Origin of the sequence: Hymenobacter sp. BRD67 (assembly GCF_013256425.1) — a bacterium.
Taxonomy (GTDB): Bacteria; Bacteroidota; Bacteroidia; order Cytophagales; family Hymenobacteraceae; genus Hymenobacter.
Genome location: NZ_CP053904.1, coordinates 3920771 through 3976177, shown reverse-complemented (window position 1 = coordinate 3976177; position 55407 = coordinate 3920771). Strand labels below are relative to the sequence as shown.

The window sequence follows — 55407 nt, the reverse complement described above, 5'->3', positions numbered from 1 at the left end:
GGGGCCGAGGCCCGGCTGGGGCCGGCGCGCGTGGGCGTGCGCTACGATTTGAGCTTTGCCAACCTCTACAAGAGCGGCTCGGCCGTAACGTACAACGGCCACCCCATCAGCACCCTGATTACTGACAACAATATCCGCAATTCGGTGCTGCAAGTGTACCTGGGCATCGGCATCGCCCACTAGCCCGGCAGCGCCTTTCTTTGTGGCTATGCTGCTTTCTGTTTTGCCGGCCGCGCCGGCTTGGCTGGCTTCCTACCAACACCACGAGCTGCTGCTGGGCCGCGGCCTGGGCGTGCTGGGCGCCTGGGCGCTGCTCAACCTGGGCCTGAGTGGCTACCAGCTGCCGCGCGCCGACCGGCGCACGTGGCTGCATCACTTTCACCTGATGAACTGCGCCTGGGCGTTTGTCAACTCCGTGCTCGCGGCGGTGGGCATTCTGCGCACGCATCCCGGCCGGCCCCTTTCGGCTTCACGCCCGCAGCCGCGCTGACCGACGAGCAGCTTACCGGGCACGTTTTTCTTTTTAATGCCGCCCTCGACGTGGGCTACCTGCTTATTGCCCTGTGGCTGCTCACCCGCGCGCAGGCGCCTGCGGCCACCCGCCCCGAACGCCTGCTGGGCTACGGCCGCTCGGTGCAGCTGCAGGGCGCATTTCTGCTGGTGTTCGACCTGGCGATGTGGGCGCTACTGCGTTAGAAATATAGATTATTAAATATACAGAAAGGCGCTACCCAGCAAAGAGCAGCGCCTTTTTTAGTGGCTGACCAGCAGAGCTTACGACGCGCTGCCCGCCAACAGCTTTTCCTCAATCTTTTTGTTAAAGGCAGCCAAGTCTTCGGGCTTGCGGCTGGTGATGAGGTTGCCATCGACCACAACTTCCGAATCCTGCCACTGCGCGCCGGCGTTGCGCAGGTCGGTTTTGAGGCTGGGCCAGCTGGTCATGTTCTTGCCGCGCACCTGGTCGGCCTCGATAAGCGTCCAGGGGCCGTGGCAGATGGCCGCCACCATCTTGCCCGACTGCATAAATTCGCGCACAAAGTTCACCACCTTCGGCTCCAGCCGCAGTTTGTCGGGGTTAATCTGGCCGCCGGGCAGTACCAAGGCATCGTACTGGCCAACGTGCACGTCGTCGATTACTTTATCCACGTCCACCTTGTCGCCCCAATCGGTTTTATCCCAGCCTTTTATAGCGCCGGCTTTGAGAGAGATAATATCCACCTCGGCCCCTTCGCCCTTCAGGTATTTCTGGGGTTCGGTAAGCTCCACCTGCTCAAAGCCATCGGTGGCCACAATGGCAATGCGCTTGCCCTTCAATTTATTGCTGCTGAAAATAGACATCGTACTGGTGTGGGGACTACTGAAAGCAGCAGCACTTGCTGCCGCAATGCCCGGCTCTACGCGGGGCTTTCGCCCTGGGTTGCTATGGCCGGGCTTACCTAGTCGGCCTGGCCGGCGGCGCGGCGGGCCTTTTTCAGCTCCTGGCGCACGGCCTTTACCCGGTCGTCGAAGCCATCGGGGTCGTAGTCGATGCCCGGCACATCAAGCTCATCGAGCAACTCCATGAGGGCATCGGCGTGGTCGGTGCGGGTGCCGGCGGGCAGCTTCACAAACGTCATCTCCGACCACAGCAAAGCCAGCAGGCGGTGGCCGTCGTCGGTACGCATCTGCATCTCTACCAGCAGATTAGAGTTGTCGAAATGAATAAGCTGAGTACGAATACGCACCAGTGTTCCCTGCCGCGCCGGCTTCAGGTAGCTGATGTGGTGCCGGGTAATAACCCAGGCGGCCTGCTGCTCGCGGGCCAGCTCGCCCATGTTCAGGGTGTAGTGCTCGGCCACCTGGTCTTCGCGGGCATTAAGAAAATAGTCGAGGTAGCGGGCGTTGTTGAGGTGCCCCAGCATATCACAGTCCTGAAAATGAATGCGGTGCTGAGTTTCGGGAGTGCGGAGCAAGGTAGCCATGCCGCAAAGGTCGGGCAACTATTGGCATAGCCCTCCAAATTACTCGGCACGCATACTACTTTGGGTAAAAGCTGCTTATCTTTTCGGCCTCATTCTCAGTAGTCAGCCCCGCTTATCCTACCTGCCATGTTTACGCTCACGCCTGCCCGCGCCGCCACGCTGCGCGCTGTGGCCGACTCTTTTATTCCGGCCGGACCAGGTACCGACGGCCCGCCGCCGGGCTCGGAGCTGGTAGACCTCGCCAAGCTGACGGCTGCCATCGGGGCGCAGCCCCTGGGCGCGCAGGCTGAGTTTGGGCAACTGCTTGATTTACTGAACCAACCCATAGCAGGCCTTTCGTGGTGGGGACCGTTGCGGCCCTTCCGGGCGCTGAGCCTGACGCAGCGCGAGCAGCTGCTGCAAAGCTGGGCCGCCTCGCGCCTGCCGCTGCTGCGCAAAGGCTTCCATGCGTTGCGCAAGCTCTGCACGTTTTTATACTACGGCGGTAGTCCGGCCGATGGCTCGCTCAACCCGGCCTGGGCGGCGCTGGGTTACCCCGGCCCGGCGCTGCCGCCCGATAGCGGCCCGCCCGTGCTGTCTGAGCGCCCGCTTAAGCCCCTGGCCCCTACTGTTGATACAACTTACGACTGCGATGTGCTGGTGATTGGGTCCGGAGCCGGGGGCGGCGTGGTGGCCGGCGAGCTGGCCCAGGCCGGCCACGAGGTGCTGGTGCTGGAAGCCGGCCCCTACTACCACGGCCGCGACTTTACGCAGCGCGAAGTAGATATGCTGGGCAGCCTCTACGACAGCCGGGGCGCCCTCACCACCCGCGATGGCAGCGTGGGCATTCTGGCCGGGGCCTGCCTGGGTGGCGGCACCACCGTTAACTGGGCCGGCGCGTTTCGCACCCCCGACTACGTGCTCGAAGAATGGGCCACCGAGCACGCGGCCCCGCAGTTCATCAGCCCCGAGTTTGGCCAAAGTCTTGATGCCGTGGCCCAGGCACTGAGCGTGAATACCGACTACCCGCGCCACAACGGCCAGAACCAGGCGCTGCTCGATGGCTCGGCCCGACTGGGGCAGGCTACCAAGCTTATTCCACGCAATGAAAAGGGCCTTGATGACTCGGAGGCGCACTTCAAAGCCCTCGGCTACTCTACGCTGGGCGATGCCTACGGCCTCAAGCAGGGCACCCTGACTACCTACCTGCGCACGGCCGCCGAGCACGGCGCCCGCCTGCTGCCCGATACGCGGGTAGAGCGGGTAACCATTGTGGCGGGCCAGGCTACCGGGGCCGAGGCCGTGCATACAGCGGCCGGCGGCCGGCTGGTGCGCATTACGGTGCGGGCCCGGCGGGTAGTGGTGGCGGGCGGGGCCATTCAGACGCCCGCGCTGCTGCTGCGCTCGGGGCTGCGGCACCCGCACCTGGGGCAGCACCTGCACCTGCATCCTACGGTGGCGGTGGCCGCGCACTACCCGCAAGCCATGCACTCGTGGCACGGCCCGAGCATGAGCGTGGTCAACGACACCTTTACGCGCTTGCACGGCACCAGCTTCGGCGTTAAGCTCGAAACACCGCCCACGCATCCGGGCCTGCTGGCGATGGTGCTGCCCTGGCAGAGCGGCGCGCAGCACCGCCAGATGATGAGCGCTGCCGACCATCTGGGCTCCTTCATCGTGCTCACCCGCGACCGCGACGGCGGACGGGTGCGCATCGATAAGCAGGGCAAGCCACTCATTGATTATCAGCTGTCAGACTTCGACCGCAGCAATATGCTGACCGGGGTGCAAGCCGCCGCCGAAATCCACGTGGCGGCCGGGGCACACACTATTTACCTGCCCCACGGCACCCTGCCTACGCTGCACGCCACCGAGGGCCTGCTCCACAACCCGGAGCTCCTAGCCCGACTGCCCAGGCTGAGCTGGCAGCCCAACAGGTTCGGGCTATATAGCGCCCACCAAATGAGTACCTGCCGCCTCGGCGGGCAGACAGCTACGCACCCGCTGCGACCCACCGGCGAAACGGTTGAGGTGCGAGGCCTGTACGTAGCCGATGGCTCGGCCTTTCCGGCGTGCAGCGGTGTTAACCCAATGCTTACCATTATGGCGCTGGCGCACTATACCGCGCAGGGTCTGAAATAAGGCGCTATTTTGGGTTGAAACCGCTTTCCGAGCGAAGTACGAAACGTGTCGTATATATTACGAAACGCTTCGTACATGCTCTCCCTTTCTTTTGCCGCTATTAGAGCTGTTTAAGAAGGGAATTCGTGAGCCGGCAGCCCGCCCACCGCAGCGCTCTTTCATACACTTCATTAATATCTTTATTATCAGCTCATTACCCAATAATTAGACTGCCTTCACCCAGCACTTTCTTATGAAAGCCTACGCCTACTTTACCCGGAGCCGCCTGCTTTTGCTGGGGCTCGTAGCGGTGCTGGTTTTTGGTAGTTGTGGCGGTGGGGTGCACGGTTTTTTGCAAGGCTTGGGCGAACGTCGCCGGACCCGGCTGCACAGCATATTGATGCAGGAGCACATGCGCCGGGAGGCAGCCCGAAAGCTCACCGGCCGGCCACGGCGCGAGGCGCTCCGGCAAGCCGAGCAGACGAGTGAGGCGCGGCTCGATAGCCTGTTGCCTTCCAGCTATGAACAGCGCAAGCTGCAGCACCGCTTCGGCAAAATAAAGCGCCAGCTGCGGCATCAGTGGTCGCAGCCAGCCGCCGCCCGACCTTAAGCGCTCATTTTGCGTACTGAAGGCCATGCTCCATCTGCCGGCAGGCTCTCGCACTATGTATTTTTTTTCCGCGCTACGGCCATTGCTGGCTATCACCCTGCTTGCCACCGCCAGCTGCGCTATCTTTCACCGCCACCACGATACCCCGGCTGCCGTAACCGAGCCCGTACGCACGACCGACTCGCCCACGCCGCCCACAGCCGCCCGCGACCTCGCCGATGCCATGACAACCGTGCTGCACCTGCGCCCCGACCAGACTACCAAAGTGCGCCAGGTATTGGCTGCCACGGTGGAGCAGGTGAATGCCGCCCGCAAGCAGTACCCGGCCCAGTCGCCCCAGCTCAACGCCGCCCTGGCCCACATCAATGCGTCGTCCGACAAGCAGCTGCGCCAGATTCTCGGCCCGGCGGCTTATCAGCAGCTAAAGGCCAAGCAGACCCAGATTCAGGCCGAAATGCTGCATCATTAAGTTGTTGGGGCACTAGCTTAGAAAGTGCTATACTCTTCGCAGCAAGCTAGAGCCATCATTTTCGGTTACCATATTTATTGCTATCCCGCACCTATTGAGGGCGAGAAAGTGCCCAGCTTGCTTCTTTTCGTCCCTTCGTGTTACGCAACTTCCCGCCTTACCGCACCCGCGCTTTCGGGAGCATCTTTTCAAATACCTTTGGCAGCCAGCGCTTTATTACCACTCCGTAGGTTTCGCGGCCGCCGATATTGATTTCGCTTACACCTTGCCTGATGGCTCGCACGGCACGACGGGCAAACTCAGCCGGGGCCATGCCGCCGGCCGTAGCCGCGTCCATAGTGCCCAGGGGCTCACCGTTACCGGCCAGCGCATTTACCGACACGTTGGTATGAATAAAGCCCGGGCAGATAAGGGTAATCGTGATGCCCGTGCCGGCCAACTCGGCGCGCAGCGAGTCGAAAAAGCCATGCAGCGCGTGCTTGGAAGCCGCGTAGGCACTCCGGTAAGGCGTACCAAATTTGCCCACCAGGCTACTGATAACTACTACTTGCCCAGTGTTTTGTGCCAGTAGTCGGGGCAACACGGCTTTAGTCAACCCTACCGTGCCAAAATAGTTTACCTCCATCAGGCGGCGGTCTACGGCCAGGGTAGTTTCCAGCGCCAGCGCCCGCTGGCTAATGCCCCCGCGTGCACCAGCACATCGAGCCGGCAGTAATGGGCCCACACCGTTGCTACCGCGGCTTCAAAGACCGCGGGCTCACTAAGGTCGAGAGGTAGCACCAGCACTTCGGCCGGGGCACAGGCGGCCTGCACGCGGCGTAGCTCCACCTCCTTGCGGGCCGAAAGCACCAGCCGGGCACCCTGCCCCGCCAGCTCCATGGCTATTGCCTCGCCGATACCCGATGAAGCGCCCGTTATCCAAACTACCTGCTTAGCAAAACTCATAGGGGCAAGATACCGGCGGCCCGCGAAAGTGACGCCGACAGGCCGCAGCCGCTTCGGCGTAGTGGCTTTATAAATACCTGAGCAGCAGGCCCAATAATTGCCGTACCCGCGAAGTATAGGGCGGATAAAACTGCTTGATGCCTGTAAAGCCCACGCGCTGCCGCAATACGGCTTTTTCGTTGCTGAACGCCAGAAACCCCGCGTGCCCGTGCGCTTTACCCAGGCCGCTGTTGCCGACGCCGCCAAACGGCAAATCGGGGTGGGCGAGCTGGATAATCGTCTCATTTACTGCCGCCCCCCCGGCCGCGATACTATCGAGCAGGTAGCGCCGATTGGGGCCGCTGGTCGTGAATACGTACTGCGCCAGCGGCGGCAGCCGGGCGTTGACATACGCGGCCGCCTCGGCCAGGCTACGAAAGGTGAGCATGGGCAGCAGCGGGCCGAATATCTCCTCTTCCAGAATGGCCGCGCCGGCTGGCACTTCGGTAAGAATAGTAGGCTCAATATAGCACTCGCGCTCGTCTACGCTGCCGCCCTGGGCCACGGTGGCCCCGCGGGTTTCGGCATCTTCGAGCAACGCGGCTAGGCGGGCAAAATGATGGGCATTAACGATGCGGGCAAACGACTTCGAGGCTTTCACAGCCTCGTTGTCAGGGCCATAGTAGCGCCTGATAACCTGCTGCATCTCCAGCAGCAACTTAGCCTGCACATTTTCCTGCACCAGCAGGTAGTCGGGGGCCACGCAGGTCTGGCCGGCATTGAGAAACTTCCCCCAAACTATTTTTTCGGCCGCATCGCGCAGGTTGGCGGTTTCATCCACAATGGCCGGGCTTTTGCCGCCCAGCTCCAGTGTTACGCCGCTCAAATGCTCGGCAGCGGCGCGCATCACAATCTTCCCAATCTGCGGCGAGCCGGTAAAGAAAATATGATTCCAGGGCAGGCGCAGCAGTTCGGCAGCTACTTCCTTGCCGCCTTCCAGCACCAGCACCTCGTTGGGCAGAAACAACTCTTCGCACAGCCGGCGCAGCAGCGCCGAGGTAGCGGGCGTTTGCTCGGCAGGCTTGATTACTACCGCGTTGCCGGCCGCGATGGCCGACACCAGCGGGTCGATGGCCAAGTAAAACGGATAGTTCCAGGGCGCAATAATGAGCACTACGCCCTTCGGCTCTACCTGCACCCAGCCCCGCGTACCCAATAAGGCCATGGGCGTGCCCACAGCCTGCGGAGCCAGCCATTTTTTCAGCTGCTGGCTGGTGTGCCGAACCTCCGTCAGCGAAGGCCAGATTTCGGTAAGGTCGGCTTCCTCGGGCGGCTTTTTAAAGTCGGAGTATAAGGCATTTTGAATATCCTTGCGATGCGCCAACAGCCAGTCGGCCAGCCGGCCCAGGCGCTGGCGGCGAGCGCTCACATCGGCGGCCCGCAAAGCAGGGGCCTGCGCCCGCAGGGCGGCAAACGCTGCGGCAAACCGGTTGGGCGCCGACTCAGCCGACTCAGAAGCTAGCGCGTTGGTAGTCAGGGTGCCAGCGGGCATCATACCAAAGCCGGCTGCGGGCACAGGCCCGGCAGTGGGCCGGGCCGGCCGGAAAGCTGAAAGGTACGTACCCAAGCTGTCCGCCGCAAGCCACGCGCATATAAAAGCCCGCCTCTGTCAGGAAGCGGGCTTTTGTATAGCAAAGCGTCTGGCTTACAGAATACTTTTCTTCACCGTGCGGTGGCCATTCTTGTCGATGATAATCTTGGTGCCATTAGCTTCCTTGATTTTCACCGAGCCGTCGTCGTGGCGCTTGATTTTGGCGCCGTTCTCGTACTTCACCTTGTGGCTATCGTCTTTGTTCTCCACCTTTTTTACACCCGAGCCCTGGCCCACGCTGGTATGCGCTACGGGGCGGGCAGTAGTGGTTGTGGTGGTAGTAGTGGTGGCAGTAGTAGTATAAGGACCAGCGTAATAGTTGCCCTGGTTGTCGGTGTACGTGCGGTAGGCGGTGGGGTCGGTTACCACGGTTTTTACCTCGGTAGTGGTGCGGTCGTTGGCAGCTTTCACGGCCGCATAGCGGCCCGTAGTGTCGGCAATGTAGCGGCTGTCAATGTCGCGCAGGGCACGGCCCCGGTTGTAATAAATCTGCTGCAAGCGGGCTTTGGCGGCCGCATCGCTCGTGCGCAGGTCGGCCGCTACGCGGTCGGCCAGCTGGTCGGCGCTGGCGCGGTAGGCAGTGGTGTCAACGGTAGTCGTCGTGGTGGTAGTGGTTTGGGTGGCGCTACCGGGCACGGCCGTGGTGTCGGTGGTTTCGGTTTTCTTTTCCTGCGTGCAGGAAGCAAAGGCGAAAGAAGCGGCCGCGGCCAGTAAAAGAAGGTTGGAGTTCATTGGTTTAGCACGAAATACAGTGCGGTTTTTTCAGCACCTGGCACCTCATACGCGCTCCTGGGAAACGATGTTGCCAGCCCTTATACAAAGCGCTGGCAATCAATCATCGGGTAGTGCCGGGCTGCTTACCCGTTTACCACTGAGCCGCCGTTGGGGTGCAGTGTCTGGCCCGAAAAGTAAGAGGCATCTTCCGAAGCCAGAAATACATAGGCGGGGGCCACCTCGGAAGGCTGGCCGGCGCGGCCCATCGGCACGTCGTGGCCAAACACCGGCAGCTTGAGCAGCCCCGTACCCGTTACGAACGGCGTCCAGATAGGCCCCGGCGCGACCGAGTTTACCCGTATTCCCTTCTTGATGAGCTGTAGCGACAAGGCCCGCGTGAAGCCTTCGATAGCACCCTTGGTGGAGGTATAGTCAACGAGCTGTTCGTTGCCTTTGTAGGCATTCACCGAAGTAGTATTGATGATGGCCGCGCCCTCCTTCAGATGCTTGAGCGCGGCCCGCGTAATGCGGAACATGGCAATGATGTTGAGGTTGAAAATGCTGTCCAGCTCGTCATCCGTAATTTCTTCGAGCGAGTCGTACCAGTTTTGCTCGGCGGCATTATTGACCAATATATCCAACTTTCCATATTCGGTTACGGTCCGCGTCACTACTTCGTCGCAAAAAGCGGGCTGCTTGAGGTTGCCGGGCAGCAGCAGGCAGCGGCGGCCTTCGGCCTGCACCAGCTGCTGGGTTTTTTCAGCATCCTGCTGCTCACCGGGCGTGTACACGATAGCCACGTCGGCTCCTTCGCGGGCAAAATGCACCGCCACGGCCCGCCCGATACCCGAGTCGCCACCCGTGATAAGCGCCGCTTTGCCCTGCAGCTTGTCGGCTCCCTTATAACCGGCCCGAATATGCTCGGGCTCGGGCGTCATCTTGTATTCGAGGCCGGGATGACCAGCCCCGGCATCCTGGTGCTGGGGCGGAAATAGTGAGGGCTTGTCAGACATGCTATACCTAAGTGCTTTAGTGAAAAGTAACTTAACGGCCGGGTGCTACGCGGGTTACCGGCCAGCGGGACTGTTGACTAAAAAGCCGGTTCTTTGCGACGGCCTTTTCCTGCTTACCCGTGTCCGAACTACTGCTGCCCAGCGCTGCCGAGCTGCCTCACCGCCACTTTTTACTGCACAAGCCCTACGGCTACCTTAGCCAGTTTACCAGCGAGTTTGCCAAGGAAGTGAAAAAGAAGCACTTTTTGGGCGAGCTGGGCAACTTTCCGCCCGGCACCATGGCCATCGGCCGGCTCGATGAAGACAGTGAAGGCCTGCTGCTGCTCACCACCGATGGCCGCGTGAGCGAGCAGGTGCGCAGCCGTCACATCGAGAAAGAATACTACGCCCAGGTCGATGGCCAGCTCACGCCCGAAGCCATAGAGCGGCTGCGCAACGGCGTCGATATCAGCCTTCACGGCCAGCCTTACCGCACGCTGCCGGGGCAGGCGCGCCTGTTGCCAACCGCCCCCGACCTGCCGCCGCGCGCCCGGCGCATCCGCGATGACCGCCACGGCCCCACCAGCTGGGTGAGTATTGTTCTCACCGAAGGCAAGTACCGGCAGGTACGCAAAATGACCGCCGCCGTGGGCTTCCCAACGCTGCGGCTGGTGCGCGTGCGGGTAGGCGAAACCCTGCTCGGCGACCTTGCGCCGGGCGCCAGCCGGGAGGTTGCGGGTTTTTTCAAAAATTAACGAGTAATTTCGGGACTTATTCCGGTGCGAGGTGGTTCTAACATAGTCTGTTGCTCCCTATATTGGCAGTAGTTTCATGCCGCCCAGCAACCGAAATCCTCATTACCCCCTATGGCCAGAGCGCAAGAAAGTTTCAGTAAGAAAGAAAACGAGAAGAAGCGGCAGAAAAAGCAGCAGGAAAAGGCTGAGCGCCGCGAAGAGCGCCAGGCCAACAAGAAGGACTCGAGCCTCGAAGAGATGTTTGCCTACGTGGACGAAAACGGCAACATTACCTCGACCCCGCCTGACCCGACCCGTAAAAAGAAGGAAATCAATGTGGAGGACATTCTGGTGAATGTGCCCAAGCAGGAAGACCGCGAGCCGGAAGACGTTGTCCGCACCGGCACCGTCACGTTCTTCAACAACTCGAAGGGCTACGGCTTTATCAAGGACGCAGCGAGCCAGGAAAGCATTTTTGTGCATGCCAACGCCCTCAACGGCTTGCAGCTGCTGGAAGGCAATAAAGTAACGTTTGAGGTGGAGCCCGGCCAGAAAGGACCGACCGCCGTGCGCGTGAAAATGAGCGCCTAAACGCAGCTTGCGCTTAGACCACCTACTAAAAAGCGGCCCCGATTCAAGAATCGGGGCCGCTTTTTAGTAGGTAGCAACTCGTTAACGGAGTTGCTAGCCCGGCGAGGCAAATACGAGTCAATACATATGATATTCCATATGTTATAAGCGTGCCTGGCCGGTACCAGCAACGCTTTAGCCTGCGTCCGCCTCTTCGCCTAGCGAAGCCAGGTGGTGCTCGGCTACTTCCACATCATCGGCCGTAACAGCGGCTTTGCCTTTACTCAACTGCTTCATCAGGTAGCTGATGCCCAGTGCCCCGAGGGCGACTCCGGTCACAATTTTTTGGGTAGTGCTCAGCCTGCCAACGCCGGTGGCGGTGCCTTTACTTAGTTTCTTGAGCGACTTGGCGGCCCCTCCGAGCAGTGACTGCTTTTTCTTGGCGGCTTTCCTTTTCTTATCCTTTTTCATAGCAAATTGCGCGTAAATGGCTTGTTACGTATTGAGTACAACTCTAGCAGCAGTATCGGCAAAGCCGGCGGGTGGCACTAGCTAACCCTACTCGCCGCCGACCTTTTTACGGCGGTGTGGGTGCTTCGGGGTTGGCTTTATTGGGCTCTCCTCCTCGGGCTCAGTCAGGGTGGCGGGCGGCGACTGGGCAGTCTTAGTCTCGTCGCCTTCCTGTTGCGACAGGTAGGTGAGGCCCGCGGCCACTAAGGCCAGTCCGCCCACTATCTTCTGGCCCGTACTCAGCTTGCCGATTTGCCTGGTAACCTTGCGGAATTTCTTAATCGACTGCGCCGCAGCATCCATCATATCCTGCGACAGCTCGTCTTTTTTCGAGTGCTTCTTTTTGTCTTTAGGCATCAGGGTATAGCTCAAAACTTGGTGGACGATAAACTCCAGTGGAAATGCCATAGCGAAGTCTGGCCGCGCCGCGCTGCCAATGGACCAGGGTATTCGCAAGGCAAGCCCGGAAGGTTTCCGTCGGCGCAAATCATATTATTGGCCCACAAACAAAATAGCCGTTGCAAGAATACTAAAAGCATTCTTGCTACTGGATGCAATACCTAAAAGCAGGAGTGACCCAGTGACTGCGTCGCCGTTATCGACTGTAGTCACTCCTGATTTTACTTACTACTGCCGAGGCGCAGGGCTACTTCCACGGCTCCTGTCCAGCCTACGCTGAAAGAGTTGTCTTGGTACTCGACCAACTGCTGTCTCAACTCGCACTGCTTTAAAATGTACATGCTCCTACCAGTAATACATTTGACTTCTTAGTAGCCAATAAATCCTAGTTGTTAATTCATGGATAGCGCATTAATTTTAACGCCTGCTTTTTTCGGAATTATTTTCCTGATTCAAGCGCTCACACTTCTTTTTAGCAAAAGAATAATAGACGCTGGCTTTGCAACGCTATTAGCGACGCTCTCTTTTTACGTCGATGTTAAATTTTATTACACCTACTACAACCTGTTTCTACACTTATTATTAATAGGTGGCTGCCTTTTTTATTGGATAAAGAATTATAAGTCATATAAAATTCATAAAAATTTTTCCATTCTAACCATATCGGTAATTAATATTTTTCTATTTTTCACGCCCGACGAAAGTATTTATCAATATTGGCGCAGCTCAGAAATTGAGTGGAGAAAATTAAACTGGTCTGATTTTAGGGAATACCTGCAAAAGACAACGATTCACTTTATGCTGCTTTAACTTCTTCAGGATTAAAGTGGAGAGTTAATAAAGCCTTCAACTATCCGCCCGCTATTGTTGTATCTTACATGGATACAAAAAATTCCTGGAAAAAACCGTGTGTAAACCAAGGTAAAACTAGTGACTCCTTACTTCTTCAACATGAGCAAATTCATTTTGACCTTTACGAGTTAAGTAGAAGGGGGCTTACAAATAAATTACGCTACAGCTGGGGTAATTCCACAGATTCATTAATACATCTTATTAGAGCAGCGGCTAGATTTGCTACTTATGCTGGAAAACAATACGATATTCAGACCGAACATGGGCAAAACCAAGTAACGCAAAGGTTATGGGTTAGCAAGATGAATAAAGCGCTTAGCAACTAAAAGAGTTGAAATACATAGCACTCCGGCACTCCCTTTGTTTTGGCCCCGGGGCAGCTAGAGGCGAATAATGCCATTGTGTGTGGCAACCGGCTCCCACTCGCCGATGACGATACCGATGCGCTTGATTTCCTGCACGAAAGGGTTCCAATCGGTGAACTGCGCGGGCGAGAAGGTAGGCGGCTCGATATCGACGTGCTTGACCAGCGTGCGGGAATAGTCTGGATAGCGCCCCTCCAGCTGGAATTGGTTGAGGTCGAGCGCGACTTTTTCCTGGGCGCCCGTTGGTTGTAAGGTAGTATTCTGCCAGAGTCGCACGATGTTATAGATGCACGGTGGATAGTCGTCCACATTATCCTGCACCCAATGCGCTTTGCTGAGCTTTTCAACTACCAGATGCGCCCAGAACAGGCACTGGACATAGCGACCGGTATTGAACAAGTCCTGTATCGTCAACCAGTCTTCTTTCGCCGTTTCCTTCCAGTACTGAATATGGTCGTGCTTGGTTATAAAGTAAAGTAACGCAAAGCGGCCGAAGCTACGAGAGCTTCGGCCGCTTCAATATATTCAGCAACAGCTTACATATGAATCGCCCGATTTTCCGTGGCGGCCAAACAAGCTTCTTTCATGGCCTCGGCGTAGGTGGGGTGCGAGTGGCTCATGCGGGCCACGTCCTCGGCGGAGGCGCGGAACTCCATGGCGGTCACGGCTTCGGCGATGAGGTCGGCGATGCGCGGGCCAATCATGTGGACGCCCAGGATTTCATCGGTGGTCTTGTCGGCCAGCACCTTCACGAAGCCGTCGGTGTCGCCGCTGGCGCGGGCCCGGCCGCTGGCTTTGAAGGGGAAAGAGCCCACTTTATAGGCCTTGCCCTGCTCCTTGAGCTGCTCTTCGGTGTAGCCTACGCCGGCCACTTCGGGCCAGGTGTACACCACGCCGGGAATTAGCAGGTAGTTGATGTGCGGCTTCTGGCCCACGATGGTTTCGGCCACGAACACGCCTTCTTCCTCGGCCTTGTGGGCCAGCATGGCTCCCCGGATTACATCGCCAATAGCATATATTCCGGGCACGTTGGTCTGCAAATGCTCATCGACCTTGATGCGGCCGCGCTCTTCCATAGCCACGCCGGCGGCTTCGAGGTTGAGGCCAGCGGTGTAGGGCACGCGGCCCACGGCTACCAGGCAGTAGTCTCCCTCAAACCTTACCTCCTCCCCTTTCGGATTGAGGGCGGTTACGGTTACGCTGTCGCCTTCGCGGGTGGCGCCGGTTACCTTGTGGCTCAGGAAAAACTCGATGCCGATTTTGCCCAGCACGCGCTTCAACTCCTTGCCCAGGCCGCGGTCCATAGTCGGAATAAGTGAATCCATGAACTCCACCACCGACACTTTGGCGCCGAGGCGGGCGTAGACGGAGGCCATTTCGAGGCCGATTACGCCGCCGCCAATTACAATCAGGTGCTTGGGCACTTCGCGAATGTTTAGGGCCTCGGTGCTGGTGATAATGCGCTGCTTGTCCTGCTGGATGAACGGCAGCACCGTGGGCTTGGAGCCGGTGGCAATGATGACGTTTTTGGTTTCAATCTGCTGAGCCTCACCGCCCTGGGTGGGCGCGATGCTGATGTGGCTTTTATCGACGAACGAGCCGACGCCTTGCAGCACGTCGATTTTGTTCTTTTTCATCAGGTAAGCGATGCCATCGACGTTGGCCTTCACTACACCAGCCTTGCGGTCAATCATGCGGTTCATGTCCACCGTCAGGTTTTCCAGCCCGATGCCATGCTCGGCAAACACCGAATGAGCGTTGTGGTAGTGCTCGCTGGAGTCGAGCAGGGCCTTACTAGGAATGCAGCCCACGTTGAGGCAGGTGCCGCCCAGGGTCGGATACTTTTCAATAAGCGCCGTTTTCAGGCCTAGCTGAGCGCAGCGAATGGCGGCTACATAGCCACCGGGGCCCGAGCCAATGACGGTCACATCGTACTGATTCATACTCACAAAAAACAGGTGAATGCCGGCCCGCAGCCAACCCCACAAAGATACGTGGACCCAGGGGCCGCCAGCTTCCGGGGCCCGCGCTTTTTGACACTGGCAGCCTAGTCCTGGGGGCGCGGCGTGAGGGCTACGCCGCCGGCTAGCACCAGGGCGTCTTCGCCCGCGCCCACCGTGGAGGTGTTGAGGCCGGTTTTTTCGCTGATATTCTTACGCAGGTAATAGGTGAGGAAGGTAGCGGCCACGGCTCCCAGGCCACCCACCAGCGCGCCTTTCAGGGCGCTGCCGCCCTGGCTCTTGTACCAGGTAGCGCCCACCAGCGCGCCCGAAGCAGCCCGTGTCGAAAGCTGCTGGGGCACAATGCGGTCTTCGGTAGTGGGCAGCTTGTCGCCGACGAGCTCCCCGGCCGTCAGTAGCTTTAACACGCTGGCTACGCCGGGCCGGGCCAGAAAGCGCAGGGGCGAGCTGGCCATGCCAGGGGCCAGGACGCGGTGCGAGAGGTAGTCGGCCAGAAACATGGGGCCGGTGGTGGCTCGGGCGCCGGTGAGGGCGGCCAGGCCCAGCGCGGGCCAGAACTTAGCTGGGCGCGAGGCGGCCCGCGAGGAAGGCTTCTTGGATTGCATGGAAAAGAGAATCGGTGAGAATTTTCGATTCTAACGAAAAGCTAGTCAAAACGGCCACCTGCCGCGCACGCAAAAGCCCGGCCGCTGAGCGGCCGGGCTTTACGCAAGTAAGCAAAGCTGTCGAGGGAGTTAGTTGATGCTAGCCGCGTGCGAGCGGAGTACCTCCCGGGCGATGGCCAGGTTGGTATCGCGCGAGTTCACCACGAGGTAGATAAACTTGGTCCCACCCGGATTGAGCTTGAGCAGGTGCAGCTGGTTGGTGAGCGTGATGAGGATGTCCTCAATCGTTTCGCCTTGCAGCTTGAGCGCGGCCATGGCCTTCTGCTTTTGCTTTACCACCTCCGTATTGTAGGCCGCCGCCGTTTCGGGGTTGATGCTGGGCGTATTGGAGTGCGAGGCCAAGGCCATGCCCGACTGTACATCCACCACGGCCACGGCCATCAGGCTGGGTAGGTCAGTAATAATTGCGTCAATTGCTTGCCCGGCGGGGCTATTCTTAGAGTATGCCATGTTGGCGGAGGGAGGGGGGTAATAGAGAAAGTATTGGATTGGCGTAAAGATTCTTGCTCTTTCAGAGCATCTTCCTGGAGTTTGCGGGCAACTAGCTTACGATAGGTTTTCGCTTTCACTTCGGCGAAAGGGCGCTAGGCGGCACCCACTAAATGTGGCACTTAGAAAAACAGCCAGTGGCGGCGCTTGGGCGCCTTGGGCTGAAGCGTAACGGTGGCGCCGGCTCCGGCCGTGGTGGCGGCTACCTCCTGCTCGGTGTAGCCCCCGTAGCCATACTGGAGGGTGGCGGCGGCATCGGCCGGCAGGCGTAGCGAGTAGTTGCCTTGGGCGTCGGTGCTGGTGCCGTGGGCCGTGCCCTTGCGCAGCACGGTGGCTCCGGCCAGCGGCTGCCCTTTCTCGTTAAGAATACGGCCGTGCACGAGCACCGTGCGGGCGGCCGTGGCGGCGGCCGGCGCTAGCTCGAGGTTAGCCACGGCGGGCAGGGTGCCGGCTACGGGCAGCTTGGTCAGGGGCAGCACGTTGTTGGGGCGGTTGGTGGCAGCCATGCTCACGCCGGCCAGCAGAGCGCCAACCGTTACGAGGCTCAGCGCGCGCCGGCGAAACCGCTGGGGCTGTTCGCGGATGAAGGTGAGCTGCTGCTGCACCCAGCTGGGAGCCGCCGGGGCATCATCGGCCTGCAGCTGGTGCCAGCGCGTGACGGTGGTGTAGGCCTGGTCGGCATCGCGGTGCAGGTAGGCCTCTACAGCCTTGGCCGAGGTGCGGGCGAGGTCGCCGCGCAGGTAGGCATCTCGGTACACAGGCAGGAGCTCGCCAGTTTGCGGGTCGAAGGGAGTAGCCGTGAGCTTCATACGAAAAAAGGTGGGGAAATAAGGTGAAACACTAAACGACCCGCCGACCAGCGAAGCGCCATCAAAAAGCAAAAAACTACCTACAGCAGGCTAGCAGCGTGTTCAGCAAGTTGGCGTGCCAGCGCCAGGTTGGTATCGTGGCTGCCAATGGCCAGAAACAGCGCCTGCTGGCCATCTTCCCGCAGCCGTACCAGGTGCAGCTGGCTGGCTAGGGTTAGCAGCACTTCCTGCAAAGCCTCGCTGGGCTGGGCCTGCCGCAGCAGCTGGGCCTGCCGCAGCAGCTGGGCCTGCCGCACGACGGCCGCTATCGGAGCAGCCAGCACGCTGGGCTGATAGGCCCGCTCGGCCGCGTAGGTAGCCAGCAGCTGGCCGGTGGAGAGGTCAAGTACTGCGGCCAGCAGCAGTTCGGGCAGCTCGGCCAGCAGGTAGCGCAGGGCCGCCGTGGCTGGCGCAGCCGGGGCGCCCCCCGCCGCCACTATCTGCCGGATGGGGGGCTACCCAGGCCAGGCAGGTAGCGCAAAAAAGGAATATTCATAACATGCGGGCAGTAAGCGTCCCGCCGGAGTCGGCCTGACCAACCGGGTCAGGCACGCCCTAAATTAGCTCTACTGCCAAAATTTTAAATAGGATAAAATCTATTTCAACTAAAACACAACTCAGGTGCCACCAAAATTCACTTGTTAGCTTTTAACTATCTAAATGAGCTGACTTGTTGTTACAAAGCTATCATCTGGCCGAGGCCTCAAAAATGACAACCGTCATTTTTTGGCGTGATTTACGTCAAGCCCCGTGGCTAGCAGCCGGCTAAGTAATAGGATAATTTTTATAAATTTTTAAGCCTTGAGCTTTTATATCTTCTTTTGCTAGTCTCTCCGCTAGCCTGCGTGCTTGCGCTGGCTACCGCGCACTAAAAAGCCCACGCCGGGCAGAAAGCCGGGCGTGGGCAGGAATAGCGTGGCAGTGCCCGCCGCTCAGTCGTAGCGGGTAGAGATAGCGAGCAGGCGTGCCGAATCCAAAATCATTATCTGGCTGCCACGCGTGGCGATGATGCCCGCGTCCTTGTAGTCGGTAAGCAGCCGGCTCACGGTTTCCTTGGCCGTACCGACCAGCGCGGCCAGGTCTTCGCGCGAGAAAGCCAGCGTAAACGGCTCGGTGGGCGCGGCTACCGAATCGAAGGTGCGCTGTACTAGCAGCAGGGCTTCGGCCAGGCGCTCGCGCACAGGCTTGTAGGCTAGCCGCAGCATACGCTCTTGGGCTTCGCCGAGGCGGGCGGCCAGCAGCTGGAGCAGGGTATTGGAAAACTGCCGGTTGGATTGAATAAGCCGTAGCACGTCGGGCCGGGGTACGAAGCAGACAATGGACTCTTCGAGCGCCACAGCCGACGTAGCGTAGGCACCGCCCGCCAGCAGCGCCTGAAAGCCCATCACGTCGCCGTGTTGCACCAACTGGGTAATGTGCTCCTTGCCATCGCCGCCCACTTTGCTCACCTTTGCCTTGCCCTGGTGTATGCAGTACATGCCCAGCGCCGGGCTCCCCTGCTGGTAAATGGTCTGGCCCTTCTGGTAGAGCTGCGACGATTTAGTGGTGGTGATAAAATCCAGCTCCTCCGACAGGCAGCAGCCAAGCAACGGGCTTTGGCGGCTAGGGCACGAATGGCAAGTAGGGGAGATAAAACGAGTCATGCTGCGCGGCTATTCAAACACCGTTTCTCTCAAAATTACTACTTGGGCGCGAATTCCCACTACGTATAAATGCGTAGTGGTTAGTAATTTTTTAGTTTTTAGCCCTGTTAATCAGATGATTACAAATAAGCTTATTTATGAAAAAAGGTCGCCCATTTGGGACGACCTTTATAAAATCATATTTTTTATGGATTAAACACCGAGTAGCAGGCGGGTAGGGTCTTCAAGCAGTTCCTTGACGCGCACTAGGAACGAAACCGACTCACGACCGTCAATCACGCGGTGGTCGTAGCTCAGGGCCAGGTACATCATGGGGCGGATTACTACTTGGCCATTTTCGGCCACCGGGCGCTGAATGATGTTGTGCATGCCCAGAATGGCCGACTGCGGCGCGTTGATAATCGGGGTGCTCAGCATCGAGCCGAAGATGCCGCCGTTGGTGATGGTGAACGTACCACCCGTCATCTGCTCAATGGTGAGCTTGTTGTCGCGGGCCAGGCCGGCCAGCCGCACCACTTCCTTCTCAATCCCGTCGAAGCTCAGCTTCTCGGCGTTGCGAATCACTGGCACCACGAGGCCCTTGGGGGCCGAGACGGCAATGCTGATGTCGCAGAAGTCGGAGTACACGATGTCGCCGCCGTCGATGTAGGCGTTCACGGCCGGCCACTCCTGCAAGGCCACGCACACCGCCTTGGTGAAGAACGACATAAAGCCCAGGCCCACGCCGTTTTTCTCCTTGAACTTATCCTTGAATTTGGTACGCAGGTCCATGATAGGCTGCATGTTCACTTCATTGAAGGTGGTGAGCATGGCCGTCTCGTTCTTTACCGACACGAGGCGACGGGCTACGGTTTTGCGCAGATTGCTCATGCGTTCACGGCGCTGGCCGCGCTCACCGGCCGGGGCAACCGGCACCGACTGGCTGGCAGCCGGGGCGGGCGTAGCCGCCGGAGCCGGTGCGGCAGCCGGCTTAGCCTGGGCGTTCTGGGCGTCTTCCTTCGTGATACGGCCGTCGCGGCCCGAGCCGGCTACGTCGGCCGGGCTGATACCTTTCTCGCCCAGGATTTTGCCGGCAGCCGGCGAGGGCACGCCCGTGGCGTAGGTGCTGGCTCCGCCGCCAGTAGCCAGCGCGGCAGCCGGGGCTGGAGCGGCTGGGGCACTGGCCGCCGGAGCCGGCGCAGCGCTGGCCGCGCCGCTACCGCCTTCAATGCGGGCAATGATGGTGCCGATGCCGATAGTTTCGCCTTCCTTCACGGCGTGGCGCAGCGTACCGGTGCCCTCAGCGGGCAGCTCGAAGGTGGCTTTGTCCGATTCCAGCTCGGCAATTACCTCGTCGCGGCTTACCTGGGCGCCGTCGGGCTTCAGCCACTTGGCTACCGTTACTTCGGTGATGGATTCGCCTACGGCGGGGATTTTCATCTCTACCGTGCCACCGCTGCCAGTGGGGGCGCCGGGCGTGGCCGGGCTGCTATCGGCGCGGTCGGCGGGTGTACCGCCGTAGCCGGCCTGGTCGCTGGCCTGGGCATTTTCCTCGCCTTTGTTCAGTGGGTCGGCCGCCGTAGCGGCGGACGAGGCGGGCGCCGGGGCCGCCTGGCCGTTGGCGGCCGCCGCGCCGTCTAGCTCGGCGATGACCGTACCGATACCAATTGTCTCGCCCTCGGCCACGCGAATCTTAAGCGTGCCATCGGCCTCGGCGGGCAGCTCAAACGTGGCCTTGTCCGACTCCAGTTCGGCGATAACTTCGTCGCGCTTCACGGCCTCGCCGTCTTTCTTGAGCCACTTGGCAATGGTGACTTCGGTGATGGATTCGCCGACGGCGGGGATTTTGATTTCGGTGGGCATGAGCAACGGGTGGAAGATTGAGCGTCTAGGTAAATTAAGTTAAAAATGCTTGCGCCAGCGGGCGCAGCTTAGCACGAAAGCGGTCAGCCATCGCCAGCAGGTCGGCCGAGGAATGGCTAGGCGCGTCGTCGGTCTCGTAGCGCAGCTCCACGGCAAATTCATTGAGCGTCACAGCATCAGCGAGGTCTTGGGGCGTAAAGCGCCCTATACCTACCTGCTCCAGCGACACAAGCAAGCGGGTAAGGTCGTGGGTAAAGGGAGCCGGCAAGCCTGAAGCTACCAGCGCCGCTTTGAGATACTTTTCAACTGCCTGTTGGCAATGAAAGCCGATACCTTCGTAATACTGTGGGCCGTTTTGCAGGAGGGTGTCTGCCATGCCCATGTCGCGGTCTGCGGTGAGCAGCGACATGGCTACGCGTTTTTGTTCGGGCGTACTAGGCTGCATATAGTAACCGGCCTTGTTGCTCGGCAATGGTTTCTACCGATTGAAATATGCCAGCCGCCCGCTCCATCTCGGCGGGTGTACGAATCAGAATGTCCATCGGCGGCACATCGGCATACCATAGTAGCTGCCGAACCGCAATAGCTCGCTCCGCTCGCTTCGCCTCCGCTTTCTCCTTGATAATGAGCAAATCCAGGTCGCTATGCTCCGTCGGCTCGCCGTAGGCATACGAGCCGAACAGGATAATCCTGTCTGGCGCGTAGCCTTCGACGATGCGGCGCACCACGACTTGGATTTGCTCTTCGGTTATCATGGACCGCAGATTTAACTGATTTAACTGATTTCGGGGACACGCCCGCTGCGCGGGCTGGCTAGTCGGTTATGGCTTTTTCGGCGGCTTTGGTTTCGGATTTGATTTGCTGCTCGGCTACGGCTTCCCTGGGCTTGTCGAAGGCGCGGGCTACGATTTCTTTTTGCTCCTTTACGTGTACTTTGTTGTAGCCGGTAGCGGGCGAGGCCGAGGGCTTGCGGGCCACCACGTCCTCCAGCTCGCGGCGCATAAAGCGCAGCAGGTAGTTCCAGTAGCCCATGTTCTCGGGCTCTTCCTGCACCCAATATATCTTGGCTTTTGGATATTTGGCCAGCTCCGCGTCGAGCTGCTTTTTGGGGAAGGGGTGCAGCTGCTCGAGGCGCACGATGGCCACATCCTTGCGGTCGGCCTGCCGCTGCTCTTCTAGCAGGTCGTAGTACACCTTACCCGAGCACAGCAGCACTTTCTTCACCTTCTTGGCCTCAGCAAAACCATCGCCGAGCACCTCCTGGAAACGACCGCTCGTGAAATCTTCAATGGGCGATACGCACAGCGGGTTGCGCAGCATCGACTTGGGCGACATCACCACCAGCGGCTTGCGGAAGCTCCACGTCAGCTGCCGGCGCAGAGCGTGGAAAAAGTTGGCCGGCGTCGTGATGTTGGCCACTACGATGTTGTTCTCGGCCGCCAATTGCAGGAAGCGCTCGGGGCGGGCGTTGGAGTGCTCGGGCCCTGGCCTTCGTAGCCGTGGGGCAGCAGCATCACCAGGCCATTCATGCGCTGCCACTTGCTCTCGCTGCTCACCACAAACTGGTCAATCATGGTTTGCGCGCCGTTGGCGAAGTCGCCAAACTGCGCTTCCCACACCACCAGCGCGGTGGGGTTGGCCATGCCGTAGCCAAACTCGAAGCCCAGCACGGCGTACTCGCTCAGCAGCGAGTTGAAGATGCACAGCTGCTCGTGCTCGCCGCTCATGGCATTCAGCGAGTTGTAGGGCGCGGAAGTCTCCGCGTCGTGCAGCACCGCGTGGCGGTGCGAGAACGTGCCGCGCTGCACATCCTGGCCGCTCACGCGCACAATGTGCTTTTCGGTTAGCAGCGAGCCGTAAGCCAGCAGCTCACCGGCCGCCCAGTTGAGCACCCGCGTTTCGTAGAACATCTTACGGCGCTCCTTCAGCAGGTTATCAATCTGCTTGATGGGCCGGAAATTCTCCGGAATAGTCGTCAGCGCTTGCGCCACGCGCTCCACCGTTTCGGCCGAGATGCCGGTTTCCGGCGACTGGTCGAAGTCCTCATTGGTGCTGCGGCGCAGGGTGCGCCACTCGTTTTCGAGCGCCTGGTACTTATACGGCAGCGGCTGCTGCTTCACCTGGTCGAGACGGGCCTGCAGGGTGTCGCGGAACTCGCGGTCCATCTGGTTGGCCAGCTCGGCATCCACGTCGCCGCGCTTCACGAGCGTGGCGTTGTACACCTCGCGCGGGTTGGGGTGCTTGGAGATAACGTTGTAGAGCGTGGGCTGGGTGAACTTGGGCTCGTCCGACTCGTTGTGGCCGTGGCGACGGTAGCACACCATATCAATGAAGATGTCGGCGTGAAACTGCTGGCGGTACTCGGTAGCGAGCCGCACCGCAAACACCACCGCCTCGGGGTCGTCGCCGTTGACGTGAATCACGGGCGCGTCGATAATCTTGGCCAGGTCGGTACTGTAGATGGAAGAGCGGGCATCCTCAAAGTCAGTAGTAAAACCAACCTGGTTGTTAATCACGAAGTGAATGGTGCCGCCCGTTTTGTAGCCTTCGAGCTGCGACATCTGCGTCACCTCGTAGCCGATGCCCTGGCCGGCCAGCGCCGCGTCGCCGTGGATGAGAATGGGTAGAATCTGGTGGTAGTCGCCGCCGTACTGGTGCTCAATCTTGGCCCGCACGAAGCCTTCCACTACTGGGTTCACCGCTTCTAGGTGCGAGGGGTTGGGCGCCAGCTTCAGATTCACTTTCTGACCGTTCATCGCCTCCACTTCCGACGAGTAGCCCATGTGGTACTTCACGTCGCCGTCGCCCATCGTGAGGTCGGGCGTGGCCGTGCCCTCAAACTCCGAGAAAATCTGCTCATAGGTCTTGCCCATGATGTTGGCCAGCACGTTCAGGCGACCGCGGTGGGCCATGCCAATCATCACTTCCTTCACGCCCAGCTCGGCCCCGCGATTGATGATGGCATCAAGGGCCGGAATGGTCGTTTCACCGCCCTCCAATGAGAAGCGCTTCTGGCCCAAAAACTTGGTATGCAGGAAGTTTTCGAAGACTACTGCTTCGTTCAACTTCTTGAGAATACGCTTCTTGTACTCCACATCGGGGTTGAAGGCCAGCGCGTCGTGCTCGGTTTTCTGCTGAAACCAGTCGAGCACCTGCGGGTCGCGGATGTAGGTGTACTCAAAGCCCACCGTGCCGGCGTAGATGCTCGTGAGCGCCGCCACAATCTCGCGTAGGGTAGCGCCCTGGCCCAGCCCCAGGTCTTCGCCTTGACGAAACTTTACATCCAAATCGCTGTCGCTCAAGCCAAAATCGGCCAGATTCAGGCGAGCCTGGCGGTCTTTGCGCTCGCGCACCGGGTTGGTTTTGGCGCGCAGGTGGCCCCGGCTGCGGAAGGCATGGATAAGGTTGCGCACTGCCGTTTCCTTATCGCCGGCCACGGCGCCCTGGGCCAGGCCCGGAGCATTATTGGTGGAGGCGTTGGTATTGAGCACCCCATAGTCGTCGGGCTGCGGCACGGGGCCGGGCGCGGGCGAAGCGGCAGTTTTGGGTGCGCTGCCGTTGGTAGATGTCGCGCCGTTGGTAGCGGCGCCGGGCACTACAGGCGCACCTTCCGGAAACTGCTGCGAGAAGTCGAATCCTTCAAAGAACTTCCGCCAGCCAAAATCGACAGACTCGGGGTTGTTTCGGTACGCCTGATAGAGCGTTTCGATGGCCGCCGCGTCAGCGTTGGCAATGTAGGTGTAGGTATCCATGGCGGGAATCTGAAAGGACGACTAAGTCGATGCAAAAGTAAAGTAGCTGACAATAACCCTAAAACCTACATTCGACTACACAAATTTGTTTGTTAATCAAACGGATAAACTGCCAAAGGTTATTCTCCCTTTACTTGGATTGCCAATTTAGTCAACCCGGCCTGCATTCAGGTCTGCGGGCAACTGGCTTGCCTCAGAAATAGGCCCGGTTGGAATTGCTAAAAATGTCGGCTTTTTTAATTAAACGCCCTCGGACTTTGCCGGCGAAGTGGTGGTACTATTTTGCCAAATACCCGCGCCTGCGGACGCTCACGGCGAGCCCGATAGGACAATTTATTTTTCTGTAACAATTGCATGTGGCTCATCGTTAATGTCTTTCTGCCCAATCGGCAGCGTTTAAAGAATGCTCATCCCGCCGGGCTAAAGTGGCGGCAAAATCAATCGTTATTCGATGGATAATGCTAAAATTATAGTCAACGTTTTGTTAGCGGCCGTGACGCTTCATGCCTCACACCATCACACTAAAACGAGTGCCAAGGTGCATAGTGTGGCCACCTTTCTCACTACCGAGGGTCATCGGCGCATGCTCATGCCCCGCACAGCCCAAAAGCGGACCCGCCTGGCCCGTCCGCTCACTTATACCGTCACGGCTACCGCTTATCAGGCTGAAGTGGGCCAGACTGACGACGAGCCCTTTATAACGGCCGACAACTCGCGCATTAAGCCCCGCTACAGCAGCAAAATGCGCTGGATGGCCCTCTCCCACGACCTGCTGGCGCGCTGGGGCGGCCAGTTTCAATACGGCGACAAGGTGCAGGTCAAGGGCATATCGCCGGAGCTAGACGGAATATATACTATTCACGATACGATGAACCGGCGGCATCGCCACTGCATGGATATCCTGACGCACCGCCGCGAAAAGCTGGATATCTTCACGAAAAACGTTAAAATTCAGCTTGCTTACCGGCCCCCGGCAGCAAGGCCATCTTCCACTATCCCAGACCGGGCCGCCGACAAGCCAATGGCCGGCCTCAGGCTTCGGGGAAGCATAAGACCGGCCAGAATCAGTTCTCGCCGCGGGCAGATTTTCAAAGAAAAACCCGATTACTATTTCGCCAGCGCCATCTTGTAGATGCGGAACGGCTCGCGAGGCTGCCCTACACCCTTGTTCCAGTGCGGCGTTTTGTGGATAGCCGACGTGGTAAAGTAGATAGTATTACCGTCGGGGTCCCAGCTAAACGTATCAGGCCATTCGAGGCGGGCTTCTTTTACGACAGTCTCAATTTTGCCGGCGGGCGTGCGGCGCAAAATCTCCCCGTTTTCGAAGCCGGTCAGGTAAAGATTATTCTTGCTATCGATTTCCATGCCATCGCAGGCGGGCGCATCACCCAGCTTCTCAACCTGGGCCGACAGCTGAGCTTCGCTCAGGGCAGCGTTGCGCAGGGCCGCCGTTTTGATACGATAGAGCGAATGGCCCGATAAAGCGCGATAATAGAGGTACTGGTTGTCGGTGCTTAGGGCAATGCCATCGGCCTTAAACTGGCCGGGCTTACCCTGCGGATCGTACAGCGCCTTGCCCTGGGCCTTGGTAATAAAGCCTTTATCGGGCAGGGTAGAAGGCTGCTTAGCCAGCAGCTGCCGCGATTTTGTGGTTTTCAAATCGACCACTACCAGCGCGCCCGTACCCGAATCGGTGAGATAGGCGTAGTTATTTTGCAGGTCGATGCGCACATCATTGAGATACGAGCGGCGCGGGGCCACACTTTCGGGGAAGAGAATAGTCTGGAGAACCTGGCCGGTTTTGGGGTCAGTTTTGACCAGCTTGGGGCCGCCGGGCACCGTAAACTTGAGGCCGGGCGCGGCGGGGTCTACTATCCATAGCATACCCTGCTTATCGACATAGCCGGCCTGCGGGCAAATCCAGTGTTTCTGGGGCTCGGCTTTTACCGAGTCGTTCCACATGCACCAGCCGGCATCGGGGTAAGGCGTGAGCGAATTATGGGCCCCGACCAGCGCCACCGGAAACGTCGGGTTATAATCCCAGCGCGGCGAAATGGCGAAGACCTTGCCGCCCGGCGCCACCGCTACGCCCGTCACCTGCGGGTCGGTGAATTCGGCCACTACGGTCAGGGGTGAGCCGGCCGGCGCGGAGGCGGGCACATGGGTAGCCGTCGAGTCGGCCGGAATGGTGCCGCGCGGCCGGTCGGCCTGGGCGGTGCCGCCCGAGTTGCAGCCGCCCAGCAGCAAGCCCAGCGCCGCCACCGCAACTGGCGCAACGGCGGACAGAGAACTTCTCTTCTTCATATAGCAAAAAGTTAATAGACAAAACCCCGGCTCCACGCGCGGGGCCGGGGTTAGCATACGGGCGGGTTGGGGCGGCTGTTTGGCTGGCCGGAAAGTTATAGCCTGCGCAACCGCCTCCTTGCTTAGCCTTTGTAGGTCAGCACTACCAGCTGCTCGGCGGCTTGGGCGGCCGACTGCGGGCCCCGGCGGCATCGTAGAGCAAGCTCAGCGGCTGAAACGGGTTGCGCAGAATAAGCTCTTCAGTGAGCCCCCAGCGGTGCCAGAGGCCAGTGAGCGTATGGCCATAGGCGAGGTTTTCCCAGGGGCTGAAGATGGTTGAGGTTACGTCGTCGATTAGCGCATCGAGCACCAGCTCAGCGCCGGGCGCGTCGGCGGGCGTGGGGCGGCGCGGATAAATATCGGGCACCACGCCTAGCAGGTAGGCTGCGTAATACGTCCGGGCCTTAAACTCCGCCAGCTGAGCCGGGTGCAGGGGGCGCTGTGCATCGGCAATTACCTGGCGCATGGCTTTGCCAATAAGGCCAATATCAATGAGCGTGGCCACGACCACCGCATTACCCATTTTTATACTGAAAACCAGCGTATTGAGGTCGTCATCGTACTCAAACACCGGCGCGTCGTAAGCGGCATCGACCTCAAGTACCACTACGGAGCCCGGCACAAAATCGGCGTAGTCGGTAGGAACGCGCAGGCCTTGCAGCAGCTGAAAAAACGTGCGGAAGCGCTGCACCAGCTGTGCATTTTCCGCCAGTGGGTACTGGGGCTTGATAAGTGGCTCCTGCTGCTGAAGCAGCTCGGTAACAAAGATGCCGTAGAATATTTTGCCTACCCACTGCCATAGCTGGGCGGGCGGCAGGGCCCGCAGCGCGGCCGGGCCGGCCAGGGCTGCGGCTTGCACGCTGGCCTCCAGCGCAGCGAGGCGTGGATGCAGCGCGGGCACAAGCGGCAGGCGCAGGGCTGCGTAGGTAGTCTGGCTCTGGTCGAGCAGGTAAATGGGGCGGTCGGCCAGGCCATAAGCAGCTTGCAGCCACTCCGGGAATACCGCGATAGTATCGTGGGGCTCAACGGGCTGGCCGGTAAGAAAGCAGCGACCAAGGCCAAACTGCATTCCCTCAAAAGGGTCGTAAAGGGTAATCATAGCGAGGCAACTTGCGCCGGCAAAGGTCGGGAGGCAACGACCAACCCGTGCGGCGGCCCGCCAAAATCTCAGCGCGAGAGCAGGTTGCTGGCTTTGATAAGTACTTTGCTCAGGTTATGCAGCGCGCCGGAGTAGCCGTTGGCCGACTCGTCGGCTACCTTGGCGGCCTCGGCACCCAGGCTGGCCAGAATTTCGGCAAGCTCGTGGCCCTGAGTAGTGGAAGAAGTAAGCGCTTCGCGCAATAACCCGATTTCCTGCTTAATCTTGGCCAAGCCCGGACGGTCGCTGGCGGCCAGCACGGTTTCCCAGCGCTCCAGCTCCCGCAGGCCGGAGGCGCCATCGGCATTGGGCAGGCCCTGGCCGAGCAGGTTAAGCGTATCGGTGAGTAGAGCCGTGCTCTGCTCATCGCTGACGTGTAGTTGAATTTCGGGGGCCGCAGTGGTGCGGGGAGTTGAGGCAGTAGAGTCCATGAGTGGCAAGGAATAGATTAGCTGGCTATACTAGGCCCGCCGCAAAAAAGTTGGTCGGGGGCATGCCCTAACAAAGGCAGGTTACCTTGCGACAGCCAATCCAATTAAGGATATGGGCTTCTTTTTTTCTTAACTCCTTACTCATGAAGACTTCTCAGCTTTTGCTCCTGGCCGCTGGCCTGGCTTGCAGCGTGGCCGCCTGCACTCCCAACGACAAAACCACTACCACCGACTCGACTACCGATAACGCGGCCGCAGCGGCCGATACGGCTGGCGCTCATCAGCAGCTAGCCCAGGATAAGGCCGGCGTTAGGCTCGACAGCGCCGGCACGCAGCCAACCGACCACGCCGGCGCGGCCAACTCCACCACGAATGGCGCGCCGGCTCAAGCAAAATAATATATTTAAAATATAATTATTTTTAAACAATGCCTGGCAGCGAATCCATCTTTGGCAAGGCATCGTATCCGGGCTTACCGGCGCGCTCAGCTACCTATCCGCTCCCCTGGGCCTGCGCTTCGGCCAGCCTGGCGGGGCTCTAAAAACGGCATTTCTTCCTCTTTTTTATCCCCGCATGAAACATTCGCTGAATACTTTGCTTGTCGCGGCGGTGGCATTGAGCTTCACTGCCTGCTCGACCGAGACTACCAAGACCACCAGCGCCGATGGCACCACTACGACAACCACCGAAGTAATTCCTCCCAGCGCCGATGCCGTGGGCAGCAAGCTGGACGCGGCTGCCAACAAGCTGAATGCCGCCGGGGAGAAAATCGGGGAGAAACTGGACGAGGCCGGCACCAAGCTTGATGCCGCTGCGGCCCGCGCCCAGGTGAAAGCCAAAGAGGCCGGAGCCCGAATAGATGCCAAGCTGAATGCCAGCGACCAGCGGGTCGATGACAGGGACCATACCGCTGCCGGGTTGGCCCGCGAAAAAAGGGCCAACAGGCAGGAAGCGGCCAAAAAGTAGGGCTGTTGGAACTGCGCCTGAGCCCGCGCCGCCCGGCGCGGGCTTTTTTGCGAAGTGGTGAGCGTATTTTGCTGCCGTGTTGTTTCGCCGCCGTGCCACTGCCGTTTCTGCTGCCGCGCTTTCCGACCAGGAAGTGCTGGCCCGCTACCGCCAGGGCGGCGACGTAGCCGAGCTGGGTATTTTGTACGAGCGCCACCTGCCCGAGGTGTTTGCGGTGTGCCGCCGCTACCTGGCCCCGCCCGACGAAGATGCCCAGGATGCGGCTATGCAGCTGTTTGAGCAGCTGGTGGGAAAGCTGCGCACGCATCGCCCCGATAACTTTCCGGCCTGGCTCTATACTACGGCCCGCAATTTTTGCCTTATGGAGCTGCGCGCCCGGCAGCGCGGCACGGCCAGCGGCGGCCCCCTACTGCTGCTGCCCGATGCCGCCGATGTGGAAATGGCCGCCGCCCGGCATCTGCCCAGTGCTGAGGCGGAGGCCGAAGAAGCTTCCCTGCACGAAGCCGACCTCCAAGCCCTGGAGCTGGCCCTGAGCCAGCTACCCGCCGAACAGCGCCACTGCCTGGAGCTGTTTTATTTGGAAGAAAAATCGTATCAGGAAATTGCGGCCGCTACCGGGCTGGCTCTCAACCTCGTCAAAAGCCACCTCCAGAACGGCCGCCGTATGCTCAGGCGCGAGCTGGAAAAAAAGCTGCGAATGAGCAGCGACAACGAAAGCATCACCTCCTGACCCCGGCCGACTACTTTTTAATTTTTACTTAAAAATGCTGCCTACTAACCCGTTGCTCAACGCTACTGCTCCGGCTGGTGCCCACCTGCCAGTGGCATTGCTGCGGCAGTACGCGGCGGGTTCGCTGGCTCCGGCCGCGCAGCACCGGGTCGAAGCGCACACCCTGGCCTGCCAGCGCTGCGCCGATATCCTCGACGGCCTGCTGCAAACTCCCCCCGCCACCACCGACCAGGCGCTGCAGCAGCTGCAGCAGCGCCTGCGCAAGCGCGTGCTGCTGCAGGCTGCCCCGGCCCGGCAGCAGCTGGGGCCGGGGCAGCATCGGTGGCTGGCGCCGCAGCTGGCAGCGGCAGCTACCCTGCTGCTGGGCCTGGTGGCCGGCGGCTGGTGGACCTGGCAGCAGCGTCACTTCGCGCCTGGCCCGCCGGTCACGGAGCAGGCAGGCACAAGTGCGGCCACGCCTGCGACAGTGCCCGTTGCGCCGCCTTCGGTTGGGCTGCCGCCAGCCAGCGCCCCAGCGGTGGCCGCAGCGCCTGCTTCCAGGCACCCGGCCGCGCAAGCCAGGCACCGGGCAGAAACATATAAAAGAAACAATATTTATAGCCGGCATCAACCCGCTGCAAGCCGGCCTCTGGCCAGCGCGGCGGTAGCAGCCGCGCCGGCCCAGCCGCCAACTCAGGCAGCAGCTATGGCCCTCACCGACACTGTTGCGCCGGCAGGCCGCACCCGCCAGGCTATAGCTAAAGCCAGCCCGGCTTCCGAACCGGCGCTGGTACGCGACGCAGCTATGCCAGCCGGCCCTACGGTGCTGCCGGTGCCGGCCGGTGGCTACCCGGCCCTGCGCGAAAAGCTGCGGCAGGATGCTGCCAGCTTTCAGCCGGAAACGCCCGAACCCAAGTTAACAGGTACGGTAAAGCTGCGCCTGGCTATCGGCTCCGATGGTAAAATACAGCAAATCAACGTACTACGCGGCCTTCGTGCCGACTACGACGCCGAAGCCCAGCGCCTGGTGTGCGAGGGCCCGGCCTGGATACCCGGCATCAGCAGCGGCCGGCGGGCCGCCCAGGTAGTGGAGATAGCAGTCCCTTTTTAACAGCATTACCTCGGCTTTTTACTTTGCTTTTTACAGCCTGGTGCCGGGCTTAAACGAGCCGTCATCTACCGATTTGAGAAAGGTGATGAAGCCTTTCATGTAAGTCTGCTGGTCGTCGTACATGCTCATGTGGCTGCCCTGGGGGCAAATGAGGGAGTTGCCGTTCTTAACCTGAGTGGCAATCCAGGCCATGTGGGCCGGGTCCATGGTATCGTACTTGCCGCCAATGCTGAGTACGGGCACCGTCAGCTTGGGCAGGTCCTTGGTGCGGTCCCAGTTCACGAGCTTGCCGGCTACGCCAAACTCGCTGGGGCCCTGCATCGTCACGTAGAGCGATTTATTGAGCTTGCCCATCGAGCGGGTAATAGGCTCGGGATTGGGCACGATACGGCACAGGTGCTGGGCGTAGAAATTGGGCTCCAGCAGGCCCATGTAGCGCGGGTTGTCGAAATCCTTTTTGGCTTCGATGTGCCGGATTTCGGCCAGCACCTCGGGCTTCATCTGTTTGGCCAGCACGTCTTCGGCGTACTTGCCGTAGGCCGGGCAGCTCATCATCATGTTGGAAATAATAAGCCCCTTAAGGTTTTGCTGGTACTTGAAGGCATACTCGGCGGCCAGGATGCCACCCCACGAATGCCCGAGCAGGTAGAAGTTATCCTTGTTCAGATTCAGGGCTTTGCGTACCTGCTCTACCTCCTCCACGTAGCGCGGCAGGCTCCACATGGAGGTATCGTGGGGGTTGTCGGAGTTGCCGCAGCCGAGCTGGTCATAGTAGATAAACTCTATATTCTGCTGCGGCAGAAAGCTTTCCATGCACTCGAAGTACTCGTGCGTGGCGCCCGGCCCGCCGTTGAGCAGCAGCACTTTGATTTTTGGATTGTTGCCGAAGCGCTTGGTCCAGACGTTGAACTTACCCTTGGGCGTGGTTATCGGAATGACCTGGATGCCACCCGTTTTCACGCCCGCTTCGGGAGCCGGGAAATAGGCGACGCCGCTTGAGGTAGTGGCCGGGCTGCCGGCGGGGCTGGATTGGCAGGCGGTAAATAAAGCGGTCGCGCACAGCGCTCCGCAGGCCCAGCGTAAAGTAGCAGAAAGCATCATGAGTAAAAAGCAGCCGCCTGAAAATGAACGGTGCGCCAAGCTAGCACGCATTTAGGAGAACGGCCGAAAAGCTGGGCCGCCAGCCGGCAGAAATTCTCCCTTTATAGCTGAACAAGTCTCTCTTTAATCCGCAAACTCTCTGCGCTTCGGGCTGCGCTGGCATTCCACTTTATAAACAAAGGTCAATTTTATCGGGTTAAACTCCCACTAATTTACTTAACTGGCCGGGCTTATCGGCTCTCCACCCCACTTCTTCCTTTTCCACAACTTATGCAACCTTATCAAGAGCTGAACAAGCAATTTATCGATGGCGTCTGGCGCGACGGGCGTGAGCAGGACGTTATTCAGGATATAAACCCCTACGACAACTCCGTGCTGCTCGACATCAAATGTGCGGGCCTCGATGAGCTGAACGAAGCCTATGAGGCCGCCCGGCGCGCCGGCGTGGCCTGGGCCGCATTGCTACCTCAGGAGCGCCGCGATGTTCTACTGAAAGCCGCCGACATTTTGCTTCAGCGCAAAGACGAGTTTGCTCACTGGATAGCGCAGGAAGCCGGCGGCGCCCACGCCAAAGGTGAGATTGAGGTGATGCTGGCCCGCGAGGTTATTCTCGAAGCTTCTTCCTTCCCGAGCCGGCTGCACGGGTTTATTCTGCCCTCCAGTACGCCCGGCAAGGAAAGCCGCGTGTACCGCAAGCCGCTGGGTGTCATTGGTATTATCAGCCCCTGGAATTTTCCGGTGCATTTGTCGATGCGCTCCATTGCGCCGGCGCTGGGCTGTGGCAACGCTATTGTGGTGAAGCCCGCTTCGCAAACCCCGGCTACGGGCGGCACCCTGCTGGCCAAGCTATTTGAGGAAGCCGGCCTGCCCAAAGGTGTGTTCAATGTGGTCATCGGCAAGTCGTCGACCATCGGCGATGCCTTCGTGACGCATCCCATTCCGAAGCTGATTTCCTTTACCGGCTCGACGCCGGTGGGCAAAGGCATTGGTAAGCTGGCCGGCGAAAGCCTGAAGAAAGTAGCGCTGGAACTGGGCGGCAACAACGTCTTTATCGTGCTCGAGGACGCGGATATCGACCTGGCCGTAGCTGCTGCCATGATGGGCAAGTTTATGCACCAAGGCCAGATTTGCATGGCTGTGAACCGCTTTCTGGTGCACGAGGCGATATACGACGAATTTCGCGACAAGCTGGTGGCCCGCACAAAGGCGCTGAAAGTAGGCGACCCGCGCGACAAGGCTACTGACATCGGCCCGCTCATCGATGACAAGCAGGTGCAGCGCATTCAGAAGGATATGGAGGAGAGCGTGGCCCAAGGTGCCAAAATAGAGTGCGGCGGCCAGGCCGAAGGCGCGGTGCTACACCCAGCCGTGATGAGTGGCGTGCGCAACGATATGCCTATCGCGCGCAACGAAATCTTTGGCCCGGTGGCCGTGCTCATTCCCTTTAAAGACGACCAGGAAATGCTGAAGCTGGCTAATGAGCTGGACTTCGGCCTGAGTGGGGCGCTGCACACCCGCAACGTAGACCGCGGCGTGCAGCTGGCCCGCCAGGTAGAAACCGGCATGATTCACGTCAACGACCAGAGTGTCAACGACGAGCCCAACGCTCCGTTTGGCGGCGAGCGCGAGTCGGGCCTGGGCCGCTTTGGCGGCGAATGGGTGATGGACGAGATGACCCGCGTGCAGTGGGTAACCGTGCAGCACGAGCCCCGGCAGTACCCGATTTAACGGCAGGGCAGTAGCGCGAACTACAAAGTTCGCGCTACTGCAAGACTAGCCGCTGTAGCCACCACCACTTTCGGGCTCGGTAGCGCTGCCGCCGGGCTTGGTAGGCGTGGGCAGGTCAGATTCAGTTTTAATTTCAACGTCGCTGTAATCGGGCACGCCGTCGCCCTGCACGGGTACGGGCGGCTCGGGATGGGAGGCGGGGGAGACGAGGGCTGTTGCATGGCTAAGAAACGGGTTGGCTTAGTGCCTGTACGGCCGTGAGCGGCCAATGGCTGCCGGGCTCCGGCCGGGGAGCGTACTTTTGCCAGCGTTGCCAGAAGCAGTTTCCCACTCCTTGTCAGTTCACATGAGTCAGTTCCGCACCGAAAAAGATACCATGGGCCAGGTGCAAGTGCCCGCCGACGCCTATTGGGGCGCCCAAACCCAGCGCAGCATCGAGAATTTTCCGATTGCGCAGGACATCAACAAGATGCCCAAGGAAATTATCAAAGCCTTCGCCTATCTGAAAAAAGCTGCGGCCCTTACCAACCGCGACGCGGGCATTTTGCCGGCTGAGAAGGCCGCCCTCATTGGCCAGGTAGCCGACGAGATTCTGGCCGGCCAGCTGGCCGACCAGTTTCCGCTGGTGGTGTGGCAAACCGGCTCAGGCACGCAGAGCAACATGAATATGAACGAGGTGATTGCCTACCGCGGCCACGTGCTGCACGGCGGCCAACTCAGTGATGAAAAGAAGTTTCTGGCCCCTAACGATGACGTAAACAAGAGCCAGAGCAGCAACGACACCTTCCCGACGGCCATGCACATCGCGGCCTACAAGATTCTGGTCGAGACTACGATTCCGGGCATCGAGAAGCTGCGCGATACGCTCAAGGCCAAGTCGCAGGAGTTTATGCACGTCGTTAAAATCGGCCGCACGCATTTCATGGATGCCACGCCGCTGACGCTGGGCCAGGAGTTTTCGGGCTACGTGTCGCAGCTCGACCACGGCCTGCGGGCCATCAAAAATACCTTGGCGCACCTGAGCGAGCTGGCACTGGGTGGCACCGCCGTGGGCACCGGCATCAACACGCCCGCCGGCTACCCCGAGAACGTAGCCAAGCACATTGCCGAGCTAACCGGCCTGCCCTTCGTCACGGCCGAGAATAAGTTTGAGGCCCTGGCCGCCCACGACGCCATCGTGGAAGCCCACGGCGCGCTCAAGACCGTGGCCGTGAGCCTCATGAAAATTGCCAACGACGTGCGCATGCTCAGCAGCGGCCCGCGCGCCGGCATCGGCGAAATTTCGATTCCCGACAATGAGCCCGGCTCCAGCATCATGCCCGGCAAGGTAAACCCCACGCAGTGCGAGGCGATGACCATGGTAGCCGCCCAGGTAATGGGCAACGACGTGGCTATCACGGTAGGCGGCTCGATGGGCCACTTCGAGCTGAACGTGTTCAAGCCCGTGATGATATTCAACTTCCTGCACTCGGCCCGCCTCATCGGCGACGTGTGCGTAGCGTTTAACGACAAGTGCGCGGTGGGCATTGAGCCCATTCTGCCCAATATCAAGAAGCACGTTGATAGCAGCCTGATGCTGGTGACGGCCCTCAACCCACACATCGGCTACTACAAAGCCGCCGAAATTGCCCAGACGGCCCACAAAAACAACTCCACTCTCAAGGAAACCGCCATCAAGCTCGGCTACGTCACGGCCGAGGAGTTTGACCAGTGGCTGAAGCCGGAAGACATGGTGGGTCAGATTAACGTGGGCTAGCCTGCTCATCGGACAATTTTCTCCAAAGAAGGGCGTCATGAGAAGAGCGTCATGCTGAGCTTGTCGAAGCATCTCTACCGCGCCGCTAGGGTCGTTCGGTAGAGATGCTTCGACAAGCTCAGCATGACGCTCTTTATTTTGTTGATTAGCCAATTATGCGCTGCCACCTGTTTTTCAGCCTCTTTTTAGTCGCCGCCCCGCTGCTCAGCCGGGCGCAGCTGGCCCAGGCAGTGCCCGCCGATTCGGCTACGGCCCGGGCCGCTCTGGCAGGAGCCGCCCAGCGGTTCCCGAAGTTTTATCAGGCTTTGCGAGCTGTTCAGCAGCACGATACGTTGCTGCGGCGGTTTGTGGTGGTGCGGTCGGCGCTGCCGCTGGCAACCCCGGCAATGGCGTTTCCCAACGGGGCGGTGCGCCTCGACCTGCGCTACCTGCAACACCTTCAGCCCGGCTTCGACGACGACCGCCTGGTAGTGGTGCTGTACCACGAAATCGGGCATTTACACTACTTCCGCACGGTGCCGCCAGCCCGCCGCACCCCGGAAGCCAGCGAGCGGGCAGCATTCGATTACTCTCTACTAAAAACCCACGAACTGGCCGAGGCCGGCGACTGCAAGCCCTTGCAAACGGGGTTGTATTTTATGCGGCTGCGCAGCCAGTCGGCCGATATAGCCGACCCGCACGTGCAGGCGTTAAAAAGCCTGGTGCGCGAGCCAGCCTATGCCAATTACCAGCGCTATGTGGCCGAGCATTGCGCGGCGAGCCGATAGGCCAGAGGTGGGCTGGTTAGCCAGCTACCGCTATTTTCGTTTCGTTTCTACGCTTCTTTCTCTACTGCCGTGCCTTTCGATTTCGAACAAACCCTCGTGCTGGAAAATAGCCGCGCCCGGCTGCGCCCGCTCGAAGCCACAGACTTTGAAGAGCTGAAGGCAGTGGCCTTTACTCCTGAGCTGTGGGAATACACACTCAGCCGCGCCGACGACACCGTGAGCCTGGCGGCCTACATTGCGGCGGCGGGCCAGGCGCGGCAGGCCGGGCTGCGCTACCCATTTGTGATAATTGACCGGGCCACGGGGCGGCTGGCGGGCAGCACCAGCTACTACAACCTCGACCCCGACAATCAGAAGCTGAGTATTGGCTACACCTGGGTAGGCACTGATTTTCAGCGCACCGGCCTCAACCGGGCCGCGAAGCACCTGCTGCTGTGCCATGCTTTTGACCAGCTGGGCTGCGAGCGCGTAGAGCTGGAAACCGACAGCCGCAACCTGAAGTCGCAGCAGGCCATGCGCCGCATGGGCGCCACCGAGGAAGGCACGCTGCGCAGCCACCGCCTCACGCAGGGCAACTTCCGGCGCGACACCAAGATTTTCAGCATCATCCGCTCTGAGTGGAACCAGCTGCGGCACAGCGTTTTTGCCGAGTTCGACGCCCGTGGCTAGCCCCGCCCCCGGCCCGGCCTGCTGCGCCGCCGGGCGGCCAGCTTTGGGCACGCTTTTCGGGGAGTGGGCGCGGCCCTGCGCTCCGAGCTGCACTTGCAGTTTCATGCGGTAGCGACGGCCATTGTGCTCGGGCTGGGGCTGTACTTTCGGCTGCGGCTGAGCGAATGGGCGCTGGTAGCGCTGGCGGTGGCGGGCGTGTGGGCGGCCGAGCTGTTTAATACCGCTATCGAAACCCTCACCAACCTGGTGTCGCCCGACTACCACCCGCTGGCCGGCAAGGCCAAAGATGTGGCGGCGGGCGCGGTGCTGCTGGCCGCGCTGGGTGCGCTGGCAGTCGGAGCGCTGCTGTTCGGGCCTAAAATCTGGCTCCTGCTGTCGCGCTAACTATTCGAAGCCATTGGCGTAAGGACAAAGGATTTTACGTTAGCTTTTTTACCCATTTTCGCTATGCGCCGTTTGCTTATCCCTTTTACCGCGCTGGCCTTGCTACTGAGTGCTTGCCAATCAGACGTAGTCGTGAATACGCCTACTACGCCGCCCTCCGAAGGCTTTGTGAGTGAGCCCGATACGCCGGCGCCCACCAGCACCAACACCACCGACCCCGTAGCGGCCCGCGATATGCGCCTCGACAGCACGGCCCGGCCGCTGTGGCTGCGGCAGCGCATTCAAAGTATCCTGGCCACGCGCAAGCGCAATCCGATTATCCGCATCACGCGCTATGAGTATGAAGGCCAGACTGTTTACTATGAGTCGGCCCCCTGCTGCGACCAGTACTCGACCGTTTATGATGTAAAAGGCCAGATACTATGTCACCCCGAAGGCGGCATCACGGGTAAAGGCGATGGCAAGTGTGCCAACTTCGACAAGCGCAAAGCCAATGAGCAGCTGGTGTGGCAAGACCCCCGCTGAGCCGGCTGCAATGCCAACAACTTCTCCCAATCTTCCTCTCTTCCAATGATTAATACGATTGCCAAGCTCGGCGCTTTCAACGTGTGGGCCAACGAAACGCTGCTGCGCCGCCTCGACTCTTCGGTAGCGCCCGGCAAGGAGGCTCCCCAGGCCGCGCTGCGCATTTTCAGCCACGTTATCAATGCCCAGGCTATCTGGATTGCCCGCCTCAGCGGCACCCAAAGCCCCTAAAAGTGTGGCAGGAACACGACCTGGCCGGCCTGCACTACTGGCACGAGCAAACCTCGCGGCACTTCCAGCAGCTGTGTGAAACTGCCGACGATACGGAGCTGAATCGCCATATTCAGTATTCCAACTCGCAGGGCGATGCCTTCGACTCCCAGGTGAGCGACATTCTGACCCACTGCGTGGTGCATGCCAGCTACCACCGCGGCCAGGTAGCTACCAAGATGCGGGAAGCCGGCCTGGAACCGGTTAACTCCGATTTTATTACTTACTGCCGCGAGATAAGCGGCCAGGTAACTCCGCAGCTGTAAGCAGTGGGGCGCCGCTTCGCCTGCTTTCCGCTCACCGCTTTTTACGACTGCCCTATCCTTTTAGTGGGTAGCTGGTTCTACTACTTATTCCTTGTAAGGCCACCCGCTTGGGTGGCCTTTTCATTGGAGTTACCGCTACTTTCCTGCTTTGTCAAGTATATGCCTGCTTCCACCTCCCCCGTTCTCACTGCCGACCAGCTGGCCACCGGCCTCAGCTACCCGGCTTATCGCCAACACATTGCCGAAGCGCTGACTCAGGCAAACCCCGACCCGCAGCAGGCGAAAATGCTACCTCACTACCGCGAAGGGGCCGACCGCATGGACCGCGTGGCGCCAACCGTAGCGGTGCTGCCTGAGCTGCAAGCCGCGGTAAACCGGCTTACGCAACACTACCTCTGGGCGATTATTACCGAAGGCTGGTGCGGCGACGCTTCCCAGACGGTTCCGGTTTTTGAGGCCATAGCCCAGGCCAGCGGCGGCCACCTCGAAACGCGGTACTTTTTGCGCGACTCGCATCCCGACCTCATCGACCGTTACCTCACCAACGGCGGCCGGGCCATCCCGATTACCGTTTTTCTGCGCGCCGGCTCACTCACCGAAGCGGGCGTGTGGGGCCCGCGCCCGGCGCCGCTGCAAACCATTATGCAGGAGCTGAAAGCCCACGACACGCCTTTCAAAGAGATTGTTAGCCAGGTGCATGCCTGGTACGACCAGGATGCGGCCCGTACCACCCAGCACGAGCTGCTGGCGCTGGTGCAAAAGCTTTCATAAAGCATTATACTTTTAATATGTATTAAAAGTATAATGCTTTACCCACTCTCCTTCGAGAGTGGGCGCTCTTCCGGTTATTTTTATTTTTTTGCTGTATCGGCAGGGGCCGCAGCCTTCTTACGACCACCAAACAGGCTGTTCAGGCCCGCGCCGATGGCTTGCTTGGCTTTTTCTTGCGCTTCGAGCTTCTTTTTCTGAATTTCGAGTTGGAGCTGCTCCTGCGAGGTTTGCTGGGTGGTGGCGGTGGCTTTCTGGGTGCTGTCGGTTTTGGCCTTGTTCTTAGTCGCCAGGCCCAGCAGCGCGTCGGTGAGCTTGGTTTTAACCACATTCGTCACAATGGCCTTGCCCTGGTCTTTAAGGCTGCCACTGGTCAGCTTTACGCTGGGACTGGTGACGGTGCCGCCGATGTTGAGGCCCAGCGTCACGCGGTCAGTACCCTGGATATTCGATACGCCGGTGAGCTGCGTGAGCTTGCTATTCAGGGCATTACCCAGCTTGCCGGTGGGTGCGTTGATGGCCGTAACGTAGGAAAGAATACCGGCCAGGCTGTTCGAGCCACCCACCGTCATCTTTACGTCGCCTACCGTCAGGTCGAAAGGCTTCACTACAAAGTTGCCATTCACAATCTCGGCGTTCACGATGCGGTTAATCACCTCCAGGTTTTTCAGCTCGGGCAAGGTAGTGAGACTGGAAATCTGCGACATTACCGGCGATTGCAACACGCTGGCTTTCACGATGTCAAACAAGCCCTTGCCGCTCAGCGTGGCCAGCTTGGGCAGCATATCCTGGCCCATCTCGCCGCTCACGTTGAATGTAGTGCCAAAAATCCCTTGCACCTGCGAGGCCAGCGGCACCAAGGCCTTTACAGTGTTGAAGGCTCCGAACGCCTTCTGAAAATCCAGATTCTTGATATTCAGCCCCAGGTCGAACCTGGGGTGCGCCAAGTCTTGCGTGTTGTAGCTGCCCGTAGTGCCGAAGGCAGCGCCCAAGGTATTAAAAGTCAAGTTCTTCAGGGTAGCCACTTCGTTCTTTACCGCTACCGTGCCGGCGGCATTCGTCAGCTTCAGGTTGTCGTAGGTCACGTTATCGACCTTGCTGTTCAATACCAGGTCGAAGAATTTCGGAATGGGCACCACGCCCGTGGCCTTCGCCGGGGCCGCCTTGCCGGTGGCAGTCGACTTCTCGCTCACGGGGTCTACCATAAACTCGTTTACGTTGAAGCTGTGCGAGGTCACGTTCAGCGTGCCGCGCAGCGGCTGGCCGGGCGTAAAGAGGTAGCCCAGGTAGTTGCTCACCGTGCCGTTGGCCGCAAAGTCGGAGCTGCCGGCCGTGCCGTTAAGGCTCTGAATAACAATCTGATTATTGTTGAACGTGGCGGCGGCATTGCTGATAGCTACTCCCTGCGGCAGGTCTTTGCTCTTGTATGTCACATTGTTGGCCTTCACAGTACCGCTGGCTTTCACATTCTGGTAGCGGCCGGCTTCTACGTCGGCCATGTTGCCGGCAGCGGCGATATTACCCGCTACACGACCCGTTACGGTCATGCCCTGAAGCGGGAAAATCTTCGTGATTTTGGTGAGGTCCACCGTGCCGTTCACGTTCGCATCAAATACCGGTTTGGCTATATTGTGGGCTGTGAGGCGGCCATCGAGCGGCTCGCCTTCCAGCATCATATGAAACTGCAGCAGATTTACATAAGTATCGTCCATCTGCCCAGTAGTATTCATAACCGTACCGCTGAGGTTAATATCTTCAATCGGGGCCGGAAACTTATCTGACTTCACGTAGCCATTCGCCATTTTAATGGCCGCGTTGACCACCGGCATCTGGGTTTTTGAATAGATGCCTTTGCCCGTCGCATCCACGAAGAACTGCCCACGCATTGTGAGGCCGGGCACCGGATACACTTTTAGCGCTTCGGCCAGATTCACGTTGGCTTTTACGTGGCCATCTACCTTCATTGGGGCGAGGCCATCGATGGCGACGCTCCCATCAACCGGGTCGTTGCCCAGGTCGAGGTGAAACTTCGACACGTTGACTTTCACGTTGTTGGTAAAGCCCGACGGGTTGTCTACCACCATCGCCACGTTGATATTTTTGGCCTCGCGCGGCAAGTCGGGGTACTTAAAGCGGCCGTTGGTCACGGCCAGGTTCAGGCCGTAGCCGGGCATCCGCAGCTTGTTTTGCACGCCCTTGTAATAGCCGTTGAAAGCCACCTGGCCACTGGCTTCCACGTTCTTAAACTGGGCGTTGTACACGCCCGGCACCAGGCTCAGAATATTCTTAAAATCAGTTTGCAAAGCCTTGAACGTCACGTCGTAGGTGATATCCGTAGCATTCGGCAAGCCGATGGCACCGGCGAAGCTAAACGGAAAATCGTTGAGCTTTACCTGGTTCTCCTTAAAGGTATAGAGGTTCTTGTTCAGGTCCATGCTCATGGCAATAGCAGCGGCTACCTGCTTGTTGGTCAGGTAGTCGATACCATTGTAGTTGGCCGTAAGCTGGCTGATAGTGGTGTTGGAAGTCAGGTCGAAGACGTTGTTGGCAAAATCGCCCTTGCCCTGGTGGTTAACACCCCGCGCATCGAGCCGCACCGGAATGCTGAGGTCTTCGTAGCGCAGCCGCCCGTTGGTAATTTCCCAGCCCCGAATAGCCAGATTTACCTTGCTGGTGTCCTGGCCCTTAGCCGCCGCAGCGGCGTTCGGAATCATGATATCCCAGTTGGGCCGCCCGCTTTTCAGCACCTTCACCGAAAACTCGGGCTGGTCGAGGGCCACGCTTTTTATATCAATCTGCTGGCCTTTCACCACCGACATCAGGTCGAGGCCCACCCGCAGGCGCGGCAGGTAAGCCAGGGTGTCGCGGCTAAAGGAGTCGAGGCCAATTACGCGCAGGTTCTTGATATCCAGCCCCAAATCGGGAAACGTGCTGAGCAGCGTCACGCCGATATCGTCGGGGTTGTACTGCACCTTCGCGCGCACGCGCTGCGCTATCTGCTGGTCGGCCAGCGCCCGGAGCTTGTCTTTAAACAAGAAAGGAGCCGCCGCCAGCGCTGCAACCAGCACTACCAGAAACAGTACAAAGCCAAGCAGAATTTTACGTATCATGAAGAAGTCATTAAGTCGCTATGGGCAAAAGTAAGGCCCACCAGGCACGCCTTGGCCGCTAGCGCGCTCAACGCGAAAATGGGACCAAATACGCCCGGCACGCTCGTTTTTTGCTAATAAGACCGCATGCACCAGCCAAAGGTGAAGTGCCGATAGGCAATCAGCAATCCCTCCTGGTCGACTTGGCGAGCGCCAGCCCTGCTATTGAAGCGGTTTAGAAAGTCGGGGCTGAAGCAGACCGCCGGCGATACCGCCAGTCTCGACTTTCTAAACCGCTTCATTGAAAATTTTACTGTTTTCCGGCCTGCTCCAGAAATAAATAGCGCGTCCGGTTTGCCTCCGCCTCAACTTTGGGCGATGCGTCCAGCCGCAGGGCTTGCCCTTTGGCACCGCGGTTAGCGGCGGGCCAGTTGACCAGGCCCGCACCGTTGGGGTTGCCGCTTTTGATAAAGTTCGCAAAATAAGCCTGCATTATATCCGACACCTTATAGTCATCAGCTGTCCAGTTATAGACCTTATTGGTACCCAGGTTACCCAGCGCGTATTCAATCTCGGCAGAGTGCACCGCCCCACTGGCTGCCGGGGCGGGCGGCAGCGCCGGTCGCGGCCGGGCAAACAGGTAGCGGTACACGGGCTGGTCGCCGGTTTGGGCGTGCATCTCGGCCCACTTCCAGGTGCTATAAGCGATAAAGCGGTCGCTGGCCAGGGCATTGGCCGACTGCTCAGCCTCGGCGTCAGAGCCGGCCGGGTAGAGGCGCAGGGCCTCGGCGGTGCGGCTGCCATAGAGCTTCTGCACGGTATTGCGGTAGTTTTCGGCGGTGGGCGGTAGCTGGCCCAGCAAAAACGGGTAATTCATTTCCAGCGAGTTCCAGCCCACCAGCAGCGGCACGGCGGCCTGGGCACCGGCGGCATAAATCTCGGCCGGTGGCCGGGGCAAAAAGTAGCCATCCTCAATGGCAGAGAAGCGTGGCGCATCGGGCTTGGCCGTGGCATCGAGCACTTGCTGGGCCGGCAGCGCCCGCAGAGCGCCCAGTGAGCTGGCTCCCAGGCTGGTCGCGAAGGCTACGCCCGCTTGCTCGGCCTGCGCCAGCGTAGCCAGCGGCTGTAAGCCCAGCAGCGACCCGCTTTCCCCAATAGCGCCAACAATCAGATTCTTGGCCAGCGGCGAGGCCATTTGGGCACTCACCGACCACGAGCCTGCCGATTCCCCGGCAATCGTGATATGCTGCGGGTCGCCGCCGAAGGCCGCGATATTATCGCTCACCCAGCGCAGGGCGGCGGCCTGGTCGAGCAGGCCGTAGTTGCCCGAAGCGTGGTGCGGCGACTCCTTGGTCAGCTCGGGGTGGGCCAGGAAGCCAAATACACCGAGTCGATAGTTCACCGTCACGGTTACGATGCCGCGCCGGGCCAGCGCCTCGCCGTCGTAGCGCGGCTCCGAGCCATCGCCGGCCACGAAGCCGCCACCGTAGAAATACACCAGCACCGGCCGCCGCTCTTTGGCCGACTGCGCGCCCGTCCACACGTTCAGATACAGGCAGTCCTCGCTCACGCTATTTGAGCGAAAATTCATGTCGCTGAACAGTGGCAGCTGCATGGCGCGGGGGCCAAACTGGGTGGCGGGCCGCACGTCTTTCCAAGGCTGGGCCGGCTGCGGAGCCTGCCAGCGCCGCGGCCCCACGGGGGGCGCGGCATAAGGGATTCCTTTAAACTCGTGAATACCACTCGGCGCAGTAGCGCCGGCCAGCCGCCCGCCGGCTACCTGCACCTGGTTATTGGCTAAGCTATTGGGAGAATTTTTGGTGGGCTGGGCCACGGCGGCCAGCGCCCCGGCCACCAGAGAAAGAGCAAGAAAAAACTTCATGCTGAAAGATAGCAGCACGAAACAGAAGCCACACGCAAAACGCCCCGTTGCCGGACGGGCAACGGGGCGTTTTGCGTGTGGCTTCTGGTCGGTAGGCTTACAGCAGTTCGGTGCTGCGCTTCACAAAGGCCGTTAGAGCCTCGCCTTTCAGCAGGCCCTGCGCCAGCAGCGCCAGGTCGAAGGCTTGCTTGGCAATGGTTTCGCCGCCATCGGCCAAGGCTTTTTGCGCAATGGGGCTGTTGGCATTCACCGTCACGTCGAACGAGTCGGGCAGCGAGCCGAACATCTGCATGCCGCCCCCGCCACCGGTACGCTGCATGTCTTTCATACGGCGCATAAACTCATTCTGGGTGATAACCACCGGCGCATCCTGCGGCGAGAGGGGGCCACTTTGACGTGCATGCTGGGGTTGCTGATGGCGCTGGTAAAAAGCTCCTCCAGCTTCTTGTGGTCGTCTTCGCTCAGTACGCTGGCGGGCGCTTCTTCCTTCTCAATAAGCTGGCCCACGGTAGCCGAATCGACGCGCTTAAACGTGGTTTTTTCCAGTTTCTGCTCCAGCTGGCCAATAAAGTGCGCGTCGAGCACCTGGTCCATATTCAGCACGTCGTAGCCGCGCTCCTGGGCGGCCGCCACGAAGCCGTGCTGGGCCTCGGCATCGGTGGTATAGAGCACCACCGTATTGTCCGTTTTATCTTTCTGATTAGCCTGAATGTGCTCGGTGTACTCGGTGAGCGTGTAAAGCTTGCCGCTTACGCTTTTGAGCAGCACGAAGTCCTTGGCGCGGTCGTAGAATTTCTCATCCGAGAGCATGCCATACTTCACAAACACCCCAATATCAGCCCATTTCTCCTCGTAGCCGGCGCGGTCCTTGCGGAAGAGCTCAGCCAGCTTATCGGCTACTTTTTTGGTGATGTAGGTATTGATTTTGCGCACCGCCGCATCGGCCTGCAGGAAGCTGCGCGATACGTTCAGCGGAATATCGGGCGAGTCGATAACGCCGTGCAATAGCATCAGGAACTCGGGCACTACGTCCTTCACCTCGTCGGTGATAAACACCTGGCGCGAGTACAGCTGAATCTTATTGCGCGAAAATTGCAGCTCGTCCTTCACCTTCGGGAAGTACAAGATACCCGTGAGGTGAAACGGATAGTCTACGTTGAGGTGAATCCAGAACAGCGGCTCATCCATGCTCATCGGATAGAGCTCCTGGTAGAACTTCTTGTAGTCCTCGTCGGTCAGCTCCGAAGGCTGCTTGGTCCAGATGGGCGTCGTATCGTTAATCAGCTGGCCCTCAAACTCAATCGGAATCGGCAGAAACTTGCAGTACTTGCTCAGAATGGTGCGCAGCCGGGCTTCTTCCAGAAACTCATCCGAGTCTTCGGCTACGTGCAGCACCACATCGGTGCCGCGCTCGGCCTTGGCGTGCTCACCGGTGGGCTCGTCGATGGTGTACTGGGTGCTGCCGTCGCAGGTCCAGTGCGCCGTAACACTGTCTTCCTTATAAGATTTCGACCATATCTCCACCTCGCTGGCCACCATGAAGGCCGAGTAGAAGCCCAGGCCAAACTGCCCGATTATCTGGTCTTTGGCCTGCGCATCCTTCTCCTTGTACTTCTCCACAAACTCGGTGGCGCCGGAGAAGGCAATCTGGTTGATGTACTTCTTGATTTCGTCGGCCGTCATGCCCAGGCCGTGGTCCGAAATTGTGATTTTGCGGGCCTCTTTATCTACCGTCACGCGCACTTTCAGCTCGCCCACTTCGCCCTTGTACTCGCCCAGCGCGGCCAGGCTCTTGAGCTTCTGGGTAGCATCGACGGCATTGCTGACCAATTCGCGCAAGAATATCTCATGGTCAGAATATAAGAACTTCTTAATGATAGGAAAGATGTTCTCGGTATGGATGGAAATGGAGCCGGTTTCGGACATCGGAATAGCTGACTTAGTGTTGGGTGAAATAACAAAAGGCTGACTAACAGGCCGGGGCCTGCCAGTCAGCCTGGCTTTTCAAAGGCTGTTCCAAGGTGTTGGCGGCTGCCAGGTTGGCAGCAAACGGGGCTATTGGGGCTGGTAGCCGGCCAGGGGCTCGGCCACCTCGTCGGAGTAAGAGAAGAAAGCTCCGAAATAATGTACCCACTCGGCCCATAGACCGGGCAGGCGGGGCGACTCGTCGGTGAGCCAGGCCAGTGCTGGTGCAGGATGCGTAAAAAAATGTGCTTCGAAAGGAAGCTGAGCATCAACCGCCATCAGTACGCCTTCCACTACCTGCTGATTGTAGACGCGCTGCGCCGAAAGCACAATCACTACCTGCTCGAGCGGCACAGTAAAAAGAGCCGGCATAAACTTGGTGCTCAACCACAGCTGGTCGTACACCGGAACATCAGGCATCATGTTCAATTCCAGCACTATACGCTTCACGCAAAGCCGCTTGACCAGCACGCGCAGCTGCGTAAAGGCCTGCTGAAAGCGCTCCATATTCCGGTCGGCCATCCAGGCCACCCGCATCAGGCTTGAAATCTCATCGTACTGAATACAGAACTCAGTTATTTTATTAATAATCATACGTTTATTCACCGTAAACAGCCTCTGAACCAGCGCTTGCCAATGCTTAACGTTTACAGGAAGCTGAACAAATACGGCAAGTAGTCGTTTTTGGATTTTTTTCGGTTGATTTTTTTAGCTTCTTTTACGGAACCCGGCGGTACTCGATTTCCTCGCGTACGCCGGGCAAGGCGTCGCCCACCAGAAAATCTACTATCAGCTTCCGGCGGCTTACCTGTATCAACTGCTGGTTATCGAATGAGGAGCCGCCTTCCGTGGCTGGGCTTTGGGCAAAGAGCGTTCCTTGCTTAACTATATAGTTACCAGTCTCCAGGCGAACAGGCTGGCCCGGCCGCGCTATCGTAAACTGATAGCTGCCATCGGGCCGGAACTCGACCAGCAGGTGCGCAAGCCCGCTTACTACTTCCCGGTTTAGTGCTGCCACCTCCGGATTATTCATCTGCTCAAGCACTTCGGGAGGTACCGTTTGGGCCGCCGTAAAGCTGACCTGGCGCAGCTCCCAACGGCCGGGCAGGAGCGCAGGTACCTGCGCCCAAGCCAAAGCTGGCCCCAGGACCAGCCCCATTAATAGAACAAAACCGAGATTTAGTTTACCCAAACCGGAGAAGAGCGCATAGTACCACATACCTTACCGCAAGATACCATATCTTAGGCTTATATCGATTTTGCATGCCCTATGCGTAGCGGGCAAAGCAGCGCGGCCTTGCGGGCCAGGACGGGGGCTACTTCTTGTGCAGCAAACTGCATCCGGTTCCCGCATGCTAATGCAACATAATTGCGAGTTTGGAGTTAGTCGCCGGTGCATGGCGGTAAAGTTGGCGGCTCCATGCAACCCTTTACTTCCACCGGGCTCTTTACAGAAGCTCACTCAGCATTATCGTGTTGCGGACCGTTTTACGCCCCTACCTCGCCCTGCTCTTGCTGCTCTGCCTGCTGCGGACGCTGCTGCCCGAGGCGTGGGTACTGGCGTTGCACAACCACGGCCATACCACGGAGCTAACGGGTAGCCAGCGCCCCAAAGGCAAGCTGCTTCTGAGCCCGCGCCACAGCCACTGCCAGACTGAGCAGTTTTACAACGTGCCGTTTCAGGCGTCCAGCCGGTTGGCTTTGCCCCAGCCGCGCCTCGGCCTGCGCTACCAGCCACTGGCGGCACCGGCGGTGCTGGCTTGCTCGGCGGTAGCCCTGCGCAGCACCACGCTGCGAGGTCCACCCGTAAGCTAGAGGCTGCCCGCTATTTTTTGGTGCCATTGCCTGTTAATCAGCGTTTTCGCCTGGTTCTCTACCTGCATGCTGCCCGGCTTACTCGGCCGGCTGCTCCGATTTTTCTCTGGTTTGGTTTTAGAGAAAATGCAAACAGGCCCTGACCTTTGGCTGGGGTTTGTTTGCGGAGCCAGGCGTGTGCACTGGCAGCGCACGGCGCTCCAACTCCTTACTGCTTCGTTAATTCAAATGTTTCGCACTTACTCTCCTGCGCTGCTAGCCAGCGCGCTATCGTTTTCATTGCCAGTTCGGGCGCAGGTGGCCCCGGCAGCTGCACCGGCCCGGTCCCGGGCGGCCATCACCTTTGCCGGGCACCTCACCGACGCCGCCACCGGCGAAGCCATACCGGGAGCAAACATCGTTTTTCCCGACCTCAAGCAAGGCACTGCCACCGATGCCACCGGCCGCTTCAGCTTTAGCAACCTGCCCCGGGGGCGGTTTCTGATACAGGTAGTATCGCTAGGGTACAATACTATCAATCAACTGGTTGATACCAACAGCGGCCAGCCGCTGGAGCTGAAGCTGACGCCCGCCGCCACCGAAATCGGGCAGGTAGTGGTGACGGGCGTGTCGCAGGCTACGGAGCTGCGGCGCTCGCCGGTGCCCACCACGGTGGTAGACCGCACCCGCCTCAATCAGACATCCTCGACCAACGTGATTGATGCCATTGCGCACACGCCGGGCGTGAGCCAGATTACGACCGGCGCGGCCATCAGCAAGCCCGTGGTGCGCGGCCTGGGCTACAACCGCGTGGTGACTCTCAACAACGGAGCCAAGCAGGAAGGCCAGCAGTGGGGCGATGAGCACGGCATCGAGATTGACGAGTTCAGCATCGACCGGGCCGAGATTATCAAGGGCCCCGGCTCCTTGCTCTATGGCTCGGATGCGATGGCGGGGGTTATCAACTTTCTGGCCCCGACCCCATTGCCGAAGGCCACATTACGGGCACGGCTACGGCTAACTACCAGACCAACAACCACCAGCAGGGCTATTCGCTCGAAAACGCGGGCAATATCAATGGCCTGAACTGGCTGGTGCGCGGCACCCGCAAAGTGGCCGGCGACTACCAGAACCGCTACGATGGCCGGGTTTTCAACTCGGGCTTCAACGAGTGGGACGCCAACGGCTACCTGGGCCTGAACAAAGCCTGGGGCTACTCGCATCTCACATTCAGCACCTTCAACCAGAATCTGGGCCTGATTGAAGGCGTGCGCGACAGCCTGAGTGGCCGCTTTGTGCGCGATGTAGCCGTGGGCAACCAGGTGCAGTCGCGGGTGGTGAGCGACGACGAGCTCCGCGGCTATGGCCTGGCCGTGCCGCGCCAGCTAGTCAACCACCTGCGCCTGGGCACCGACAACAGCTTTATTATCGGCCAGAAAGGCGGGCGGCTGGCCTTGCAGGTAAATTACCAGCAAAACCTGCGGCGCGAATACGGCGACGCACTTACGCCCGAGGTTGCGCAGCTTTACTTTCAACTGCGCACCGTGGACTACGCCCTGCGCTATTTTCTGCCCGAGCTCAATGGCTGGAACCTGGCCGTGGGCACCACCGGCCTGCGCCAGCAAAACCGCAACCTGGGCACCGAATTTCTAATTCCGGCCTACGACATTACGGAGGGCGGCGTGTTTGGGGTACTCAAAAAATCGTTTGGCAGCCTCGACCTCAGCGGTGGCCTACGTTACGACGTGCGCCGCATCTCAGCCCAAAGCCTGTACCTGGATGGCACTACCGAGCAGCCCACTGCGCCCACCATGCCGGGGGCCGAAACCAAGTTTCCGGGCTTCCTGAGTACGTTTCAAAACTATAGCGGCAGCGTGGGCGCGGCTTATAACCTGAGCGACCGCCTCACGGTGAAGGCCAACGTATCGCGGGGCTTTCGTGCGCCCAATATTGCCGAGCTGGGAGCCAACGGCGTGCACGAGGGCACCATTCGCTACGAAGTAGGTGCGCCCAACCTCAAGGCCGAAACCAGCCTGCAGGTAGATGCGGGCGTGAGCTATACTTCTGAACACGTACGCTTCACAGTTGATGCCTTTGAGAACAGCATCAGCAACTACATTTTTGAGCGCCGGGTGCTGAACCGGGCCGGCACCGACTCCCTGGTTTCGACCGGACCGAATATAGGCCTTTTTAACTATGTGCAGGGGCAGGCCCGGCTGCAGGGCGGCGAGGTTACGCTCGATTTTCACCCGCACCCACTCGACTGGCTGCACTTCGAAAACTCGTTTGCGATGGTACGCGCCCGCCAGCTCGACGTGCCCGCCGACCAGCAATACCTGCCCTTCATTCCGGCCGACCGCTTGCAATCGGAGCTGCGTGGCAACTTCCGGCGCCAGGGCAAGCGACTTACCAACGTGTACGCCCGCTTTCAGCTGGAGCAAACCTTCGCCCAGAACCGCTACTTTGCCGCCTACGACACCGAAACGGCTACGCCGGCCTACACGCTCTTTAACGCCGGAGCGGGCACCGATGTGGCCGATGCCAAGGGCAAAACCCTGTTTTCGCTTTATATCACGGCCAACAACCTCTTCGATGTGGCCTACCAGTCGCACCTGAGCCGCCTGAAGTACGAAGATTTCAACTACGTAACGGGCCGCCGGGGCGTGTTTAACATGGGCCGCACGGTGAGCTTGAAAGTGGTAGTGCCGCTGGCATTCAAATAGCGCATAAAAAGGGGCATTGCCGGCCTGCTCCGGCGATGCCCCTTTACCGGCTGGCATCCTTAGCTTGTGTCTTGCCTGAATCCAATGCCCCGGCTTTGCGTTTAGGCCCTGAGCCCAATCTCTTTCCTTACATGCCCCACCACCACGACCATAGCCACGCCGGCCACGTTCATGCTGCGCCACCGGCAGGCGGCCACTTCAGCGCCGCCTTTGCCATAGGCATTGGCCTGAACCTGGCTTTCGTTATTGCCGAAACGATTGGCGGCATCGGGGCCCACTCGGCGGCGCTGCTCTCCGATGCCGGCCACAACCTGAGCGATGTGCTGAGCCTGGCACTGGCCTGGGGCGCGGCCTGGCTGGCGGGGCGCCCGGCCACGGGCCGCTACACGTTTGGCTACCGCGGGGCTACCATTCAGGCGGCCCTGCTGAATGCGGCGCTGCTTTACGGGGCGCTGGGCTTTGTGCTGTGGGAAACCATCGACCACCTGCGCCATCCCGAGCCCGTGAACGGCGTGGCCGTAATGGCCCTGGCGGGGGCCGGTATCCTGGTGAATGGCTTCACTGCCTTCCTGTTTCGGGCGGGTCAAAAGGGTGACGTAAATGTGCGCGGGGCTTACCTGCACATGCTTACCGATGCGCTGGTAAGCCTGGGCGTAGTAGTAGGCGGGGCCATTACCTACTTCACGCACTGGACCTGGCTCGACCCGCTGCTGGGCCTGGGGCTGCTCGCCGTGATTGCAGTGGGCTCCTGGGGCTTACTGCGCGACACCATCCGCCTGGGCCTGCAGGCGGTGCCCAACGGCATTGACTTAGAGCAGGTTCGAGAATTTATGCTGGGTCAGCCCGGCGTGCAGGGCCTGCACGACCTGCACATCTGGAGCATGAGCAGCGATGGGCACGACACGGCGCTGATGGCCCACCTGGTGCGGCCCGGCGGGGCCGATGCCACCTGGCTGGCCAACCTTTCGGCCGGGCTGCTGCACGAGTTTCATATTCACCACAGCACCGTGCAGGTAGAAGACGCCGAGCTGGAACACGGCTGCCAGAGCGGCTGCGCCACTACCGCCCATACCGCGCAGCTGTCAGCTTAGCCGGGGCCCGGATTGAGGAGCACTGCGCAAAAGCAGCTTGTCACCCCCGAAAAGTCGGGGCGGCATAGTACTTTTCAGCATGCAAAATCCCGCCCGCCCGCAATCGCCCCCTCAACTAGACGAGTCCGCGAAGTCTGCGGTGCAGACTACCAAGCTGTTTTCGGCCATCGTTATAGTAGCTTCGCTGGGCTACTTCGTTGATATTTACGACCTTATTCTCTTCAGCATTGTGCGGGTAAAGAGCCTGAACGAGCTGGGCATCATTGACAAGGCGGCTATTAAAAGCCAGGGCGAATACCTGCTTTCGATGCAGATGGGCGGGATGTTGCTGGGCGGCATTCTGTGGGGCGTGCTGGGCGATAAAAAAGGCCGGCTGTCGGTGCTTTTCGGCTCCATTCTGATGTATTCGCTGGCCAACCTCGCCAATGCCTACGTGCATACCCTTGACCAGTACGCCTGGCTGCGCCTGATAGCCGGCATCGGCCTGGCCGGTGAGCTGGGCGCAGGCATTACGCTGGTGAGCGAAACGCTGCCTAAGGAAAAGCGCGGCCTGGGCACGATGGTAGTGGCGACGGTGGGCGTGAGCGGGGCTATGCTGGGCTACTGGGTGGGCCAGCGCCTGGGCTGGCGCAACGCCTACCTGGTGGGTGGCGCGCTGGGCCTGGCGCTGCTCGTGCTGCGCGTGAGTGTATTCGAGTCGGGCATGTTTCAGAAAACCAAAGAAAGCACCGTGGCTCGGGGCAATTTCCTGAGCCTTTTTACCAACCCTATGCTGCTGGGGCGCTACCTGCGCTGCCTGCTCATTGGCATTCCACTGTGGTTTGTGGTGGGCATTCTTATCACCTTCTCGCCCGAGTTTGCAGAGGCGCTGGGCGTGCGGGTGCCTGCCGGCGAGCCGGCTATCTCGGCCGGGCTGGCGGTGTTCTGGTGCTACTTCGGGCTGGTATTCGGCGATTTTTTCAGCGGTGGCCTCAGCCAGCTTCTGAAAAGTCGCAACCGGGCTTTGCAGTTTTTTCTGGCATTCTGCACGCTCATGGTGGGTGTATATCTATTTGGTCTGCAAGGCGCTACGCCTACCACTTTTTATGTCGTATGCTTTGTGTTGGGTATCTCGGTGGGGTTCTGGGCATTGTTTGTAACCGTAGCGGCCGAGCAGTTTGGCACCAACCTGCGCGCCACCGTGGCCACCACCGCCCCCAACTTTGCGCGGGGCGCGGTGGTGCTGCTGGTGCCGGCTTTCCGCTGGGCCGAGGCGCACCTGGGCGGGCGCATCAGCGGGGCGGCCGCCCTGGGTGGCCTGTCGCTGCTGGTGGCCTTCTGGGCTGTCAGCACCCTGCCCGAAAGCTTTGGCAAAGACCTGGACTACAGCGAGCCGAGCTAGCACCGGGGGCTCCTTGCCGCGCCAACGCTTCAGGGCCGCGGCTCGCTGAGAACCTGAACCATAACTCCGGCGGCGCGTTGAAGGGCTAGCCGCTTCAGCTGGCTATCTTTTATATGAAAAATACCATATTAGGCGCCGCCTTCGCTTTTAGCGTCTTTACTGCACTCGCCGGCCATGCCCAAACGACCACGCCCGACCAGACCGCCCCGGTTCCGCAAAATGCCCAAAGCACTTACGACCAGCAGCGTAGCCAGCGCAAAATGGCCGACCAGTCGGTAACCGACAGCCGCCGCCAGCTCAAGCAGCAGGAAAGCCAGACCCGCGACCTAAAGCACCAGATGCGGGAGCAGCGCCAGCAGGCCAAGCAGCAAAATGAGCAGCTCAAGATGCAGCGTCAGGATGCCAAGGTGGCCCACGAGCAGGAAAAGCAGGCCAAAGCGCAGCTGAAAATGGAAAAGAAAGCTGAAAAAGCCGGCCATTAATCCTAACAGCGACAGCCTTTTGCGGCAGTCCACTGCTGCTTATCTCAGAAAAAGCTCTGGCTGCGGCCAGAGCTTTTCTTATTTTGCCCGTATCCTTGTTTTTGCCCTTCTCCTACCCGCCACATGGCTGCCAAAAACCCTGCCCGCTACTACCCGCTGCACCACTTTATTCTGCTGCCGCTTACCCTGCTGATGGTTATCTATACCATTCGCCGCTATGCAAACCTGGCCGGTGACGATTCTGAGCTCTCCCGTCTGTGGTTTTCGCTGGCAGCCGTTACGCTACTATTTTTTGTTACGCTCGTGATGCTTCGCCAGCACTACGCGCTCACGCTGCAAGACCGGCTGGCCCGCCTCGAAGTGCGCCAGCGCTACTTTGAGCTGAGCGGGCAGCGTTTTGCGGCGCTCGAAAAAGACCTTTCACTAAAGCAAATCCTAACTTTGCGCCTCGCCGGCGACCAGGAGCTGCCCGCGCTGGCTCAGGCTGCCGCCCGCGAAAAGCTCACGTCCAAGGATATTCTGGCCCGTATTGATGACTTCCAGCTCGATACTATGCGGGTCTGATACCCGGCAGCAGTGAGCTTGGGGCTACACCAGGCCTAACGGCGCTTTAGGCCAACTCGCTCCGCAATTACCTATTCAATTAGCAGTAAAAAGTATGATTCTCTACAACGTTACCACCAGCCTGGAGCCCAGTATTGCCGAAGCGTGGGTGGCCTACATGCGCGACCACCACATGGCCGAAGTAGTGGGCACCGGCTGCTTTATTCGTAGCCAGCTGCTGCGCTTGCTCAACGAAGAAGATGACGGTGTAACCTACGCCGCCCAGTATTTCAGCATCAGTCTTGAGCAGCTAGAGGCGTATCAGCTGCATTTTGCGCCCGCTCTGCGCCAGGAAATGGACGATAAGTTTGCTGGTAAGTACCACTCATTCCGCACCGTGCTGGAAGTGGTGGAATAACTAACCGGTAATGTCGTTCTCACACTCGAACGACTTTACCTGTTTTCATTGCTCAGCTCAAACAGCGTGAAGCTCCATACGTCGGCCCATTCGGCTATCTGGAGCTGGGTGCTTTTGCCCGCGCCGTGGCCGGCATTGACGTCGATGCGAATGAGCGTGGGGCTTGGGCCCGCCTGACAGGCCTGCAGCTCGGCGGCAAACTTAAACGAATGCGCTGGCACCACGCGGTCGTCGTGGTCGGCGGTGGTAATGAGCGTAGCCGGGTAAGCCGTGCCGGGCTTTAAGTTGTGCAGGGGCGAGTAGCTGAGCAGGTTATGAAACTGCGCCTCGTCGTCGGAGGTGCCATACTCGGGAGCCCAGTTCCAGCCGATGGTAAACTTCTGGTACTTGAGCATATCCATAACGCCCACGGCGGGCAGGGCCACGCGGCACAGGGTGGGCTGCTGGGTCATGATGGCTCCTACGAGCAGGCCCCCGTTGGAGCCACCCGCGATGGCCAGCTTTTGGGAGCAGGTGTAGCCGGCGCTTTTCAGGTAGTCGGCAGCCGCAATAAAGTCGTCGAACACGTTTTGCTTGTAGGGCGTCATGCCGGCCTGGTGCCAGGCTTCGCCGTACTCGCCGCCGCCGCGCAGGCTGGGAATAGCCAGCACGCCGCCGCGCTCCAGCCACAGCAGCCGCGCCACCGAGAAACCCGGCGTAAGCGACACGTTAAAGCCGCCGTAGGCATAGAGATACGTGGGATTTTGTCTATTCAGCGCCAGGCCTTTTTTGTGGGTAATAAACATCGGGATTCTGGTCCCGTCCTTGCTTTCGTAAAAAACCTGCGTTGTTTCGTAATCAGCCGGCTGCACGTCTACCTGAGGAGCCTTAAACACCGTGCTCACGTTGGCAGCCGGGTCGTAGCGATAGATGGTAGTAGGGTAGGTAAACGACGTGAAAGCGTAGTACAGCACCTTGTCGGTACGCCGCCCGCCAAAGCCCGCCGCCGTGCCAATCGCCGGCAGTGACACCACGTGCCGGAATTCCCCGCTCTCCGAGTATACTTTCACCTGCGAG

The 55407-nt window shown here is 59.6% G+C and carries 57 protein-coding genes and 4 pseudogenes (2 of these 61 only partly in view); 30 read left to right on the top strand and 31 right to left on the bottom strand.

What is annotated here, in order from left to right; translation table 11 throughout:
- The 3 genes in view from GKZ67_RS18600 to GKZ67_RS25345 are tightly spaced (at most 25 nt apart) and all read left to right on the top strand, a layout consistent with a single transcriptional unit that may run on beyond the window.
- Nucleotides 1–183 carry the 3' portion of a porin family protein gene (locus GKZ67_RS18600; protein WP_173245397.1) on the top strand. It extends 501 nt beyond the left edge of the window, so the window shows 183 of its 684 coding nt (coding positions 502–684); the start codon falls outside the window, past its left edge; the stop codon is at nucleotides 181–183.
- A gap of 25 nt (nucleotides 184–208) precedes the next feature.
- Complete coding sequence (locus GKZ67_RS18595; protein ID WP_173245394.1) at nucleotides 209–490, top strand: DUF6992 family protein; 282 nt, start codon at nucleotides 209–211, stop codon at nucleotides 488–490.
- Complete coding sequence (locus tag GKZ67_RS25345; protein WP_410505090.1) at nucleotides 391–696, top strand: DUF6992 family protein; 306 nt, start codon at nucleotides 391–393, stop codon at nucleotides 694–696. Before GKZ67_RS18595 ends, GKZ67_RS25345 begins: the two co-directional genes overlap by 100 nt.
- 78 nt (nucleotides 697–774) lie before the next feature.
- Here the strand turns inward: GKZ67_RS25345 and GKZ67_RS18585 are convergent, their stop codons facing one another.
- Together GKZ67_RS18585 and GKZ67_RS18580 are read right to left on the bottom strand one after the other, a co-directional pair.
- A complete protein-coding gene (locus tag GKZ67_RS18585; protein ID WP_173245388.1) occupies nucleotides 775–1338 on the bottom strand; it encodes a type 1 glutamine amidotransferase domain-containing protein in 564 nt (187 codons plus the stop codon).
- A gap of 98 nt (nucleotides 1339–1436) precedes the next feature.
- On the bottom strand, nucleotides 1437–1961 hold the full coding sequence (locus GKZ67_RS18580) for an acyl-CoA thioesterase (RefSeq protein WP_173245385.1): 525 nt from the start codon (nucleotides 1959–1961) through the stop codon (nucleotides 1437–1439).
- Nucleotides 1962–2087: 126 nt separating this feature from the next.
- Between GKZ67_RS18580 and GKZ67_RS18575 the strand changes: the two genes are divergently transcribed.
- From GKZ67_RS18575 to GKZ67_RS18565, 3 genes are all read left to right on the top strand, one after another.
- Nucleotides 2088–4082 (top strand): GMC family oxidoreductase, encoded by a 1995-nt coding sequence (locus GKZ67_RS18575; protein ID WP_173245382.1) that lies wholly within the window; start codon nucleotides 2088–2090, stop codon nucleotides 4080–4082.
- A 232-nt stretch (nucleotides 4083–4314) separates the two neighbouring features.
- Complete coding sequence (locus GKZ67_RS18570) at nucleotides 4315–4671, top strand: hypothetical protein (RefSeq protein ID WP_173245379.1); 357 nt, start codon at nucleotides 4315–4317, stop codon at nucleotides 4669–4671.
- Between the two features lie 55 nt (nucleotides 4672–4726).
- Nucleotides 4727–5140: a hypothetical protein gene (locus tag GKZ67_RS18565; RefSeq protein ID WP_173245377.1), complete on the top strand. Its 414-nt coding sequence runs from the start codon at nucleotides 4727–4729 to the stop codon at nucleotides 5138–5140.
- 157 nt (nucleotides 5141–5297) lie between these two features.
- Here GKZ67_RS18565 and GKZ67_RS18560 read toward each other — a convergent pair.
- From GKZ67_RS18560 to GKZ67_RS18545, 4 genes and pseudogenes are all read right to left on the bottom strand, one after another.
- Nucleotides 5298–6019 (bottom strand): annotated as a pseudogene (locus GKZ67_RS18560) (SDR family oxidoreductase).
- Between the two features lie 133 nt (nucleotides 6020–6152).
- Nucleotides 6153–7640 carry an aldehyde dehydrogenase family protein gene (locus tag GKZ67_RS18555; RefSeq protein ID WP_254244931.1) on the bottom strand — a complete coding sequence of 496 codons (1488 nt, stop codon included), beginning with the start codon at nucleotides 7638–7640 and terminating at the stop codon, nucleotides 6153–6155.
- A gap of 129 nt (nucleotides 7641–7769) precedes the next feature.
- A complete protein-coding gene (locus GKZ67_RS18550) occupies nucleotides 7770–8447 on the bottom strand; it encodes a hypothetical protein (protein ID WP_173245374.1) in 678 nt (225 codons plus the stop codon).
- Between the two features lie 125 nt (nucleotides 8448–8572).
- Complete coding sequence (locus GKZ67_RS18545) at nucleotides 8573–9442, bottom strand: SDR family oxidoreductase (RefSeq protein ID WP_173245371.1); 870 nt, start codon at nucleotides 9440–9442, stop codon at nucleotides 8573–8575.
- 119 nt (nucleotides 9443–9561) lie between these two features.
- Here GKZ67_RS18545 and GKZ67_RS18540 point away from each other — a divergent pair, with 119 nt between their 5' ends.
- Nucleotides 9562–10176, top strand: a complete 615-nt coding sequence (locus GKZ67_RS18540) for a pseudouridine synthase (protein ID WP_254244930.1) — start codon at nucleotides 9562–9564, stop codon at nucleotides 10174–10176.
- A gap of 111 nt (nucleotides 10177–10287) precedes the next feature.
- Nucleotides 10288–10746, top strand: coding sequence for a cold-shock protein (locus GKZ67_RS18535; protein WP_151086800.1), 459 nt, complete (start codon nucleotides 10288–10290; stop codon nucleotides 10744–10746).
- Nucleotides 10747–10920: 174 nt separating this feature from the next.
- Here GKZ67_RS18535 and GKZ67_RS18530 read toward each other — a convergent pair whose 3' ends face one another.
- The 13 genes and pseudogenes from GKZ67_RS18530 to GKZ67_RS18470 form a co-directional block, all read right to left on the bottom strand.
- Complete coding sequence (locus GKZ67_RS18530) at nucleotides 10921–11196, bottom strand: hypothetical protein (RefSeq protein WP_173245368.1); 276 nt, start codon at nucleotides 11194–11196, stop codon at nucleotides 10921–10923.
- An 87-nt stretch (nucleotides 11197–11283) separates the two neighbouring features.
- Complete coding sequence (locus GKZ67_RS18525) at nucleotides 11284–11592, bottom strand: hypothetical protein (protein WP_173245365.1); 309 nt, start codon at nucleotides 11590–11592, stop codon at nucleotides 11284–11286.
- A 1274-nt stretch (nucleotides 11593–12866) separates the two neighbouring features.
- A complete protein-coding gene (locus GKZ67_RS18520) occupies nucleotides 12867–13250 on the bottom strand; it encodes a HEPN domain-containing protein (protein WP_254244929.1) in 384 nt (127 codons plus the stop codon).
- Between the two features lie 137 nt (nucleotides 13251–13387).
- Complete coding sequence (gene lpdA / locus GKZ67_RS18515; protein ID WP_173245358.1) at nucleotides 13388–14794, bottom strand: dihydrolipoyl dehydrogenase; 1407 nt, start codon at nucleotides 14792–14794, stop codon at nucleotides 13388–13390.
- A gap of 104 nt (nucleotides 14795–14898) precedes the next feature.
- A complete protein-coding gene (locus GKZ67_RS18510) occupies nucleotides 14899–15417 on the bottom strand; it encodes a DUF4126 family protein (protein WP_173245355.1) in 519 nt (172 codons plus the stop codon).
- Nucleotides 15418–15546: 129 nt separating this feature from the next.
- Nucleotides 15547–15927 carry a hypothetical protein gene (locus tag GKZ67_RS18505; protein ID WP_173245352.1) on the bottom strand — a complete coding sequence of 127 codons (381 nt, stop codon included), beginning with the start codon at nucleotides 15925–15927 and terminating at the stop codon, nucleotides 15547–15549.
- Between the two features lie 161 nt (nucleotides 15928–16088).
- Nucleotides 16089–16775 carry a carboxypeptidase-like regulatory domain-containing protein gene (locus GKZ67_RS18500; protein WP_173245349.1) on the bottom strand — a complete coding sequence of 229 codons (687 nt, stop codon included), beginning with the start codon at nucleotides 16773–16775 and terminating at the stop codon, nucleotides 16089–16091.
- A gap of 80 nt (nucleotides 16776–16855) precedes the next feature.
- Complete coding sequence (locus GKZ67_RS18495; RefSeq protein WP_173245346.1) at nucleotides 16856–17251, bottom strand: hypothetical protein; 396 nt, start codon at nucleotides 17249–17251, stop codon at nucleotides 16856–16858.
- Nucleotides 17252–17746: 495 nt separating this feature from the next.
- On the bottom strand, nucleotides 17747–18457 hold the full coding sequence (locus GKZ67_RS18490; protein ID WP_173245342.1) for a Crp/Fnr family transcriptional regulator: 711 nt from the start codon (nucleotides 18455–18457) through the stop codon (nucleotides 17747–17749).
- 192 nt (nucleotides 18458–18649) lie between these two features.
- A complete protein-coding gene (odhB, locus tag GKZ67_RS18485) occupies nucleotides 18650–20299 on the bottom strand; it encodes a 2-oxoglutarate dehydrogenase complex dihydrolipoyllysine-residue succinyltransferase (protein ID WP_173245339.1) in 1650 nt (549 codons plus the stop codon).
- Between the two features lie 34 nt (nucleotides 20300–20333).
- Complete coding sequence (locus GKZ67_RS18480; RefSeq protein WP_217278623.1) at nucleotides 20334–20744, bottom strand: HEPN domain-containing protein; 411 nt, start codon at nucleotides 20742–20744, stop codon at nucleotides 20334–20336.
- Nucleotides 20734–21054 (bottom strand): nucleotidyltransferase domain-containing protein, encoded by a 321-nt coding sequence (locus GKZ67_RS18475; RefSeq protein WP_173245336.1) that lies wholly within the window; start codon nucleotides 21052–21054, stop codon nucleotides 20734–20736. Before GKZ67_RS18475 ends, GKZ67_RS18480 begins: the two co-directional genes overlap by 11 nt.
- Before the next feature lie 58 nt (nucleotides 21055–21112).
- Nucleotides 21113–24051: pseudogene (locus tag GKZ67_RS18470) on the bottom strand (2-oxoglutarate dehydrogenase E1 component).
- Between the two features lie 547 nt (nucleotides 24052–24598).
- On the opposite strand from GKZ67_RS18470, the gene GKZ67_RS18465 reads away from it, so the two are divergent.
- Nucleotides 24599–25183: a hypothetical protein gene (locus tag GKZ67_RS18465; RefSeq protein ID WP_173245333.1), complete on the top strand. Its 585-nt coding sequence runs from the start codon at nucleotides 24599–24601 to the stop codon at nucleotides 25181–25183.
- Here GKZ67_RS18465 and GKZ67_RS18460 read toward each other — a convergent pair.
- The 3 genes from GKZ67_RS18460 to GKZ67_RS18450 form a co-directional block, all read right to left on the bottom strand.
- Nucleotides 25159–26355: an SMP-30/gluconolactonase/LRE family protein gene (locus GKZ67_RS18460; RefSeq protein WP_173245330.1), complete on the bottom strand. Its 1197-nt coding sequence runs from the start codon at nucleotides 26353–26355 to the stop codon at nucleotides 25159–25161. The two genes, GKZ67_RS18465 and GKZ67_RS18460, sit on opposite strands and share 25 nt — an antisense overlap.
- A gap of 142 nt (nucleotides 26356–26497) precedes the next feature.
- Nucleotides 26498–27493 carry a hypothetical protein gene (locus GKZ67_RS18455; protein WP_173245327.1) on the bottom strand — a complete coding sequence of 332 codons (996 nt, stop codon included), beginning with the start codon at nucleotides 27491–27493 and terminating at the stop codon, nucleotides 26498–26500.
- Nucleotides 27494–27561: 68 nt separating this feature from the next.
- Entirely contained in the window at nucleotides 27562–27963 is a 402-nt protein-coding gene (locus GKZ67_RS18450) for a hypothetical protein (protein ID WP_173245324.1), read from the bottom strand.
- A 143-nt stretch (nucleotides 27964–28106) separates the two neighbouring features.
- On the opposite strand from GKZ67_RS18450, the gene GKZ67_RS18445 reads away from it, so the two are divergent.
- The 4 genes from GKZ67_RS18445 to GKZ67_RS18430 all read left to right on the top strand — a co-directional run bounded on the left by GKZ67_RS18445 (nucleotide 28107) and on the right by GKZ67_RS18430 (nucleotide 30749).
- Entirely contained in the window at nucleotides 28107–28361 is a 255-nt protein-coding gene (locus tag GKZ67_RS18445; RefSeq protein ID WP_173245321.1) for a hypothetical protein, read from the top strand.
- Between the two features lie 175 nt (nucleotides 28362–28536).
- Nucleotides 28537–28929, top strand: coding sequence for a hypothetical protein (locus GKZ67_RS18440; RefSeq protein ID WP_173245319.1), 393 nt, complete (start codon nucleotides 28537–28539; stop codon nucleotides 28927–28929).
- Between the two features lie 76 nt (nucleotides 28930–29005).
- Entirely contained in the window at nucleotides 29006–29659 is a 654-nt protein-coding gene (locus GKZ67_RS18435; RefSeq protein ID WP_173245316.1) for an RNA polymerase sigma factor, read from the top strand.
- 34 nt (nucleotides 29660–29693) lie between these two features.
- Nucleotides 29694–30749 carry an energy transducer TonB gene (locus tag GKZ67_RS18430; protein WP_173245313.1) on the top strand — a complete coding sequence of 352 codons (1056 nt, stop codon included), beginning with the start codon at nucleotides 29694–29696 and terminating at the stop codon, nucleotides 30747–30749.
- Between the two features lie 30 nt (nucleotides 30750–30779).
- On the opposite strand, the gene GKZ67_RS18425 is transcribed toward GKZ67_RS18430, so the two are convergent.
- Nucleotides 30780–31847 (bottom strand): proline iminopeptidase-family hydrolase, encoded by a 1068-nt coding sequence (locus GKZ67_RS18425; RefSeq protein ID WP_173246992.1) that lies wholly within the window; start codon nucleotides 31845–31847, stop codon nucleotides 30780–30782.
- 273 nt (nucleotides 31848–32120) lie between these two features.
- On the opposite strand from GKZ67_RS18425, the gene GKZ67_RS18420 reads away from it, so the two are divergent.
- A complete protein-coding gene (locus GKZ67_RS18420; protein ID WP_173245310.1) occupies nucleotides 32121–33578 on the top strand; it encodes an aldehyde dehydrogenase family protein in 1458 nt (485 codons plus the stop codon).
- Between the two features lie 45 nt (nucleotides 33579–33623).
- Here GKZ67_RS18420 and GKZ67_RS24155 read toward each other — a convergent pair whose 3' ends face one another.
- On the bottom strand, nucleotides 33624–33749 hold the full coding sequence (locus GKZ67_RS24155; RefSeq protein ID WP_262889615.1) for a hypothetical protein: 126 nt from the start codon (nucleotides 33747–33749) through the stop codon (nucleotides 33624–33626).
- Between the two features lie 175 nt (nucleotides 33750–33924).
- Between GKZ67_RS24155 and fumC the strand changes: the two genes are divergently transcribed.
- The 8 genes from fumC (at nucleotide 33925) to GKZ67_RS18385 (ending at nucleotide 38986) form a co-directional block, all read left to right on the top strand.
- On the top strand, nucleotides 33925–35334 hold the full coding sequence (gene fumC, locus GKZ67_RS18415; RefSeq protein ID WP_173245307.1) for a class II fumarate hydratase: 1410 nt from the start codon (nucleotides 33925–33927) through the stop codon (nucleotides 35332–35334).
- Nucleotides 35335–35489: 155 nt separating this feature from the next.
- Nucleotides 35490–36101 (top strand): hypothetical protein, encoded by a 612-nt coding sequence (locus tag GKZ67_RS18410; RefSeq protein WP_173245306.1) that lies wholly within the window; start codon nucleotides 35490–35492, stop codon nucleotides 36099–36101.
- 69 nt (nucleotides 36102–36170) lie between these two features.
- Entirely contained in the window at nucleotides 36171–36770 is a 600-nt protein-coding gene (locus GKZ67_RS18405; RefSeq protein ID WP_173245303.1) for a GNAT family N-acetyltransferase, read from the top strand.
- Between the two features lie 63 nt (nucleotides 36771–36833).
- Nucleotides 36834–37154, top strand: coding sequence for a diacylglycerol kinase family protein (locus GKZ67_RS18400; RefSeq protein ID WP_254244928.1), 321 nt, complete (start codon nucleotides 36834–36836; stop codon nucleotides 37152–37154).
- 63 nt (nucleotides 37155–37217) lie between these two features.
- Entirely contained in the window at nucleotides 37218–37679 is a 462-nt protein-coding gene (locus GKZ67_RS18395; protein WP_173245300.1) for a DUF6970 domain-containing protein, read from the top strand.
- Nucleotides 37680–37724: 45 nt separating this feature from the next.
- On the top strand, nucleotides 37725–37910 hold the full coding sequence (locus GKZ67_RS23890) for a hypothetical protein (RefSeq protein ID WP_254244927.1): 186 nt from the start codon (nucleotides 37725–37727) through the stop codon (nucleotides 37908–37910).
- A 2-nt stretch (nucleotides 37911–37912) separates the two neighbouring features.
- Nucleotides 37913–38215 (top strand): DinB family protein, encoded by a 303-nt coding sequence (locus GKZ67_RS23885; RefSeq protein ID WP_254244926.1) that lies wholly within the window; start codon nucleotides 37913–37915, stop codon nucleotides 38213–38215.
- 159 nt (nucleotides 38216–38374) lie between these two features.
- A complete protein-coding gene (locus GKZ67_RS18385; protein WP_173245297.1) occupies nucleotides 38375–38986 on the top strand; it encodes a thioredoxin family protein in 612 nt (203 codons plus the stop codon).
- A gap of 80 nt (nucleotides 38987–39066) precedes the next feature.
- Here the strand turns inward: GKZ67_RS18385 and GKZ67_RS18380 are convergent, their stop codons facing one another.
- The 5 genes and pseudogenes from GKZ67_RS18380 to GKZ67_RS18360 form a co-directional block, all read right to left on the bottom strand.
- Nucleotides 39067–42093, bottom strand: coding sequence for an AsmA family protein (locus GKZ67_RS18380; RefSeq protein WP_254244925.1), 3027 nt, complete (start codon nucleotides 42091–42093; stop codon nucleotides 39067–39069).
- 289 nt (nucleotides 42094–42382) lie between these two features.
- Nucleotides 42383–43954 carry a carboxylesterase/lipase family protein gene (locus GKZ67_RS18375; RefSeq protein WP_173245293.1) on the bottom strand — a complete coding sequence of 524 codons (1572 nt, stop codon included), beginning with the start codon at nucleotides 43952–43954 and terminating at the stop codon, nucleotides 42383–42385.
- A gap of 97 nt (nucleotides 43955–44051) precedes the next feature.
- A pseudogene (gene htpG, locus GKZ67_RS18370) lies at nucleotides 44052–45880 on the bottom strand (molecular chaperone HtpG).
- A 129-nt stretch (nucleotides 45881–46009) separates the two neighbouring features.
- Nucleotides 46010–46513 (bottom strand): hypothetical protein, encoded by a 504-nt coding sequence (locus tag GKZ67_RS18365; RefSeq protein WP_173245290.1) that lies wholly within the window; start codon nucleotides 46511–46513, stop codon nucleotides 46010–46012.
- Nucleotides 46514–46637: 124 nt separating this feature from the next.
- Nucleotides 46638–47078, bottom strand: coding sequence for a hypothetical protein (locus tag GKZ67_RS18360; protein WP_173245287.1), 441 nt, complete (start codon nucleotides 47076–47078; stop codon nucleotides 46638–46640).
- Between the two features lie 353 nt (nucleotides 47079–47431).
- On the opposite strand from GKZ67_RS18360, the gene GKZ67_RS18355 reads away from it, so the two are divergent.
- The 8 genes from GKZ67_RS18355 (at nucleotide 47432) to GKZ67_RS18320 (ending at nucleotide 54351) form a co-directional block, all read left to right on the top strand.
- On the top strand, nucleotides 47432–47734 hold the full coding sequence (locus GKZ67_RS18355) for a hypothetical protein (protein ID WP_173245284.1): 303 nt from the start codon (nucleotides 47432–47434) through the stop codon (nucleotides 47732–47734).
- 228 nt (nucleotides 47735–47962) lie between these two features.
- Nucleotides 47963–48799, top strand: coding sequence for a TonB-dependent receptor (locus tag GKZ67_RS18350; RefSeq protein ID WP_173245281.1), 837 nt, complete (start codon nucleotides 47963–47965; stop codon nucleotides 48797–48799).
- Entirely contained in the window at nucleotides 48697–50436 is a 1740-nt protein-coding gene (locus tag GKZ67_RS18345) for a TonB-dependent receptor (RefSeq protein WP_173246983.1), read from the top strand. Before GKZ67_RS18350 ends, GKZ67_RS18345 begins: the two co-directional genes overlap by 103 nt.
- A gap of 131 nt (nucleotides 50437–50567) precedes the next feature.
- A complete protein-coding gene (locus GKZ67_RS18340) occupies nucleotides 50568–51527 on the top strand; it encodes a cation diffusion facilitator family transporter (RefSeq protein WP_217278622.1) in 960 nt (319 codons plus the stop codon).
- 79 nt (nucleotides 51528–51606) lie between these two features.
- Nucleotides 51607–52908 carry an MFS transporter gene (locus GKZ67_RS18335; RefSeq protein WP_173245275.1) on the top strand — a complete coding sequence of 434 codons (1302 nt, stop codon included), beginning with the start codon at nucleotides 51607–51609 and terminating at the stop codon, nucleotides 52906–52908.
- 113 nt (nucleotides 52909–53021) lie between these two features.
- Nucleotides 53022–53390 (top strand): hypothetical protein, encoded by a 369-nt coding sequence (locus tag GKZ67_RS18330; protein ID WP_173245272.1) that lies wholly within the window; start codon nucleotides 53022–53024, stop codon nucleotides 53388–53390.
- A 123-nt stretch (nucleotides 53391–53513) separates the two neighbouring features.
- A complete protein-coding gene (locus GKZ67_RS18325) occupies nucleotides 53514–53954 on the top strand; it encodes a DUF6526 family protein (protein WP_173245269.1) in 441 nt (146 codons plus the stop codon).
- A 94-nt stretch (nucleotides 53955–54048) separates the two neighbouring features.
- Complete coding sequence (locus tag GKZ67_RS18320) at nucleotides 54049–54351, top strand: DUF4286 family protein (RefSeq protein ID WP_173245266.1); 303 nt, start codon at nucleotides 54049–54051, stop codon at nucleotides 54349–54351.
- A 35-nt stretch (nucleotides 54352–54386) separates the two neighbouring features.
- Here GKZ67_RS18320 and GKZ67_RS23880 read toward each other — a convergent pair whose 3' ends face one another.
- Together GKZ67_RS23880 and GKZ67_RS23875 are read right to left on the bottom strand one after the other, a co-directional pair.
- Complete coding sequence (locus tag GKZ67_RS23880; RefSeq protein ID WP_254245281.1) at nucleotides 54387–55136, bottom strand: prolyl oligopeptidase family serine peptidase; 750 nt, start codon at nucleotides 55134–55136, stop codon at nucleotides 54387–54389.
- A 138-nt stretch (nucleotides 55137–55274) separates the two neighbouring features.
- A pseudogene (locus tag GKZ67_RS23875) lies at nucleotides 55275–55407 on the bottom strand (S9 family peptidase) (its annotated part continues 976 nt past the right edge of the window); the annotation flags it as partial.

Coding starts and splice junctions, on each gene's coding strand:
- GKZ67_RS18595 (WP_173245394.1), top strand. CDS start 209: ATGCTGCTTTCTGTTTTGCCGGCCGCGCCGGCTTGGCTGGCTTCCTAC.
- GKZ67_RS18585 (WP_173245388.1), bottom strand. CDS start 1,338: ATGTCTATTTTCAGCAGCAATAAATTGAAGGGCAAGCGCATTGCCATT.
- GKZ67_RS18580 (WP_173245385.1), bottom strand. CDS start 1,961: ATGGCTACCTTGCTCCGCACTCCCGAAACTCAGCACCGCATTCATTTT.
- GKZ67_RS18575 (WP_173245382.1), top strand. CDS start 2,088: ATGTTTACGCTCACGCCTGCCCGCGCCGCCACGCTGCGCGCTGTGGCC.
- GKZ67_RS18570 (WP_173245379.1), top strand. CDS start 4,315: ATGAAAGCCTACGCCTACTTTACCCGGAGCCGCCTGCTTTTGCTGGGG.
- GKZ67_RS18565 (WP_173245377.1), top strand. CDS start 4,727: ATGTATTTTTTTTCCGCGCTACGGCCATTGCTGGCTATCACCCTGCTT.
- GKZ67_RS18550 (WP_173245374.1), bottom strand. CDS start 8,447: ATGAACTCCAACCTTCTTTTACTGGCCGCGGCCGCTTCTTTCGCCTTT.
- GKZ67_RS18545 (WP_173245371.1), bottom strand. CDS start 9,442: ATGTCTGACAAGCCCTCACTATTTCCGCCCCAGCACCAGGATGCCGGG.
- GKZ67_RS18535 (WP_151086800.1), top strand. CDS start 10,288: ATGGCCAGAGCGCAAGAAAGTTTCAGTAAGAAAGAAAACGAGAAGAAG.
- GKZ67_RS18530 (WP_173245368.1), bottom strand. CDS start 11,196: ATGAAAAAGGATAAGAAAAGGAAAGCCGCCAAGAAAAAGCAGTCACTG.
- GKZ67_RS18525 (WP_173245365.1), bottom strand. CDS start 11,592: ATGCCTAAAGACAAAAAGAAGCACTCGAAAAAAGACGAGCTGTCGCAG.
- lpdA (WP_173245358.1), bottom strand. CDS start 14,794: ATGAATCAGTACGATGTGACCGTCATTGGCTCGGGCCCCGGTGGCTAT.
- GKZ67_RS18510 (WP_173245355.1), bottom strand. CDS start 15,417: ATGCAATCCAAGAAGCCTTCCTCGCGGGCCGCCTCGCGCCCAGCTAAG.
- GKZ67_RS18505 (WP_173245352.1), bottom strand. CDS start 15,927: ATGGCATACTCTAAGAATAGCCCCGCCGGGCAAGCAATTGACGCAATT.
- GKZ67_RS18500 (WP_173245349.1), bottom strand. CDS start 16,775: ATGAAGCTCACGGCTACTCCCTTCGACCCGCAAACTGGCGAGCTCCTG.
- GKZ67_RS18490 (WP_173245342.1), bottom strand. CDS start 18,457: ATGACTCGTTTTATCTCCCCTACTTGCCATTCGTGCCCTAGCCGCCAA.
- odhB (WP_173245339.1), bottom strand. CDS start 20,299: ATGCCCACCGAAATCAAAATCCCCGCCGTCGGCGAATCCATCACCGAA.
- GKZ67_RS18480 (WP_217278623.1), bottom strand. CDS start 20,744: ATGCAGCCTAGTACGCCCGAACAAAAACGCGTAGCCATGTCGCTGCTC.
- GKZ67_RS18475 (WP_173245336.1), bottom strand. CDS start 21,054: ATGATAACCGAAGAGCAAATCCAAGTCGTGGTGCGCCGCATCGTCGAA.
- GKZ67_RS18460 (WP_173245330.1), bottom strand. CDS start 26,355: ATGAAGAAGAGAAGTTCTCTGTCCGCCGTTGCGCCAGTTGCGGTGGCG.
- GKZ67_RS18455 (WP_173245327.1), bottom strand. CDS start 27,493: ATGATTACCCTTTACGACCCTTTTGAGGGAATGCAGTTTGGCCTTGGT.
- GKZ67_RS18450 (WP_173245324.1), bottom strand. CDS start 27,963: ATGGACTCTACTGCCTCAACTCCCCGCACCACTGCGGCCCCCGAAATT.
- GKZ67_RS18445 (WP_173245321.1), top strand. CDS start 28,107: ATGAAGACTTCTCAGCTTTTGCTCCTGGCCGCTGGCCTGGCTTGCAGC.
- GKZ67_RS18440 (WP_173245319.1), top strand. CDS start 28,537: ATGAAACATTCGCTGAATACTTTGCTTGTCGCGGCGGTGGCATTGAGC.
- GKZ67_RS18430 (WP_173245313.1), top strand. CDS start 29,694: ATGCTGCCTACTAACCCGTTGCTCAACGCTACTGCTCCGGCTGGTGCC.
- GKZ67_RS18425 (WP_173246992.1), bottom strand. CDS start 31,847: ATGCTTTCTGCTACTTTACGCTGGGCCTGCGGAGCGCTGTGCGCGACC.
- GKZ67_RS18420 (WP_173245310.1), top strand. CDS start 32,121: ATGCAACCTTATCAAGAGCTGAACAAGCAATTTATCGATGGCGTCTGG.
- fumC (WP_173245307.1), top strand. CDS start 33,925: ATGAGTCAGTTCCGCACCGAAAAAGATACCATGGGCCAGGTGCAAGTG.
- GKZ67_RS18410 (WP_173245306.1), top strand. CDS start 35,490: ATGCGCTGCCACCTGTTTTTCAGCCTCTTTTTAGTCGCCGCCCCGCTG.
- GKZ67_RS18395 (WP_173245300.1), top strand. CDS start 37,218: ATGCGCCGTTTGCTTATCCCTTTTACCGCGCTGGCCTTGCTACTGAGT.
- GKZ67_RS23890 (WP_254244927.1), top strand. CDS start 37,725: ATGATTAATACGATTGCCAAGCTCGGCGCTTTCAACGTGTGGGCCAAC.
- GKZ67_RS18385 (WP_173245297.1), top strand. CDS start 38,375: ATGCCTGCTTCCACCTCCCCCGTTCTCACTGCCGACCAGCTGGCCACC.
- GKZ67_RS18380 (WP_254244925.1), bottom strand. CDS start 42,093: ATGATACGTAAAATTCTGCTTGGCTTTGTACTGTTTCTGGTAGTGCTG.
- GKZ67_RS18375 (WP_173245293.1), bottom strand. CDS start 43,954: ATGAAGTTTTTTCTTGCTCTTTCTCTGGTGGCCGGGGCGCTGGCCGCC.
- GKZ67_RS18365 (WP_173245290.1), bottom strand. CDS start 46,513: ATGATTATTAATAAAATAACTGAGTTCTGTATTCAGTACGATGAGATT.
- GKZ67_RS18360 (WP_173245287.1), bottom strand. CDS start 47,078: ATGGGGCTGGTCCTGGGGCCAGCTTTGGCTTGGGCGCAGGTACCTGCG.
- GKZ67_RS18350 (WP_173245281.1), top strand. CDS start 47,963: ATGTTTCGCACTTACTCTCCTGCGCTGCTAGCCAGCGCGCTATCGTTT.
- GKZ67_RS18340 (WP_217278622.1), top strand. CDS start 50,568: ATGCCCCACCACCACGACCATAGCCACGCCGGCCACGTTCATGCTGCG.
- GKZ67_RS18335 (WP_173245275.1), top strand. CDS start 51,607: ATGCAAAATCCCGCCCGCCCGCAATCGCCCCCTCAACTAGACGAGTCC.
- GKZ67_RS18330 (WP_173245272.1), top strand. CDS start 53,022: ATGAAAAATACCATATTAGGCGCCGCCTTCGCTTTTAGCGTCTTTACT.
- GKZ67_RS18325 (WP_173245269.1), top strand. CDS start 53,514: ATGGCTGCCAAAAACCCTGCCCGCTACTACCCGCTGCACCACTTTATT.
- GKZ67_RS18320 (WP_173245266.1), top strand. CDS start 54,049: ATGATTCTCTACAACGTTACCACCAGCCTGGAGCCCAGTATTGCCGAA.
- GKZ67_RS23880 (WP_254245281.1), bottom strand. CDS start 55,136: ATGTTTATTACCCACAAAAAAGGCCTGGCGCTGAATAGACAAAATCCC.